A 54610-nucleotide genomic window follows, 5' to 3' on the forward strand; every position below is an offset into this window, starting at 1 on the left:
CTGCGGGCCTGCTCAACCCGCAGCGACGGCAGCCGAGCCCGGATCGCCTGCGGCAGTTCCTGCCAGCGCGCAGCTGGCCAGTCGGGTTCCGTTGAGGTGGGCTGGGGGGTCGGAGCCAGCAGCAGCAGGGGACCATCCCCTGCCGGTGCGGTGGCCACGGCCTTCTCGAGGGCGGTTTTGGGCAGGCCGAGGCGGAACCCGGCGGCATCGAGAGGCACGCCGATCGGCCGCAGCCAGGCCTCCAGGGTCTGGTTCGGCCAGCCGGGCTGGCGGTTCACCGTGGTGGTGGCCGAGAAGCCCCCCGTCGCGATCCGGGTGGGGATGTGGCCGAGGGAGAGCATCAGATCGATCGGCCAGCCACTGCCCAGATTCAGGCAGACCTGGAAATCGGGCTCACGAACACCGCCGAGCAGGTTGGCCCAGTCGGCCAGGCTGACCCCCTGATTGAAGCCGTAGGAGAGCACTTTCTCCACTGCCGGCAGCAGCTTCCAGGCCGCGGACACCTCGGCGGGACAGGCCACCTGCACCTGGGCGTTGAGATGGCTGGCGACGGCGGCCACGGCCGGAAGGGCCTGGAGCTGGGTTGCCATGCCGCCCGGAATCAGTACAAGAACACGCATCGGAGCGGCGGCTGGAAGGCGGCGGGCGGCCTGATTGTATGAATCTGGTCTGGTTTGTCCGCAGCGCGGGAGTCCCTTGTGCATTTGCTGATCGCCGCCGCCGGCAGCGGCCGCCGGATGGGGGGGGAGCGCAACAAGCTGCTCCTGCCTGTGGCGGGGCGCCCCGTGCTGGCCTGGACCCTGGAGGCGGCCCTGGCCACTGCGGAAATCAGCTGGATCGGCCTGGTGGGCCAGAGCCGGGACCAGGCGGATGTGGAGGCCCTGGTGACTGCAGCGGAGCCGGATCGGCCCGTGTGCTGGATCGAGGGGGGCGAGACTCGGCAGGATTCAGTCCGCCTGGGCCTGGCGGCCTTGCCGCCGGAAGCCGAGGCTGTGTTGATCCATGACGGCGCCCGTTGCCTCGTGGAGCCGGATCTGATCAGCCGCTGCGCTGCCGCCGCCGCTCGGGGTGAGGCGGTGATCGCGGCGGTGCCGGTGTCGGACACGATCAAACGGGTGGCCGCCGATGGCCTGATCGTGGACACTCCCGATCGTCAGGCCCTCTGGGCGGCACAGACGCCCCAGGGTTTTCCCGTGGACCAGCTGCGCCGCGGCCATGCCAGAGCTGCAGCCGGAGGCTGGAGTGTGACCGACGACGCCTCCCTGTTCGAGCGACTCGGCTGGCCGGTGCGGGTGATCGAGGCCGCGGCCTCGAACATCAAGCTCACCACTCCCTTCGATCTCACCATCGCCGAGGCGGTGCTGGGCGAGCGCAGCGGCGCGAGCGTCTGAGTCCCCAGCTGATTCAGAGCAGCAGACTCAGCTCTGCGCTCCCGCCATCCAGGCGGCAGGGCACCCCCAGGGGAAGGGCCGCGTTGCCGGGCTCATGGCCCACCGGCAGCCCGGCGACCACGGGGATGCCCAGATCGGCGGTGCGCTCCCGCAGCACCTGCTCCAGGCTGAAGCGCTCCCCGGCGCTGACCCCCTCCCCGTCGGGCTCCTCACAATCCTGGAAGCTGCCGAAGCCGATTCCGGCCAGCTGCTGCAGGGCGCCGCAGAGGCGCCAGTGGGTGAGCATGCGCTCGATCCGGTACGGGGCCTCGCCCACGTCTTCCAGGAGCAGCACCGCTCCCTCCAGGTCTGGGAGGTGCTCCGTGCCCAGCAGATGGGTGGCGACGGTGAGGTTGGCCACCAGCAGGGGCCCCTCGGCTTGCCCGCCCTGCCACGGTGTCCCCTGCAACGGGTCCGGCACTTCTCCGAACAGCAGTTGGCGCAGCCGCTCCTGGCTCCAGGGCGGCTCGGCCGCCAGGGTGGTGACCATCGGGCCGTGGACCGCGCCGCGCAGGCCCTTGGCCTGCTGGGCCAGCAGCAGGGAGGTCACATCCGAGAAGCCCAGCAACCACCCCTCCGGGAGGGGCAGGGGCCCCTCCAGCAGCCTCGCCGCACCCCAGCCACCACGAACACAGGCCAGCAGAGCGGGCGGGTCACCGGTGGCTGCCTGCGCCGAGGGCAGCAGGTCGGCCAGGCGTTCCTGATCGCGGCCGGCCAGGTACCCCCAACGCCGCTCAGGGGCGAAGGGAAGGTCCACCTCAAGCCCCCACCCCTCAAGCATGGCCATGCCCGCCTCCAGACGCTGACACTCCGCCAGGGCTGAGCTGGCGGCCACCAGCCTCACCCGGTCTCCCGGTCGCAGTGGTGGTGGCAACCAGTCGCTCATGTCCCGCGTCCCAGCACCAGGGCCAGGAGGAGAAGGGCGCCAAGCTGCACCTGGCGGCTGAAATGCTCCCCGAAGCGGGAGCGGGGAGGTTGCCCTCGCAGCCGAAGGGCTTCCCGCAGCATCCCGGCGGCGGCCAGCGTCCACAGCGGCCAGAAGATCCAGTGCACCCCGGCCGCGCTGGCGGCGCCCGCCAGCAGCAGAGCGGCCGCCGCATAGCAAAGCCCCACCACGCCAGCCGCCGCCTCTCCCAGGCTGAGGGCGCTGCTGCGGATGCCCAGGGCAGCGTCATCGGTCCGGTCGGCCATGGCATAGACGGTGTCGAAGCCGAAGGTCCACAGCAGCGTGGCCAGCCAGGTCAGCGGCAGGGGCCAGCCCCCTCCCAGGCTGGCCGTGGCGGCCGCCCAGGGGATCAGCACCGCGAACCCCCAGCAGAGGGCGAGCACCATCTGGGGAAAGGCGAACCAGCGTTTGGCGGAGGGGTAGATCAGCACCGGTGGCAAGGCGGCTGTCGCCAGGGCCAGGCAGAGACCACGGCTGGCCGCCGGCAGCAGCAGCACCACAGCCAGGGCCACCAGAAGGCAAGCCAGCAGCAGCACCATCGCCTCGGCCACCCCAACCCGGCCACTGGCCAGGGGGCGCCGCCGTGTGCGCTCCACCAGCGGATCGATGCGGCGGTCCCAGAGGTCGTTGGCCACGCAGCCGGCGCCGCTCACCGCCAGGCCACCGGCCACGATCAGGGCCACCAGGGAGAGCTCTGGCGGCGCCAGGGGGGAGAGCCAGAGGGCCCAGCCGGCCGGGATCAGCAGGATCAGACGTCCGCTGGGCTTGTGCCAGCGCAGCAGCTCGAACCAACCCCGCAGGGAGGCGCGGATGTTCATTGGCGCAGGTTACGGCCCTTCCGTTCAGGGCAAGGCCATGGCTGAGGCAGGGGCATCCGGTTGGGGTCTTCGGTGGCAAAGTGGCGCGGTCCGTGACGGCTGGTCGCCCGATGGCCCCTCCCGACCTCGCCACCACGGAGGTGGCTCCTGTCCGCCAGGTCCCCGGCGTCGGGATCAGGCATGTGGCGGCCATCGACATCGGCACCAACTCCATTCACCTGCTGATCGCGGCGGTGAATCCGGAGTTGCGCAGCTTTCAGCTGGTGCTGGCGGAAAAGTCGACCACCCGCCTGGGGGAGCGGGACCCGGAGACAGGCGACCTGACCCCGGAGGCGATCGAGCGGGCGTTCATCGCCCTGCGCCACTGCCGCCAACTGGCGGAGAGCCATGGGGTGGAGCAGATCCTCACCGCTGCCACCAGCGCGGTGCGGGAGGCGCCCAATGGTCGTTTGTTCGTGCAGGCGGTCCAGGAACAACTGGGCCTGGAGGTGGATCTGGTCAGCGGCCAGGAAGAGGCGCGTCTGATCTACCTCGGGGTGCTCTCAGGCATGGCCTTCGGCGAGACCCCCCACCTGATCCTCGACATCGGCGGCGGCTCCACTGAGCTGATCCTTGCCGACGGCGGGGATGCCCGTGAACTCACCAGCACCCGCATCGGCGCCGTGCGGTTGCAACGGGACTTCATCCGGGAAGACCCCTTGCCGCCGGCCAGGCTCACGTTCCTGAGGGCCTTCATCCAGGGGTCCCTGGAGCCGGCCGTGGAGCGGGTCAAGCGCCATCTGAGGCCTGGCCAGGTGCCGGTGATGGTGGGGACCAGCGGCACGGCCACGGCCCTGGCGTCACTGGTGGCCTCTGGGCAGGAGCGCACCCCCCTGCGCCTGCAGGGGTTCAGGATGAGCCGGGATCAGATCGATCAGCAGGTGAACCGGCTGGCGACGATGACACCGGAGCAACGGCGCTCCCTGGCGGCGATCAATGAACGCCGGGCAGAAATCATCGTGCCGGGTGCCCTGGTGCTGCAGCAGGCCATGGCGATGCTCCAGGCCGGGGAGATGGTGATCAGCGAGCGGGCCCTGCGCGAAGGGTTGATCGTCGACTGGATGCTCCGCCACGACCTGATCGTCGATCGCTTCGCCTACCAGAGCAGCATCCGCCGGCGCACGGTCCTGCAGCTGGCCCAGCGCTATGGCGTTGACCAGAAGCGGGCTGAGCGGGTGGCGCAGCATGCCCTCATCCTCTACGACCGTTGCCGCGGAGTGCTGCACCAGGACGAGGGCGAAGGACGGCAACTGCTCTGGGCCGCGGCGATGCTGCACGCCTGTGGTCAGCACATCAACATCGGCGCTTACCACAAGCACAGCTGGTATCTGATCCGCCACGGCGACCTGCTCGGCTACTCCGAGACGGAGCAGCTGATGGTGGCGGCGATCGCCCGCTACCACCGTCGCAGCCTTCCCAAGAAGCGCCATGAGTCCTGGTTGCTGCTGCCGGGCCGCGAGCAGAGACGCACCGTCAGCGGGATGGCCATGCTCCTGCGGCTGGCCGCGGCTCTCGATCGCCGCCCCACACCGGCAGTGGCCGGCCTGCGCATCGCCTGCAGCACCAGTGAACTGAGCATCGGCCTCGAGCCTGCCTCGCCCCTGGACCTCAGCCTCGAGCGCTGGAGCCTGCAGGGATGTGCCGAGCCCCTGGCGGAGGCCACGGGGGTGCGTCTGGTGGTGGAATCCGATGGGCGGTAGCGAGGACCACAGCGCAGGCTGCTCCCGCCCCGCCATGACGGAGCCAGGACATTCCTGATTCCAGCACCATGGATTCACCGACCGCCTTTGTGGCCGTGGCCCTTGCCGCCGTCTCCTGGGATGGGGTTCTCACCCGTGCCGGTTCGCGAGCCCTGCGCCACTCCCTCGACTATCGGGTCCCCTTCAACCAGATGGGGGATGCCGCCATGATTCAGTTGTTCGACAGCCTGCTGGCTGAGCTGCGTCGCGATGGAGCCCCCATCCTGATGGCCCGAGCAGCGCTTCAGCTGGATGCCCATGAGCGACGGACCGCCTTTGCGGTGGCCGCCGAAATCATGCGCTCCGATGGGGAATTGGTGGCTCAGGAACAGCAGATCCTCTCCGATCTTGCTGCTCAACTGGACCTCGATCCCAGCGATTCGGCCCGCATTCTTGAGGTGATGGACATCCTCCACGCCGAGCTGATCACCAGCCCTGTGTTGGCCTGAGCGCGATCCCCCGGTCAGGGAAGATGGACGCAGTGAACAGGCCTGAATCTGAGAATGGGCGATACTGGATTCGAACCAGTGACCCCTTCCGTGTGAAGGAAGTGCGCTACCGCTGTGCTAATCGCCCGCACCTGTTGATCCTAAAACACCGTGGTTCACCCCCCTGATCCGCCGGCCTTGGCCACGGCCTTGGCAGGGCGGAACAGGTGGTCATGGCTGGCGGAGTAGAGCCTGGATCGTGCCAGCTCCGGGGCCGCCAGGGCAGGGCTGACCACGTAGAGCGTGGTGCGGATCAACTGCCGCTCCCGGCTGACGGCCGCCATCTGCTCCAGGGGCACCACCTGCAGCCACTGATCCGGCCAGCTCACGCGGTAGCCGATCGCCACGGGCGTGTCGGCGGGGTAGTGCTCCAGCAGCTCCTGCTGGACCGATTCAACGTGGCGGGCGCTGAGGTAGAGACAGAGCGAGGCCCGCAGGGAAGCCAGCTGTGCCAGCGATTCCCGCTCCGGCACGCCGGTGCGGCCACTGGCCCGGCTGAGCACGATCGTCTGGACGAGTCCGGGGATGGTGAGCTCGGCCTTCAGGGCTGCGGCCGTGGCCTGGTAGGCGCTCAGGCCCGGCACCACCTCCACGGCCAGCTCAGCATCGGCCAGGCGGCAGATCTGCTCCGCCAGGGCTCCGTAGAGGCAGGGATCACCGTCGTGGAGGCGCACCACCCGCAGGCCGGCACGTGCTCGCTCCACCACCAGCGCCATCACCTCTTCAAGGGTGAGAGTGCTGGTGCGGATGCTTTCGCAGTGGGTGGGCGCCAGGGCGGCGATCTGAGGCGACACCAGGGAATCGGTCCACACCAGCACGTCGGCGGTCTGAACGGCGCGGGTGGCGCGCACGGTCATCAGGTCGACGGCTCCGGGGCCTGCCCCCACGATCAACACAGGCCCCGGGGGCTCTCTGCCTGAAGAAGCCGGCAGAGGCGTTGGCAGGTTGGATGATCCGCTCAAGAGGGGTTCCACGGCTGGGGGGGAGCTCCACCAGGATCAGGCAGGGGACGGTGCTGGCCGTAGATCAGCCAGAGACCCACACTCCCGAGGACGATCAGCAGCAGGCTCATCAGCTGGGCCATGCGCAGCCCCCCCTCGCAGAAGGGTGGGCTGGAGAACAGGCAGAGGGGGTCGGTGCGCAGCCCTTCGATCCATAGCCTGCCGAGGCTGTAGCTCACCAGGTACACGCAGCTCAGAGCTCCGGCGGGCAGCTTGATCCTGCCCTTGGCTCCCGCTCGGAACAGGATCAGCAGCAGTGCCACCACCCCCAGATTCCAGAGGGATTCATAGAGAAACGTGGGGTGGAAATACTGTTGATCGAGGAAAGGGGCCGGCCTGTTGAGGGTGGGGATGTAGAGCTTCCAGGGCAGATCGGTGGGCAGACCGAAGGCCTCGGAATTGAAGAAGTTTCCCCAGCGCCCGATCGCCTGCCCCAGGGCCACGGAGGGGACAAGCACGTCGAGCAGGTTCCAGAAGGCCAGCTTGCGCCAGCGGCAGTAGGCGATGACCGCCACAGTGCCACCGATCAGGGCCCCATGGATGGCGATGCCCCCGCGCCAGATGGCCAGGGCCTCCAGCCAGTTGAGCTGGTACTGCCGCCATTCCAGGAGCACGTAGTAAAGACGGGCGCCCAGCACGGCCGCCAGCACCAGCAGGGGAAGCAGGTCGGCGATCAGTACGGGGTCGATGCCCCGGGCCTGTCCGAGCCTGGTGGCCAGCAGCAGACCGATCAGCACCGCCAGGGCAATCAGCAGGCCGTACCAGCGCAGGGAAAAGGGGCCGAGCTGAAAGATCAGGGGCCCCGGTGAGGTGAACACGGCCATGGCCGTGGCCGGGGAGAGAAACACCAACGAATCCACTCAGGCGAACGGCAAAGCGGCCAAGGCTCAGATGCCTTCGGCAGCCTGGACTTTCTCGAACTGCTTCTTCTTCAGCACCAGCATGATCTGGGCCAGGGCCACAACAGCGAAGAAGGCCAGCATGCCGTAGAGGCGAACGGGATTCTGAAGGACGATTTCTGCGTCCAGCTGACCGAATCCACCCACGTTGGGGTCATCGGAGAGGGCGGATCCGGCCGTGACGCTGTCGCCCACCGCCACGGTCAGCATGGGTCCAGCAGGAACCGTTTCGCTGACGCTCTGGCCGTCGGCCGTGCTGATCTCCACCACCGAGGCTCCGTTCTCGCCGGGAGTGATGGCGGCGATGGTGCCGTCCACGGAAGCGTTGAAGATGCCGTTGTTGCTCTTCTCACCGGTGGGATACACCTGGCCGCGGCCACGGTTGCCGCCCACGTGGATCGAGTACTTGCCGAAGTGAATCGAGCTGTCGCTGCCGGGATCAGGAGAAAGGATCGGGAAGACGATCTCCTGGTGCTGGTCACCAGGGATGGGGCCTACCAGCAGGATGTTGGGATCGTCGTCGCTGTACTGGGTGAAGTAAACCCCGGCAGTCTCCTCCTTCAGCTCCTCGCTCATTCGCTCCTGCGGGGCCATCTTGAAGCCGTCGGGGAGCATCACCACTGCACCGACATTGAGCCCTGAGCGACTGCCATCGGCACCCACCTGCTGCAGGGAGGTGTCGTAGGGGATTTTGACCACCGCCTTGAAGACGGTGTCGGGCATCACGGCCTGAGGGACCTCCACCTGGGTGGCCTTCTTGGCCAGGTGGCAGTTGGCGCAGACGATCTTGCCTGTGGCTTCACGGGGACTGGCGTAGTTCTGCTGGGCCCAGAACGGATAGGCCCAGCTGGCCTGGGGAGCGAGCAGCAGGGCAGCGGTGACGAGCAGGGAGCTCAGCAGCAGGGAGAGGGAGCGGCGCATGGGGGGTGGGCGAACGGGCGACGAAGGAGAGGGAGAACGCGGTGGATCAGGCCCACCAGGGCTTGTCGCCGGTGCGGAAGTCGGTGTCGCTCCACTGGCTCAGGAACACGGTGTCGTTCTCGACCGTGACGTTTGCCAGGGCCAGGGAGAGGGGGGCAGGACCGCGAACCACCTTGCCGGTGGCGTCGTACTGGCTGCCGTGGCAGGGGCAGACGAACTTGTTGGCACCGCTGTTCCAGGGCACGACGCAGCCCAGGTGGGTGCAGATGGCGTTGATGCCGTAGCTGCCGATCGCCTCTGGACCCTCCACCAGCAGGTAGGTGGGATCACCCTTGAGACCCTGCACCAGACTGCGATCGCCTTCCTTGTGGGTGGAGAGCCAGCCGCTGGCGGTGACGGTATCGCCCAGTTCATCCTTGGCGGCAGTGCCGCCGCCGCTGCCGGCCGCCCTGGGGGGAATGAAGTAGTTGACCACCGGGTACAGAGCCCCCAGTGCCACCCCGGTGACCGTGCCGAAGGTGAGCAGATTCATGAACTGCCGACGACCCATTCCGGGCACATCGCTCACAGGGATCTGGGTCATACGAGGCGTTCCTTGGTGCCGAAGCAACGTGCCGCCCATTATGACCGTTGCCCCTCCGGCCACCGAGGGCCATTCCAGGGGTATGCCCGGTTGCCGCAACATGCTGTTGTCACACCCATCGGTGCGCTGCCCCCGCCGTCATCCCTGTTGACCGATTCCGCCGCTCCCTTCGCGTCCACGCCACTTCAGTACGAGGAAGTGATCGCGTTGTTGCGCTCCCGCTGGCAGGCCTCCTATGACCTGCAGCTGGTTCAGCGTCGGGGCCGCCTGTACCTGCAGGTGATGTGGGCCTACCTCGAGCAGCAGTCCTTCCCCCTCGAGGCCGACGCCTATGAAGCCCGTCTGCGGGAGCTGGTGGAAGTGCTCAACAACCTCCGAGTGGGGGAGCAGGTGCGGGCGTGGCTGAGCACCACTCGGGACCGTCCGAGGCTGGGTAAGGCGATGAGCCTGGCTCTGGAACCCGCCGCTGATGGCCGCAGCAGCGAGTTCCTGCTCTGATGGCCGCGGCATCGGAGGGTCCAGAGCCGCCAATGCCAGGGGCCAGGCGGATCAGGATCAGGCGGGTTGGGCTCGCACCTGCTCCACCAGCGCCACCAGTGCCACCCCGATCAGAAACAGCGCCGTGATCGCACCGGTGAGCAGGAGCATCGTGACAGGGTCGGTGGACGGGGTGAGCACGGCGCCAGCGAGGGCGGAGCCCAGCACCACCCAGCGCCAGGCCCCCAGCATCGTGCGGGACCTCACCAACCCGAAAGCCCCGAGCAGCAGTTGGAGCACAGGCAGCTCAAAGGCCAGACCGGTGGCCACCATCAACAGCAGCACGAAGTCGAGGTAGCGCTCGATCGACCAGATCGGCTCCACCACATCGGCGCCATAGCTCACCAGGAAGCGCAGGGCCGCGGGCACCAGCGCCCACCAGGCGAAGGCCAGACCTGCCATGAACAGCACCGCTGAGGCCGCCACCGCGGGCGCCACCAGCCGTCGCTCCCGCCGGGTCAGGCCGGGCAGCACGAAACAGAGCAGCTCATAGAGGATGTAGGGAAGCACCAGGGTGAGGCCGGCATAACCGGCCACCTTGATGGAGACGAACAGGAATTCACCCGGAGCCAGCTGCAGGAAGCGCATGCCCGCGGCCGGCACCTGCAACAGCTGAACCAGGGGCCGCACCAGCACCAGGCAGAGGACCGCCGAGACCACCAGAGCCAGCAGGCTGCGCAGCACACGCCGCCTCAGCTCCTCCAGGTGTTCCAGCAGGCTCATCTCCACCTCGCCGGGGAACTCATCCGGGCGGCTGACATGGATGGGAGCCGGCGGAGGCAGGGCGGTTTCTGTGGCAGCGCCGCCGGATTTGGATGGGGTTGGTTCGCTCATGGCCCTGGCTCCGCTGGGACCTTAGGCAAGGATTCCGCCGCGGCGAGCCAGTGGGCAGCCCGCTCCGGCGAAGCCCAGACCACCTCCCCTCCCCTGTAGGTCACAGTGCCTGCAGCGGCACCGGCGATTCGTTGCAGCTGATCGCAGGGCACCTTCAGAACCGGCACCCGCCCATTGTGACGGGCACGGCTGAAGTGGGCAGCCAGATCAGCAGCCAGCTGAAGGTCCTCCTCTGCCGCCACCGCCACCGAGGCCTTGAGCATCACATGACTGCCCGGGCACTCCTGGGCATGGAACCAGAGGTCACCGCGGCGGGCCTGGCGCAGGCTGATCCACTCGTTCTGGCGGTGATTGCGGCCCACCTGCACCCGCAGGCCGCCGGGAGTGAGCAGCTCCAGGGGTGATGGTGTTCCTGCTGAGGAGGTTGGGGGCGGACCGCGCCGGGAGGAGAGGCGACCATCGCGACCTCCCCTGGTCAGCAGCTCCTCGCTTTCCTGTTCGAGGGCCTCCAGCTGGCTCAGGGCCTCCTTGAGTGCTCCGGCCTGGTGGCTGCGGCCGGGGACGATCTCAGTGCCATGCAGGGCAAGGAAGGCCAGGCTGGCCTCGATCCGCTCCAGCTGCCGCTGATGCAGCTCCAGCCGGGGAGTGATCGAGGCCACCGAGCGCCGTAGCCGCCGGGCCTGCCGGTAGAGGGCCTGGGCCTCAGCCACCTGGTCACGGCTGGGGGCAGCCAGGCAGAGCAGGGCGTCGGCGCGCCGGCGCAGATCATCACCGCTCTCCACCTGATCGAGCAGGGTCTGCTGCTGCTGGAGCTGGCGTTCTTCACGCTCCCTGGCGGCGAGCAGCTTCAGCTGCAGGCTCTGGCGGCGCCGCTGCAGCTCCCCTTGTCCCAGCCGCTGGTGGTAGTAAGCCGCCAGGGGGGCGTTCACGGGGCCTCTGCTGGCAGTTCCCCAGCAGCGGAAGTGGCTTGAGCTGCCAGCGCTGCTGCTGGAGTCGTCCACTCCCCAGCCGAAGCGCTCATGCTCCAGGTCCTGCAGCCAGCGCTGCCAGCGACCCCAGAGCTGATCCCATTGCTCCTGAGTGAGGGAGCACACCGGCTGGGCCAGCAGCGCCCCCGACGCCTCGGGCTCCTCACCGGCCAGTTGCAGTGCCAGGGCCGGACTGATTCCCTGGTAGGTCTGCTGCAGAGCCTGGCGCAGGGATACCGGCACCAGCTGCAGTCGCCGCTGCCAGCGCCCGTTGGGCTCCTCAAGGCTTGGAGGATCCGACTGCAGGGCCGGAGGGCGCACATAGGTGGAGCCACTGGTGATCGGCCGCAACCTTGACTGCTGCTCCCGCACCTGGCGGGCCAGGCTCACCACCCGTCCCTGGGCGTCAAGCAGGAACACGTTGCTGTGGCGGCCCATCAGCTCCACCACCAGGCGGCGGCCACTGGGCTCCCCTGGCCGGGGCGCGAAATGAAGATCCACCACCCGCTCGAAGCCCTCCTGCTCGATCGCCACCAGGGCCAGCCCCGCCAGGCCGTGCTGCAACACGCGGGCCAGGGTGCTGCCGTCCCCCTGCTTGGGCGGTGGATCGATGGCCAGCAGACGTGGAGCCTGCGCCAGCCAGCTGATCTCCAGCCAGCGCAGCCCCCGAAGGGTCCGCAGTCCCAGTTGCAGGGTGTGGGGATCGCTCTGCTGGGCCTTCTCGAAGCGGGCCGGCACCAGCTCGGGACGCAACTCCGCCAGCACCGCCCGCAGGGTGGTGAGGTCCATGGCCTGGATGGCGAGGGCTGGCTGGGTCTGGGGCGCCATGGGCTGCCGCTCCACGCCGGAGCGTGCGGTTGGGGCCTCTACTCTGCTGGCCAGCCGAAGCTCCCCATGGGTTCGCCTTCAACGCCAGGACGGCTCACTGTGATCAGCGGTCCCAGCGGCGTGGGCAAGGGCACGCTGGTGGACGCCCTGTTGCAGCGGCATCCCTCCCTCTGGCTGTCGGTGTCGGCGACCACCCGTACGCCCAGGCCTGGTGAGATCGATGGGGTGACCTACCGGTTTCTGGATCGCGAGCGCTTCGAGACCCAGGTTCAGGCGGGTGGCTTCCTGGAGTGGGCCAAGTTCGCCGGCAACCTCTACGGCACGCCGCGGGGTCCCGTGGAAGAGCATCTGGCCCAGGGACACCCGGTGTTGCTGGAGATCGAGCTGGAGGGGGCCCGTCAGGTGCGGCGCAGTTTTCCGGCAGGGTTTCAGGTCTTCATCAAGCCCCCCAGCTTCGAGGAGCTGGAGCGGCGCATCCGGGGACGCGGCACCGAGCTGGAGGAGGCCATCCAGCGGCGGCTCGCTCGCGCCCACCAGGAGCTGGAGGCTGAAACGGAATTCGATGCTGTGCTGGTGAACGGAGACCTGGAGCAGGCGATCTCCAGCCTGGAGGCGTTGCTCAACCTCGGCTGAATCAGACCCATCCAGCCAGGTGGCCTTTCGCCAACAAAAAACGGCCCTCTCGGGCCGCCTAAGGCTCTGCAAGTGCCGAGAGGCCTGCCTTGACAGTTTTCGTTGCTCGTTGTGCTCCGGATTCAGAGGGGATGGAAGAGCAGGTCGGGGAAGAAGCGGTTGAATTCGATCATGATCCCGGCGGTGATCGTGAACCAGATGGCGGCGAACACCGGGGCGGTGGTCAGGAATTTCTTCATGGAGGCATCCCCGGTAGGGGGGCTGGAGAAGGTGGGGTGGTGCGGCTGGAAAGGGAGCGGAGCCGGTGGCCGGAACGGCCTCCCGACCTTTGAACCGCTCCCTCACAGGCTCAGCGCGGAGAGACGGTGACTTTGTTGTCCGACTCCAGCAGCTTGCCGCTGGTGAACTCGCCGAAGGCGGCCAGGGGCCAGGTGGCTGCGGCCAGGGTGCTCTTGAGGGCGAGGGGCAGATCGATCTGGATCTCACGCATGGTGGCGTCCTTGCTGCCACGGATGGCCTGCAGATAGGAACGACCTGCCCAGCCGATGCAGCCGGCGATGTAGAGGAAAGCGATGCCGGGGATCATGAAATCGCCCGCATGGCTCCAGCGTCCGTCCACGATCAGGTGGGGGAGACCATCGGGGCCGCAAACGGCCTGGCTGTACATCTCGAAGCGGGCCTGGGCCTGCGGCGTGGCCGCGGAGCTGGCCCGTTGCTGGAAGCGTGGGCTCTCAGCGCAGGGGGTGAGCCCGGCCACGTCGGCGTTGGCCACGGAGGCGAACCCGAACAGCAGCAAGGCGGAAATCAGAACGGCGAAAAGACGGCGCATCGTGTCCGGTTCCGGGGAAAAGGCCTGCCGGAAGGCAGGATGTCACTCGCGGACAGTAGGGGACTTCCCTGGAGCCGATGCCCACCGTTCTGGCCCTCGAAACAAGTTGTGACGAGTCAGCGGCTGCGGTTGTGCGCGATTGCACGGTGCTGGCCAGCGCCGTGGCCTCCCAGGTGGAGGAGCATGCCCTCTGGGGGGGTGTGGTGCCGGAAATCGCCTCCCGGCGCCATGTGGAAGCTCTGCCTCAGCTGGTGGAGCGGGTGATGGCGGAGTCGTCCCTGAGTTACGCCGAACTCGATGGGATCGCCGCCACGGTGGCGCCGGGGCTGGTGGGGGCTCTGCTGGTGGGTTCAATCACCGGCCGTACCCTCGCCCGGCTGCACGATCTGCCGTTCCTGGGGGTGCATCACCTGGAGGGACACCTCTGCTCGGTGCAGCTCGGGGAGCCCCTGCCGGCCGGTCCCTACCTGGTGCTGCTGGTGAGCGGTGGTCATACCGAGCTGGTGCGGGTGGAGGAGGTCGGGGTCTACCAGCGGCTCGGCCGCAGCCACGACGACGCCGCCGGTGAAGCCTTCGACAAGGTGGCGAGGCTGCTGGGGCTCGGCTATCCCGGCGGCCCCGCGATTCAGGTCGAGGCGGCTTCCGGTGATCCCGGACGCTTCTCCTTGCCCAAGGGCAGGGTCTCCCGGCCTCAGGGCGGCTTTCATCCCTACGACTTCAGCTTCAGTGGCCTCAAGACCGCGGTGCTGCGCCTGGTCCAGCGCCTGGAGCAGGACCCTCGGGACCTGCCCGTGGCCGACATCGCCGCCAGTTTCGAGAGGGTGGTGTCAGAGGTGCTGGTTGAGCGCAGCTGCCGCTGCGCCCAGGATCAGGGGCTGGAAACCGTGGTGCTGGTGGGTGGTGTGGCGGCGAACCGCAGGCTGCGGCAGTGCATGGAGGAGCGCTGCGGCGCCCTGGGCCTCCAGTGGCGCGTTGCTCCCCTGGCCTACTGCACCGACAACGCCGCCATGATCGGCGTGGCTGCCGCCGCCCGGCTGGCCGGCGGGGCCCGCAGTGGCACCGATCTGGGGGTGATGGCGCGTCTTCCTCTCGAGGAGGCCTCTCGCCTTTACGAAACGCGGTGAGGCTGTTAACGCCTTTACAGTGTTTCAACTCTGTCTTGGGACGAGAACAGATGGCCCCTGCTGAGATCAGCGAGAACCGGCTCGAGCCCGTCGACGTCGACCCCCAGGAACTCAACGCCTGGCGCCGAGGTTTCACCCCCCAGGCCGAGATCTGGAACGGACGTCTGGCCATGCTCGGCCTGTCCCTGGGATTGGCCAGTCTGCTGCTGATCCGACTGGTCGCCGGCTCCTGAGCAGCCGACCATCCATCAGCTGATGCGTCCGCGCAGGGTCTGGGCCAGTTCGTTCGGCTTCAGGCTGTGGGTGAGAGCTTCCTCGGGCTCCACCTGTCCCGCTTCTACCAGTGCAGCCAGCGATTGGTTGATCGTCTGCATCCCGTCGAATGCACTTCGCGCCATGATCTGCTCCACCTCGTCGAGGTCTCCGCGCTGGATGTAGTCGCGGCAGGCTTCGGTGTTCACGAGTAGATCGTGGTAGGCCAGGCGTCCACCATCCCGGGTCCGGATCAGCCCCTGGGAGATCACCGCCAGCAGGGATTCCGCCAGCTCCCGGCGCATCTGCTCCTTGCTCTCAGGAGGAAACAGGCCCATCACCCGATCCACCGAGCGCACGGCTGAGTTGGTGTGTAGCGTGCCGAACACCAGGTGACCGGTCTGGGCCGCTTCGAGGGCGGTGGACAGCGTGTCACGGTCACGGATTTCACCGATCAGGATCACATCGGGATCTTCCCGGAGCGCCGCCCGCAGGGCGGTGTGGAATTGTTTGGTGTGACGGCCCACCTCGCGCTGGCGGATCAGGCAGGTGTCGCTGGTGTGCACGAATTCGACCGGGTCTTCGATCGTGATGACGTGTTTAGCCGCGGTCCGGTTGATCCAGTCGATCATCGCCGCCAAGGTGGTGCTCTTGCCGCAGCCCGTGGGACCGGTCATCAGCACCAGGCCCTTGGGGTAGGTGGCCAGCTCCTTCAGCACTGCCGGCATGAAGAGCTGATCCAGGGTCGGCGCCATCAGGGGGATCAGCCGCAGCACCATGGCCGGTCCCCGCAGGCTCTCCAGCAGGTTGATGCGGATCCGCGCGAAGGGGAAGGCATGCGCTGCGTCGAAGTCAAGGTCGTGGCGGAAGCGATCGAGCTGGGTGGGCGGCAGGATTTCACTCAGCCAGCGCCAGAACTGCTCCTGGTCGGTGATCGGCCATCCCGTCTGCAGCATCACCCCCAGGTGGCGGTACCGGGGTGATTCCCCCACGCTGATGTGCACATCGGAGTAGCCGCTGGCTTCAGCGATGGCCACGATCTCCTCGAGGCTGGCCGGCAGATCGCCGAAGTCAGGCCTTTGGGGAGCCGCAACGGCGGGGGCAGGTGCCGGAGGAGCCGGTGGTGGTGGAGGTACTGGGTTTGATCGGGTGGCGGCCATGGCCAGGGGAGTGCCTGGGCTCTCGATCGGGTTCACGGCTGAGGTGCGGCCAGTGAGCTCAGCATTGCTCGAAACAGCTGCCCTGTCATGTGGAGGCCCCCAGGTCGCTTCCCTAGGATCCCTTCCACCGCCACGGCTCCTTGACCGCCACCGCACCGCTCGTGAGCATCGTGCTGGGCACCCGGCCCGAAGCGATCAAACTGGCGCCGGTGATTCTGGCGTTTCAGCGCGATCCGGGCTTCCGCACCCGGGTGGTGCTCACTGGTCAGCACCGGGAGATGGTGGCCCAGGTGATGGATCTCTTCGGGCTCACCCCCGATCGCGATCTGGCCCTGATGGCCCCGAAGCAGACCCTCACCCATGTCACCTGCGCGGCTCTGCAGGGATTGCGGGAGGAGTTCCTGGAGCACCGCCCGGCGCTGGTGCTGGTGCAGGGCGACACCACCACCGCCTTCGCCTCGGCTCTGGCCGCCTTTTACGAGCAGATCCCCGTGGGCCATGTGGAGGCCGGGTTGCGCACGGACAATCTGCTTGACCCCTTCCCGGAGGAGGCCAACCGCCGCCTGATTTCCCAGGTGGCCCAGCTGCACTTCGCCCCCACCGGCGTCTCCGAGGCGAACCTGAAGGCTTCCGGTGTGGTGGGGGAGATTCTGGTCACGGGAAACACCGTGATCGATGCGCTGCTGCTGATGGCCGCCACGGCCCCATTGCCCCAGTTTCCAGGCCTCGACTGGGAGCGTCAGCGGGTGATCCTGGCCACCGTCCACCGCCGTGAGAACTGGGGAGAGCGCCTCACCAGCATCGGAGACGGGTTCCGCCAGCTGCTGGATCGCCATCCCGATACGGCCCTTCTGCTGCCCTTGCACCGCAACCCCACCGTGCGCGAGCCGCTGCAGGAACTGCTGGGCGACCATCCCCGTGCCGTGCTCTGTGAGCCGCTCGATTACGACCGGCTGGTGGGTGCGATCCGGGGCTGCACCCTGCTGCTCTCCGATTCCGGTGGCCTGCAGGAAGAAGCCCCGGCCCTGGGAAAGCCGGTGCTGGTGCTGCGGCGCACCACGGAGCGGCCCGAGGCGGTCAGCGCCGGAACGGCCCGGCTGATCGGCACCGACAGCGAGGCGATCGTGACTGAAGCCAGCCTGCTGCTGGATGATCCGGTGGCCTATGCGGCGATGGCCCAGGCCCATAACCCCTTCGGTGACGGCCAGGCCAGCGGCCGGATCCTGGAGGCCAGTCGGGCCTTCCTGGGTTGAGTCGTTCCCGGCTCCGGCGTCAGCCAGCCTTCAGGAGCGCGGTTCCTTGGCCCAGGGGGGGAGGTCGATGAACACCCGGGTGCCTTGCTCGAGGCCCGTGAGGATCTGGGTGTTGCGCCCGCTGCTGGAGCCCAGGGTGACGGGCTGGAAGCGGGGCTGGTTGTCCTTCCCCACCAGCAGAACCCCAGGCCGTCCGTCTTCGGTGACCACCGCCACCGTGGGCACCAGGGTCTGGGGAGGCAGGCTGCCGGTCTGAAAGTCGATGTCGGCGGTCATGCCGATGCGCAGCAGATTGTCGGGATCGGTGAGGGCGAGTTTCACCTCGAAGGAGGTGACGTTGTTGTTCTTGACCGCCCGGGGCGCCACCTGGATCACCCGTGCGGCGAAGCGACGGTCGGGGAAGGCATCCACACGCACACTGGCGCTCTGGCCGATGTTGATCCGGCCGATGTCGTTCTCGGGCACCTTGGCCACCACTTCAAGCCCCTGGGCCAGTTCCACCACGGAGGAGCTGGAGGCGCCGGCATTGGCCGAGGCTGAGGTGGTGGGAGTCACGAAGGCGCCGGGATCGGCGAAACGTTGGGTGATCAGACCGTCGAAGGGGGCCCGGATTGTCAGCTCATCCCTCTCCACCGTGCGCTGGTTGAAGCGCTTGCGGGCCACATCCAGGGTGGCCCGGGCCGTGAGCGCACGGGTGCGGAAGGAGACGATGTCGTCCTCGCTGATCGCCCCCTCCTCAAACAGTTTGACGCGGCGTTCGTAATCCGAGCGGGCGCGACGCTCTTCCGCCTCGGCCAGGCGCACCTGGGCCTCCAGCTCCAGCTCCCGCTGGCGGAGGTCACCGCTGTCCATCTGGGCGATGGGCTGGCCCTGGCGGACCCGATCACCTTCATCCACGAACAGTGATTCGAGAACTCCGCCCCGCTTCGGGCTGACGTTCACGCTGCGTCCCGCTTCCAGCTCGCCGCTGGCGCTGACCACCCCGGGGAGCGTGCCCCGCTGGGCCACCACGGTGAAGTCGGCCAGGTTGCTGCGCTTGGCGGCCTGCCGCTGCCGCTGCCAGAAGAGACCTCCACCAACGATCACCAGCAGGGCCACGGCCCCTGCGGCCAGTCGGCGCCGCCAGCGGCGGCGCGACGTGAGGCCGCCATCTCCCGGAGCACCCATGGTCACGCTGGGGTTCAGCGGAGCCTGGGCCGGCTTCGGGGTGGGGGGTTGTTCGAGCATGCGCGTGGCGATGGCCGTGCTCCGTTCGCTGCGACCAGTCTTCCTGGTGGGGCCATCAACTGTGGCTTCAGGCCCTGGAGGGGGTCCCGTCTAGATTCCGGCCATGCTCAAAGCCGGAATCGTGGGTCTGCCCAATGTGGGCAAATCGACCCTCTTCAACGCCCTGGTGGCAAACGCCCAGGCCCAGGCTGCCAACTTCCCCTTCTGCACGATCGAGCCCAATGTGGGCGTGGTGGCCGTGCCCGACGGGCGTCTGCAGAAACTCTCGGATCTCTCCAGCTCCAAGGAGATCATCCCCACCCGGGTGGAGTTCGTCGACATTGCCGGCCTGGTCAAGGGGGCCAGCCAGGGGGAGGGCCTGGGCAACAAGTTCCTGGCCAACATCCGCGAGGTGGACGCGATCGTGCACGTGGTGCGTTGCTTCGAGGACGACGACGTGATCCACGTGTCCGGTGAGGTGGATCCGGTGCGAGATGCCGAGGTGATCAACCTGGAGCTGGGATTGGCGGATCTGAGCCAGATCGAGAAGCGTCGCGAGCGGTTGAAGAAGCAGGTCCGCACCAGCAAGGAGGCCCAAGCCGAGGATGCGGTTCTGGCGCGGATCCAGGCGGAGCTCGAGCAGGGCGGTGCCGCCCGAAGCGTGGCGCTGGGGGCGGAGGAGGAGCTGATGGTCAAGCCCCTTGGGCTGCTCACTGCCAAGCCGATCATCTATGCCACCAACGTTTCGGAAGACGACCTGGCCGAGGGCAATGCCTTCAGCCGCGCCGTGGAAGCGCTGGCGCAGAAAGAAGGCGCTGAGGTCGTGCGCATCTCGGCCCAGGTGGAGGCGGAACTGGTGGAACTCGGTGATGCCGAACGCGCCGATTATCTCGAGGGACTGGGGGTGAGCGAGGGCGGGCTGCAGAGCCTGATCCAGGCCACCTATCGGCTGCTCGGTCTTCGCACCTACTTCACCACCGGTGAGAAGGAAACCCGTGCCTGGACGATCACCGCCGGCATGACGGCTCCCCAGTCTGCAGGGGTGATCCACACCGACTTCGAGCGGGGTTTCATCCGTGCTCAGACGGTGGCTTACGCCCAACTGCTGGAGGCGGGCTCTATGCCCGAGGCCCGTAACCGCGGCTGGCTGCGCAGCGAGGGCAAGGACTACGTGGTGCAGGAAGGTGATGTGATGGAGTTCCTGTTCAACGTCTGATCAGGGCTGATGGCTTCACTCCGGAATCGCAGATGCCGTTGGCCTGTTCGTGGTCAGTCGTTTGATCGGTAGTCGCACGAGTGAGATCACGGGTTGATGGTGAGGTTGATGGTCCATGGCGGGCCTCCGTCCCGGCGGTGTTCCAGGCCAGGGGCGAGAATGGCCTCAGCTGCAGCGGCCGGTGATGCCCTCAACCCAGACGTCCCCCGCCAACGATCCGGAAGCGCGCATCGATCCTGCCGCTCCCGCGGATCACCCCCACAACTTCGACGTCCAGAAGGAACTGCACCAGCGGATCCGCAACGATCCTGACTACGACGACTGGGAGTACGGCACCGAGCCGCTCCCCCATGAGTCGGAAGCCTGGATCCGTGACCAGAAGGCCAAAGAGAAGAGAACCTGACCCGGCGCGACGGCAGTCAGGGCTCTCGTTGGACCCGCCGCTGACTGTGGTGGGGATGGGAGCGGTTGAGCTCCCCCACCAGCAGCAATCCCAGCAGGCTCAACACCGACATCAGCAGCCAAAGGCCGGCCCCGTGTCGCTGGTGCTCCAGCATCCAGCCCCCCACCAGAGGTGCCAGGAAGGCACTGATGGCGAAGCACTGGGAGAACAGGGCCATGGCCATCCCCTGATGGGACACCGGCGTGATCTCGATCACCGCTTCGCTGGCTGTCGGCAGGAAGGCCGCCGCGGCCGCCGCCAGGGGCACCTGGGCCAGAACAAGCAGGGGGAGGTTCTGCCATCCCAGGCTGGAGACGGCCAGCAGCAGGCTGCCAAGCGCAAAGCCCAACAGACTCCAGCCCAGCCCGAAGGCCACCGGCCGCTCCGACAGCCAGCGCCCCAGGGGCCATTGGAAGGCCAGCAGCAGCGTCAGTTGCAGGCCCAGCAGCAGGGCTCCCAGGCTCTCGGGCAGTGGCGCCCGCTCCAGTCCACCCCGCACCAGATCCAGCGGCAGAGCGCTCTGAAGCAGCGACACCATGGCTGTCGCCAGCAGCGTCACCCCCAGCAGCGGCAGCAGGGGTCTCACCCACTGGCGCCAGTTGAGCCGGCGCTCCTGGCCACTGGCGGCCACTGCCGTGGGCAGCGGTGAACGCAGCAGCAGGGTGATCACCACCGCCATGCAGGCGATGTCGACCAGATAGATGCCTCGCAGGTGCCTGCTCCCCGCCAGCGCGGCCCCGAGCAGCACCCCAAGGGCGACCCCGAGGGCATCACCGGTTCGGACCAGGGCATAGGCACGGCTGGAGGCCAGGGGCGGCGCGCTCAGTGGCACCGCCAGCTCGATCGCCGGCCAGTAGATCCCCATCGCCGTGCCCAGCAGCACCTGCCCCTGCAGGTAGGCGGCGAAGCTGTCCGCACTCAGCAGCCGGCTGTCGGCCAGCACCGAGAGGAGGGCCGCCAGCAGCACCGGCCGGGTGGTGCAGAGCCCACGATCCAGCCACCAACCACTGAACAGCCGCCCCGCCGTCCCGGCAACGGCGGCGGCGGCCAGGCCCTGGCCCACGGCCAGAGGCGAGAACTGCGCTTGGTGGAACACCACAGGGGTGAGGTAAAGGATTCCGCCGCCACCGAAACTGCCCACCAGCCGGATCACTGTCAGCTCGCGCAGTGGCGCGGGAAACTGGGACCACCAGATTGGTTGGCTTGCTCCTGCCTGCGGCTCTGTCACAACACGTCCGTCGTTGGCTGGCACTCGTGGCCAGTCTGCTGGTGGGCACGACGCCGACCTTGGCGGGTGGCGCCACCCTGGCTGCCGATCGGCTGGATGTGCGGCTCGATGGCCTGTCGCTGCCGGTCGACCTGAATCAGCTCGATGCCTGGAGCCGGGACCCCAAGGGGAGTCACAGCGAACTGGGGGTCTGGTTCGAGCTGCTCAATGAGCGCAGCCGCAACGATCTGCGCTCTTTGCTGCGGGCTCCTCTTCTGCCCGATCGCGCCCTGGCCAAGCAGCTGCTCCAGAGCTGGACAGGCCGCCAGCTCCTCGAGGAGGTGGGGGAGCTGTTCGCCGGGGGCCAGCCTGGCAGCGGCGTTGTGCTGCTGACCACCCTGCGCGAGCTCCTGCAACGTCCCGAGCCGATCCGGTTCGTGGAACTGCTGCTGGCGGTCCCCACCCCGAGCCTCACCCTCGATCTCGATGGGTTGTTGCAGTTGGCGGATCTCTGGCGCCGGCAGCTGGAAGATCAGTCCCTGGCCCTGCGTCGCCTGCGGGACCTGCCACTGCGGCCTCGGGAGATCTCCGACACCCGGGCACGGCTGGCGGCGATCCAGCCCACCCCCAGGCCCACAACCCTCTCGCTGACGGTGGCTCACCGGGCAGCGCCGCTGGAGCTGGAGCTCTGGCCCACCGTCACGGAACGTGAGGGGGCCTGGGTGCTGCTGATGCCGGGCCTCGGTGGCAGCAGCGCCCAGCTGAGCTGGTTGGCCCAGGGACTGGCGGCCCGTGGCTGGCCCGTGCTGGTGATCGAGCACCCCGGCAGCAACGAACGGGCGGTGCGTCAGATGCTCGATGGGCAGCGGCCCCCTCCGGGGGCGGAAACCCTTCCCGATCGTCTCGCCGATGTGGAGGCGGTGCTGGCCGCTGAGCGACAGGGCCAGATTCCCCGCCTGGGTGACTCGGTGGTGTTGATGGGGCACTCGATGGGAGGACTTTCTTCGCTTCTCTCCAGTGGTCTGCGCCCCGTTCCCGGTCTGGCCCAGCGTTGTGAGCGGGATCTGGAGGTGATCCCCCTGATCAACATCTCCAGGCTGCTGCAGTGTCAGCTGCAGGAGGTGCCCCTGCCAGAGCCCGTACGCGAGGGCTCCAGGACCGTGGCCGCCGTGGTGAGCCTGAACGGGTTCGGAAGTCTGCTCTGGCCCGGTCATGGCCTTGAGCAGCTCAAGGCGCCTCTGCTGATCGTTGGAGGCGGGCTGGATCTGGTCACGCCGCCGGTGAGTGAGCAGCTGGGTCTGTTCCTTCAGCACCCGGATCTTCGCAGTCGTCTGGTGATGGTGGAAGGCGGCAGCCACTTTTCCGCTGTGCGGATCAAGGAGCAGGATCAGGCCCTCTGGCGGCTCGGCGATGGTCTGGTGGGGATGGAGCCGGTGAGGGTTCAGAACCTGTTGCTGAGCCTCACCTCCGACTTCCTCACTTCGCTGGACGGGAGCATCCCGATGGCTCCGCAACGGCGCAGCCGCGAGGGCATCACGGCCTATGTGCTCGATGGCCGCAGCGCCCGACGCTGGCGCAGCCACATCAGTCGCTGAAGGACCGGAGTCAGAAGCGGATGCGTGGATCCAGCACGGCCACCAGGATGTCGACAGTCACACTCACCAGCACCACCAGGGCTGCCACCACCACCACGATGCCCTGCACCAGCGGATAGTCACGCTGGCCGATGGCCTCCTGCAGCCGGAAGGCGATCCCGGGCCATGAATAGGTGACTTCAATCAGCAGGGCGCCACCGATCAGGGAGGCCACGGTGATCCCCGTGATCGTGAGGACAGGCAGCAGGGCATTGGGCAGGGCATGGCGCAGCACCACCCGGGTTTCACTGAGGCCACGGCTGCGGGCCGCCTCCACGTAGTCGGAGGCCAGCGCCCGTCGCAGATTGAGGCGCAGGGCGTTGGTGAAGATCCCGCTGAGCAGCAGAGCCAGGGTGCAGGCGGGCAACACCAGGTGCCGGACCGCTCCGCCGAGCTGCTGCCAGTTCCCGCCCCCCGGGCCGCTGAGCAGGCTGTCGAGCAGGTAGAAGCCGGTGCCCTGCGGCGGCAGCAGCGTGGCCGGGAAGCGGCCGCCCACCGGCAGCCAGCCCAGCCACACCGCGAAGATCAGCTGCACCACCATCGCTGCCCAGAAGGGTGGCAGGGCGTAGGTGCCGATGCCGTAGAGCCGGCCGGCCAGATCAAGCTTGCCCTCGGGCCGGGCAATGCCGGAGAAGCCCACGGCCAGCCCCAGCACAGCGGCCAGGAGGAGAGCCGTCAGCCCCAGCTCCAGGCTGGCCGGCAGGCTCTGGCTGATGATCCGGCTCACCGGCTCCTGGCTGTTCAGCGATTCGCCCAGATCGCCCCGCAGCAGATTCAGCAGGAAGTGGCCGTACTGCTGCAGCAGGGGTTGATCCAGGCCCAGCTGACTGCGCAGGGCGGCACGGGCCGCCTCCGGCGCCCGGGTGCCGAGCACCGCATCCACCGGATCACCGGGGGCCACGCGCAGCAACAGAAACACCAGGCTGGCGATCAGCAACAGCATCACCGGCACCAGGGCCAGGCGGGCCGCCAGGTAGCGGGCCAGGGCGCGGCGGCGGCTCATGGCAGGAGCTGGAGGTCTTGGAGCAGCAGGCGGCCGTTGCCGTCGAAGCGGGGCGGAGCCAGCCTGCGCTGGGCCCAGGCCCTGGGCGTCACCAGCCACAGGGGCAGGTAGGGGGCGGCGGCGGCGGTGCGCCGTTCGATGGCCTGCAGCAGCTCCAGCCGTTCGCTCCCCACCAGTCCTTCGCTGCGCAGCAGATCCTCTTGCAGGCCAGGGGCGGTCCAGAAGCTGCCGCTCAGGGCGCTCTCACCCTGCAGGCAGTGATCGCCCACGGACTCGCTGCAGCTGAGCAGGGGGAACAGATAGGCCTCCGGATCCCGTACCGCACCCCGCCAGTCCAGCATCACGGCCGGGAAGGCCCCCTCTCCGAGTTGCCGGTACACCGTGGTCGACTCCATTCCGTTGGGCTGGAGCACGATGCAGTCCCCCAGATCGCGCGCAAGCTGAGCCTGCCAGGTGAGCACCATCAGGCGGTCGGACGGGATGTTGGAGCGGAAGGTGAGCGGCAGCTCCATCTGCCGGCCCTCGCAGTAGCCCGCCTGGCGGAACAGGCGGCGGGCCTTGTCCGGGGCATAGGCGGGCCAGATCTGCCGCTTGGCGCCGCTCACCGCCGGGGGCACGAGATTGCGCAGAGGGCTGCGCAGCCCCTGGCTCACGCGTTCGCTGATGCGCTCCCGATCGAGGCTGTGGGCCAGGGCCTGGCGCAGGTTGGGGTCGTTGAAGGGCGGCTGCTGGGTGTGGAGGGTGAGGTAGCCGATCTCCAGGGCCGGTCCCTGGCCCTCCCGCAGCTCCCCCTGCCCCGCCTGCTGCTGCAGGGCCTGCTGGTGGTCTTCGTGCAGGCCCGTGGAGAGGAGCACATCCACCTCACCGCTGCGCATGGCGCCGTAGAGGGCGGTGGAGTTGCCCAGGCTGATCAGAACGATGCCGTCGTTACGGGGTGGCGTGCCCCAGTAGCGATCGAAGGGTTCCAGCCGCTGCTGCTGGTCGCTGAAGAAGCTCAGCCGGTAGGGGCCTGTCCCCACGAAACGGTCACTCAGGGCCCGCTCGCCGTAGTCGCGATAGGCCCGGGGGGAGACCGGCGTGATGTTGATCGTGCTCAGCAGCTGGGGGAGCACCGTGGTGGGGCGCTTGAGGCGCAGTTCCAGCAGGTGCGGGCCAGCGGCCCGCACCGCAGCGAGGCGCTCGTTGAGCAGGTAGCTGAGGGTGCCGATCTCCAGGAACCGCTCCAGGCTGAACACCATCGCGGCTGCGTCAAAGGGGGTGCCGTCGTGGAACAGCACATCCCGCCGCAGGGGGATCGTGACCGTCAGCCCGTCCGGGCTGACGCGGGGGAGTTCGGCGGCCAGGGCGGGCACCACAGCGCCATCGGCGGCGAGGCGGTAGAGCGGGTCTCCCACGGCGCTGAGCAGCTGGGTGGCACCGAAGGTGGAGGCTCTGACCGGGTCCACAGACCCCACCCGGGCACTGGTGGCCACCACCAGGCGCCCGCCGGGTCGGTGCGGCTGGCAGCCCAGCAGCAGGACCAGCAGAGCCCCCAGCAGGCAGAGCGGGCTCAGCCCCTTCAAGGCAGGCAAGGCGTGCAGGGTGCTCCCGGATGCTCAGAGGCGCCCATTCAAGACCGTGAGGGGCAACCCTGGGAATGGGGCCGATGGGGAAGCTCCACCTGAGCGATCGGCACTTCGAACACCGGTGAGCCGTGCCGTGCCAGGGGCCAGCGGCGCACCCAGCAACGATCGCGGGGGATGTCCACGCCGATCACCTGGTACAGGGTCCCCTGGGAAGGGGAGGTGTCGCCGGGGCGGGGCGCGGATTGACCGGAGTGCCTCTCGATGGTCCAGGTGGAGGGGTTATCGCCATTCGGGAGTCCGGCGCTGAGGGCCAGATCGGTGACGAGATGAACGCAGTCACCCTGGTGAAGGGTCATGGCGGTCGCGGGATCGTGGGGCGAGCGGCAGCCCTGATCAGGACTGGCAGGAAAGGCGGTCAGGGCTGGGAACCGGGAAGGGCAGGAGAGGTGGAGGGATTGGGGCGTTGTTGTGAACACAGGGTTCCGCAGGGGAGATGCGCCTGGCGTTCAAGCTGGACAGGTAGCTGCTGGAGGTCAGCGGATGACCATCCCATCAATATTTGCGGAATTTGCGGAATGTTTCCATATTGCCTCCGCCCAGCCCCTGCCCGTCAACCGCTGCGCCATGAGCACTCATTCTCACCACCAGCAGGTCTGCTGATGGGCTCAGAGGGTGCGCAGGCAGGCCGCCACGGTCTCCACCTCGCTCAGGGCCCGGATTGCCGCGAGGGCTGCCTGGAAACGGGCCTCCTCCACCTCATGGGTGATCACCACGATCTCGGCCTGGCCGCCGCTGGCCTCCAGCTGCACGATCGATTGGATCGAGACGTCCTCAAGCCCGAAGCAGCTGCCGATGCGGCCGATCACCCCGGCCTGATCGCTGGTCTGCAACCGCACGTAGTTGCGGTGGCTGGTGCGGGAACTCTCCACCAGGCGGCACCGTCGCCAGCGACTGGCCGCCAGCAGTGGATCCAGTCCGCATCCCGGGCCGCCCACCTGTCGAATGCCGGCGATGTTGAGGATGTCGGCCACCACGGCCGAGGCGGTGGGTCCTGCCCCTGCCCCCGGGCCGTAGAACATCACCCGCCCAACCGGATCACCCTCCACGAGAATGGCGTTGTTGACCCCGTTGACCACCGCCAGGGGATGATCGGCGGGGACGAGGGTGGGGTGGACCCGCACGTCGAGGCATTCGCTCCCGTCGGGATCGGAGCCCAGATACTGGGCCACCGCCAGCAATTTGACCCGGTAGCCCAGCTGGCCTGCGTAGCTCACATCCCGGGCTTGCAGGCCACTGATGCCGGCCGTGGGGATTGAGGCGCGATCCACGGAACCTCCGTAGGCCAGGCCGGCGAGGATGGCGATCTTGTCGGCCGCGTCGTCACCCTCGACGTCGGCGGCGGGGTCGGCCTCGGCGTAGCCCAGCCGCTGGGCCTCCGCCAGCACGTCTCCGTAGGCGGCCCCCTCATCCGCCATGCGGCTGAGGATGTAATTGGTGGTGCCGTTGATGATGCCGCTCACCCGTTGGAGGCGGTTGCCCCCCAGGGATTGCTTGAGGGGCTCGATGATCGGAATGCCGCCACCCACAGCGGCTTCGATCAGCACATAAACCCCCTGGCGGGCAGCGGCGTCGGCGATTTCCTCGCCATGGCGGGCGATCACGGCCTTGTTGGCGGTCACCACCGACTTGCCGGCAGAGATCGCCGCGAGGATCAGGCTCCGGGCTGGCTCCAGCCCGCCCATCACTTCCACGACGATGTCCACCGATGGATCCTGCACCACCTCGGCCGGATCGGTGGTCAGCAGCTCCGGTGCCAGGACCACGGACCTGGGCCGGTCCGGATCGCGCACGGCGATGCGCCGCAGCTCCAGCTCCCCCACCAGGGGATGGCGCCCGGCGGGGGAGGTGAGGATCCCGGCGACACCGGTTCCCACCGTGCCGAGGCCGAGCAAGCCGATGCCGATGGTCATGCCGATTGCGCCGCGAAACCGATGATCCTAGAAATCATCCCGCCGTCAGGCTCTTGGCCTGGGCCTGCATCATCTTCAGAATGTTCAGGAAGCCATTGGCCCTTGAGGGGGTCAGGCTGGCCTGAAGGCCCGTCTCAGCCAGAAAACCCGGGTCGAGGCCCGCGGCCTGCTCCGGCGCCAGCCCTTCAAGCCCGGCGATCAGCAAGGCCAGCAGCCCCTTGGTGATCTGGGCATCGGAATCACCCCGCCAGTGGAGCTTGCCATCCACCAGTTGACCCACCACGTACACCTGGGAAACACAGCCCTTCACCTTGAACACCTCCTGCCGGAATTCCTCGGGCAGGGGCTCAAGCTTCTTGGCCAGCCAGAGCACGTACTCGTAGCGGCGCTTGGGGTCGCTGGTGCTGCGCAGGCGTTCCACGATCGCGTCGAGGGTTTCGCTGCCGGTGCTCATCAATGGGGCCGGGAAGAGGTGGCCCCAGTGTGGCGCTTCAGTTCAGCCGCGGCGCCGCTGCTGCAAAACCAGGCCACCAACCACACCACCAAGTCCGGTGATGCCTCCGATCAGCAGGAGTGACCGAAGCTGATGGGGAGCTGGCGAGAGCGGCTGGAACCCTGAATCGCCTCGGCTCACCTGATCAAGTTGTGCCTGTCCCTGGCGGGTTGGAACTTCCAGGAAGTCGCGGTGTCCGGGGCCTGCATCCACCTGCAGTTCCCAGTCCCCATCGGCGCCCTTGGGCATGTTGAAACTGAGGCGGCCTTGGTCATCGATCTGACCCACATCCACGGGCTGGCCTCCATCGGGTGGCACCAGCCGCACAACGGCACCTTTCACCGGTTCGCCATTGGAGAAGTGGCTTTCGAGCATCAACCCTTCCCGCAGGGAGGTGAGTCGATCCAGGCTCGATTCGATCGCGTGCGCCTCGACCCGGCCGGGAGTGGCGAGCAGGGCCACCAGGGAGCCAAGGGCCGTGAGGGCGATCAGGCCGCAGGAACGGGTGAGAGGTGGAGTGGTCATCGGCAGGGCGTGGTCGCGTCCGAGGGAAGTGGCTCCAACGCTAAGGCGCCTTCAGGAGGCTGACCAGCGGCTGCCGGCGGCCTGACCCTTGCCGGCCTGGACCATGCGCACCATCGAGCTGACCATCATCGAGAGCGCTTCACTCGGTTGGGAGCGGTGGCCAAGCTCCGCGGCCATCACGCGTTCGGGAACAGTGCCGGATCGGCTCGCGGTGGCGCCAACGCGCCGGGCGGGCGAGGGGCGGGAGTGATCGAAGCTGAGGTCCAAGGAATCAGGGGCTCGCACCTGGGGATCCTGGCAAAAGATCCGCGCCGAGACCATCAGAGCCCTGGCCTCTCAACAGGTTGCAACCATTCGATTCCTTTTTCACTCAGCCAGCCATCGAAGGGCACATCCCACGGCTCCACCGGCAGCCGCTCCACAACACAGCTGAACGGGGCCACGATCAGGGCTGGCACCGAGCGCCACGGCGGATCGGCACGCAGCCTGTCGAACCAGCCGCCGCCATAGCCGAGGCGAAAGCCGCGACGGTCGAGGGCCAGGGCCGGGACCAGCAGAAGGCCGAGGGCTTCGGCCGGCAAGGGGGTGCTCGCCGCGGCCGGTGCAGGCACCCCTGCGGCGTCGGGCTGGAGGGGATCCGCCGGCCGCCATGCCTCGTAGCAGAGGCTGCGCTTCCCTGACATCGCACGGATGGCGGGCAGAGCCAGCTGTGTGGGCAGCTCCGCCGCCAGCTCTCGCAGATCCGCTTCACCCGTCAGGGGCCAGTACAGCCCGAGCCTCCGGTCTGCCGGGATCAGGGGGGGCACCCCGGCCAGAGCCTGCTCCAGCAGCTGTCTGCGCTGCGCTGAGGGCTGATCGCCCCGGCGCTGGCGGTAATGCCGGCGCCAGAGGGGTTTGGGGTCGCACAGCCGGGGTTCGCCCGCCATCAGCGCTGAAACCAGCCGGTGAGGGCCACGGCCAGGGCATCGGCAGCGTCGTCGGGGCGAGGAGGGTGCTCCAGATCCAGTTCCCGCATCACGGCGTCGAGCACGTCATTCTTGTCGGCATGGCCGGAGCCCGTGAGGGCCAGCTTGATCTGCATCGGCGGGAATTCCACCACCGGCACCTGCAACCGGGCCAGGGTCATCATCACCACCCCTCTGGCCTGCACCACGGAGATGGTGGTGCTGGAGCGATAGAAAAAGAACTTCTCAACGGAGGCCAGCTGAGGCCTCCAGCGGCGCACCAGCCAGCGCAGATCGCGGGCGATCTCCACAAGACGCTCCCCCTCAGGGGTGCCGGCCTCGGTACGGATCATCCCGCAATCCAGCAGCCGCTGCGGCGGGCCGGTCTCGATCAGGCCATAGCCGACGCGGGCCAGCCCTGGATCGATGCCGAGGATGCGCAAGGCCTCAGGCGGCCAGGGCCAGCTGGAAGGCCTCGCGGGTGGTGTCAGCCATCTCGAAGATCTTGCAGAACACCTTGATCACGCGATCACCGGAATCGATCTGCTCGAGCGGATCCTTGCGCAGCCGGTGGCGCAGGCAGCAGGCCACCACCCGAGCCACGTCGTCGTCGTTCACCTCGGTGCGTCCTTCGAAGGCGGCCAGGGCCCTGGCCGCCCGGTTGGTGACAATGTCACCGCGCAGGCCATCCACATCCAGCTCGCCGCAAACCGCTGAGATGCGAATGCGCAGCTCAGGATCGATCAGCACCTGAGGCAGCCGCTGCTGGGCCTCCACCACCCGCTGCTGGAGCGCGTCCTGGGCGCTCTGGTGTTGGCCGTTGAAGCCATCGGGATCGCTGTCGTAGCCGGTTCGCTGGTCCACCACCTGCACCCGCAGCTCCGGATCGCGCACCGTGCGCACCTCCACGCTCATGCCGAAGCGATCGAGCAGCTGGGGACGCAGTTCGCCTTCCTCGGGGTTGCCCGAGCCGATCAGCACGAAGCGGGCCGGGTGGCGGACGGACACCCCCTCCCGCTCCACGGTGTTCCAGCCGGAAGCGGCCGAATCCAGCAACACGTCGACCAGGTGGTCGTCGAGCAGGTTCACCTCATCCACATAGAGAAGGCCGCGGTTGGCCTTGGCCAGCAGGCCAGGCTCGAAGGCCCGCACCCCTTCGCTGAGGGCTTTCTCGATGTCGATCGTGCCGCAGAGGCGGTCTTCGGTGGCGCCCAGGGGCAGGTCCACCATCGGCACCTGGCGGGGCTCGACCGGCAGCACCTCGCCCGCCTCGGCCCGCAGGCGCACGTCGGCGCTCTGCAGGTCGGGGTCGCCGGGGGAACTGTTGTAGGGATCGCCGGCAACGACCTCGATCTCCGGCAGCAGATCGGCCAGGGCGCGGATCGTGGTTGATTTGCCCGTGCCCCGATCGCCCATGATCATCACGCCGCCGATGCGCGGATCGATCACGTTCAACAGCAGGGCGAGCTTCATCTCCTCCTGGCCGACGATGGCGGTGAAGGGAAACGCCCTGCGTTTGCGGGTCTGACTCACGGACGGGGGGCCGGCACGGATTCGGATTGTTTCACAGCTGCCTCTGGGACCTCAGGCGCAGGCAGAAGGCTCAGCACCTGAGGGGGTGTGGCATCGGCGGGATAGATCAGGCGAACTCTCACCTGCCGCTGCTGGCCGGGGGCCAGGCTGATGCGACCCAGGCTCGGGCCCTTCTCCCCCTGGCGCTGAACCAGATGGAACCAGCGCCGGCCGGCGGGCCGGCCCGCCGTACCGTCAAGCCCGGCCACTTCCACCGTGCCGCGGAAGACCACGGCACGGGGCGGGGTGAGGTTGAAGCGCAGGCCGCCTTCGGGCTTGTCTGTCTTGCGTGGGGATTCGAGGGCCAGATCGAGGACCACAGGCCCCTTGGTGTCGTTCACCAGGGGCAGGAGCAGGTCGTACTCCACGCCGTAGTTGCCGTGGGCGGCCCAGGCGGTGCCTGGGTAGAGGGCCTGCAGCTCGGCGGTCTGCACCTGGCCGCTGCCCAGTCGCCCACGCTCCAGTGAGGCGATCGGCCAGGAGAGCGGTGCACTGCGCACGGAGAGCAACTTGGCGCCGGGGTCGGTGAGCCTGGCGCTCCAGCGACTGCCCGTCTGCACCCCGCTCACTCGGGAATAGATGATCGCTCCAGCCTGGCCTCGGGGGGTGGGGACGTGCTCCTTGGCGCTGAGCCCGCCGCGCAGCAGGCGGCTCCAGACCTCCGCCTCGGGGGGCTGTTCGCTCCCGAAGGCCGCCAGGGTGGCCAGCTGCACGGGACCGTCACTCTCGAGCCGCAGCTGGAGGTTGCGGCCGTTCAGCAAGGGATCGAGTCCCTTGACGGGAATGGGGAGGGCCAGCAGGGTGCTGAGCTGACCAGGGGTCAGGGTCCACTCCTGGGGAATCCCGATGCCGCGGTGCTTCTGCAGCAGTTCGGCCGCCACCCTGGAGCCGGGTCCGGCGAACACGGAGCTGCCATCGTGCGCCATCAGGGGGGGCAGGGGCAGGAAGGGGGCAGACGGCTGGCTCGGATCCGACGACTGGGAGAGGGCCGTGGATCCGTTCAGCACCCTCAGCCGCACTGGCGTGTTGCTCACCGGAGCGGCCACCACCCCCAGCCAGAGCACTGAGTCGAGCGTTTCGGGCCTGCCGGCATAAACATGGTGGCTGAAGAGGTCGAAGCGTCCATTCAGCGGGACGTTCAGATGGGCATCGGGGCTGGAGAAGGGTTGGCCGGCCAGCGTCCCGCGACCGTTGAAGGTGGAGAGCAGGATGCCGGGCTCGATGATCAGTTCGGGGTTGTTGTCGTTGACCAGGGGCACCTGGTCAAGCCCGCCGCTGAGTGGACGCACCTGCTGGCTCCTCAGCTCTGTGCCGGGAGCGGCGGCCGCCGCCGGGGTTGCGGCCATCCCAGCAGCGAGCAGCAGGCTGGTGGCCATGGTCAGGACGCGCATCAGACCTCAGCGGGGATTGGGGGAAGGTTGGTTGCGGCCGACGAGGGTTTCGCTCACAGCGGCGGCCATGGCCCTGATCAGGTTGGTGGAGCGGGGGTCATTGAACGGACCCTTGACCATGAACCCTGCCACGGCCCGCTTGCCGTCGGGGAGTTCGATCAGAGCCGCGTCGGAATAGGCGATGCCGATGTCACCGGTCTTGTTGAGCACGGTCAGACCACGGGCCATCAGCTCGCTGTCCGTGTTGCTCGACGATGCCCCAAGCCCCTTGAGCAGCCCTGCCGGCAGCAGGGTGTTGGTGCGGGAGGTCCCCATGATCGTGCGGAAATGGTCCCGGGCACGGGGACTGAGCTTTTCACCCGTGTCCACCAGGGCGATCGAGCGGGCAAGATCCCGGGGGCTGGTGGTGTTGGTCCCCTCGAGATCAGGGAGCCAGTTGTTCACCACCGTGGCCGGCAGGCCCAGGGCCTGGAAGTGGGCGTTGGTGGCGGCTTTGCCCCCCAGCCGCTTGATCAGCAGATTTGTGGCGCTGTTGTCGCTCACCCGGATCATCTCGGTGGCGGCCTCATAAAAGGGGAAGCGCGTGCCCACGGGGCGGCTGGCCATCCATCCGGCCCCTCCGCCGATCACCTCCTTGGTGAGCGGCAGGGGTTCGTTCCAGCGCAGCTTGCCGGCATCGAGGTCGTCGAGGGCCGCCAGCAGGATCGGGGTCTTGATCGAGCTCGCAGCAGGCAGGGGGGTGTCGGGATTGAGCTGGGCGTAACGGCCGTCATCCAGCACCAGCAGGAATCCACCCACCTTCAGATCCTTCTGCTGGGCCGCCAGGGTCTTCCAGCGCTGGCTGAGTTTGGTGAGCTCAACGCGGGGCTCGAAGCGGCCGTTGGCCAGTCCGCCCCTGGGGGTGGGAACCGGTGAGCTGGCACTGCTGGCCTTGGGAGCATCCATCGCCCCCTGGGCGAGCCTGGGGGCCAGTTGTTTGAGGACCGTGCCGGTGAGCACCCCGAGGCCAAGTCCCATCACCAGCAGGCGCAGGACAAGGGCGATGGGCTGAAGCCAGCCGGGGGAGCCGGAACGGGGGGAGCGACCCGAAGGCACGATGCAGCCGAGGGCGACGGAGATGGCAGGACCTTAGGGGGTTCTCCGTTGGCTGGCCCAGCGCAACTGACGGACCATTCCCCGGACCAGGGCCACCTCGTCGCCGCTGATCTGGCCGCGCTGCAGCAGGGCGCGCAGCTTGGCCATCCGGGCGTGGGCCGTGTGGGGCAGCAGAAAACCCACCTCCAGCAACAACGCCTCGGCGTCGGCCAGGGCCGCCTCGAGCACGTCCCGCTCAGCGGGTTCGGGCCAGGCCACGGCGGGGGATCCACCCGGATGCCCCAGTTCAAGACCCTGCTGGAAGCCGTGTAACGCGTGCAGGCTGATGGCCACGGCGTGCGAGAGGTTGAGGGAGGGGTAGCCGTCATCGGTGCCGAGTCGCACGATGCGCCCCGCCTGGAGCAGCTCGTCGGTGCTCAGGCCCCGGTCTTCCCTCCCGAAGACCAGCGCCGGGCCTCCTGAGCTCGCCTCCGAGCCGGAGCCGGGCGCGGGCTCCAGCAGCCAGGGCAGGGCCTCCGCTGGGCCCATGATCGGCACCGCCTCCGAGTCCACCCGCCCACTGGCGGCCACCACCCTGGTGCGATCGGCAATGGCCGCCGCCAGATCCGGATAGAGCCCGGCCTGCTCCAGCAGGGCTCCGCCATGGACGGCCATGCGCCGGGATTCCTCGCTGAGGTGATCACAGCGAGGAGCCACCAGCCGCAGATCCCGCACGCCGAAGTTGGCGCAGAGCCTGGCCACGCTGCCCACGTTCAGCGGCCCGGCAGGTTCGACCAGAACCAGAGCCAGAGGGCGAGAAGGGGGGATCCGTGCCGGGCCAGGGACGCCGCCGCTCACTCAAGGCTGTGAAGATGGGCCAGCAGGTCGGCCATGGCCTGCGGTTCGGGCTGGAACCGGGGCATCGGGGGCGTGCGGCCGCTGACCACCTGGTGGATCAACTGCCGGTCGCTGCGCCGCTGGCTGACCCCGTGCAGGCTGGGTCCCACCAGCCCCTGGGCGGCGATGCCATGGCAGCCGGCGCAGTTCATCCGAAAAAGACGACCACCATTCTCGCTCGAGCCTGTGAGCTCAAGGGTTCGGCGGGTGTAGGGATCGCTGCGTGCTGCCGGCAGGACCAGCAACAGCAGCAGGATGCAGGCGGCCGCGGCAAGCAGCACCAGGGCGGTGACCAGGCCCTGGCGCTGAAGCGGCGCCGGGCTGGTCTCCAGGATGGTGGAAGGATCGCCGGTCACGGATCACTCGGAAGACTCCCCCAGCCTGCCTTGGCCATGGGAGAATTGCGTCAGGCAAAACTTCTGGCTCCCGATGATCGAACCTCTGCTCTGCGGCATCGTCCTGGGCTTGATCCCGATCACCCTGGTGGGTCTTTTCGTGGCGGCCTGGAACCAGTACCGCCGTGGCAGCGCCCTGGGCGGCTGAGTCAGGCCCCGGGTTCCAGGAGCATCAGGCCGCAGCTGCCGTAGCGCCTCCTGTCGGTCATTCTCCAGCCGTGTGGTATCTGCGGGTAGGCCTCGCTGGAGCACTCCCACACCAGGCGTCCTCCTTCCGCCAGCCAACCGCCAGCTGCCACCGCCGTGGCGATCGGTTCATAGAGGCCGGAGCCATAGGGCGGATCGGTGTAGATCAGATCGAAACCTCCATCCGCCTCGTCCCCCAGTTGCTGCCGGGGGCTGCGGCGCAGCCACCCTGGAAGTTCGGCCTTGATCACCCGCACGTCGCTGGCCGGATTCAACCCCGCCTGGACGGCTTCGAGATTGCGTCGGGCGATGCTGAGGGTTGCCTTGTCGTGATCGATGGCGACCACCCGCTGGGCACCCCGTTGCAGGGCTTCGCAGCCCATCACTCCGCTGCCGCAGAAGAGGTCGAGCCAGCTGCAGCCGCTCAGTTCACCGGCCAGCAGGTTCAGCACCGCCAGGCGCACCCTGGAGGTGGTGGGGCGTGCGCCCTGCCCCGCTGGGCTGAGCAATCGGCGCCCGCCACTGAGCCGCAGACTCACGCCCCGCCCTGCTCGAGCCAGCGGAGCCAGCGCCCGAGCATGCGCTGCCCCTGGGGGCCGGATTTCTCGGGGTGAAACTGGCAGGCCGCCAGGTTGTCCTGCCAGACGGCCGCGGTGACGGCTCGATCGGCGAAGAGGACGTCGGCGGTGCTGCAGGCCGAGTCGTCGGGAGCAGCGGCATAGGAGTGCACGAAATAGACCCAGGCCGGCGGATGCCCCTCAGGCAGCAAGGGACTGGGGTTGGTGGGAATCAAGGGGGCCCAGCCCATGTGGGGGATCGGATGGCCAGGAGAGGATGGCAGGGCCCGCACGGTGCCCCTGAACAGACCGAGACCCGGGGCTTCCCCTTCTTCGCTGCCCTCGAACAGCAGTTGCAACCCCAGGCAGATGCCCAGCAGGGGGCGTCCCTTGTGGCTCCAGGCTCGCAGCGGATCCACCAGACCCGCCTGGCTCAGGCGCTCCATCGCCGGATCGAAGGATCCCACCCCCGGCAGAATCAGGGCGGAGCAGGCGTCCATGGCTCCGGCGTTCTCCACGGGAATCAGATCGGCCCCGAGGCGCTCCACGGCCCGGGCCACGGAGTGCAGGTTGCCCATGCCGTAGTCGATCAGTCCGATCGGGCCCCTCATGGCTGCGGTTCCAGGCAGAGGCGTTGCTCCGGGTGAAGAAGATCGTCGGAGCGGGGCAGATCGAGGGCGTTGATGGTGGCGATCAGCCGGTAGAGGCGGCCCACCCGCCGCTGATCGAAGTCGAAGCGCAGACAGGGCCGCAGTCGGTCATTGTCGTCGCAGCTTTCCCCGTGCACGAAGTCGCCGCTGCGCAGCAGATCCTGGAAGTCGGAGCGGATGGCCTGCAGATCGCGCTCTTCCAGGGGGACGTGCAGCAGCAGCTCCAGACCGTCGTCGCTGACCCTGGTGGTGTGGAACACCCGGTAGAAGAAGCGGATCTGATCGATCGCCTCTCTGGCGCTGCGGGCGCGGCTGATCAGCTCCCCATCGTCGGGACCGATCAGCCCTTCGCGGGCCAGCCCAGCGAGCAGGTCCCGATGCCAGCGATGCCAGACCTGCTGGCCGGGGGGGGCGAGCAGAACCACCGGAATCGGAGCCGTGCGTCCCGTCTGGATCAGTGTGAGTGCCTCGAAGAATTCATCGAGGGTGCCGAAGCCGCCAGGAAGCACCACCAAAGCATCGCTCTCGCGCAGAAAGAACAGTTTGCGCGTGAAGAAGTAGCGGAAATGGACCAGGCGATCGCCGGCCCCCGCGACATAGGGATTGGGCTCCTGCTCGAAGGGCAGTTGAATGTTGAGGCCGAAGCTGTGATCGGATCCAGCTCCCAGGTTGGCCGCTTCCATCACTCCCCCGCCGGCGCCGGTGATCACGTCGAATCCCGCCGCCATCGCTTCACGGCCGACGGCCTCGGCCAGGGCGTAGGTGGGACTCTCCGGCAGGCTGCGGGCGGACCCGAACACGGCCACCTTGCGGGTGGTGCGGTGCGCATGAAAGGTGGCCAGGGCCGCGTGGAGGTCGCTGAGGGCACCGGAGATCAGTCGCCAGTCCTCGGTGGCGTCGGCGATCCGGGCCATCTCCAGAATCGAGTCGAGCGATCGCTCGATCAGGAGGCGATGGGGGTGATCAACCAGTGAATGCTCCGGTGGCTCCTGCGCCGGATGCATCAGCTCTGGAGAGGAGGCTGCGGGAGCGGAGGTGCTGCTCAGAGGTATTTGGCAATCGTGCCGGAAAGGGTGTTCTTGGGAACGGCGCCCACCACGGTGTCCACCTTCTGACCTCCCTTGAAGATCATCAGGGTGGGGATGCTGCGGATGCCGTACTGGCTGGCGACGTTGGGGTTCTCGTCGGTGTTGAGCTTGTAGACCTTCAGCTTGCCCTCGAATTCCTTGGCGATCTCATCGACGATCGGGGCCACCATGCGGCAGGGACCGCACCAGGGGGCCCAGAAATCGACCAGCACGGGCACGTCACTTTTGAGCACATCCAGCTCAAAGGAAGCATCGGTGACGGCAGTGGCGCTGGACATCCGAGGGAGGGGACAAGGTATCCGGAATCTAGCAATGAGGCTCCGGTTTCCCCCATCACCAGCGAGCGACCGTAGGAAGACAAAATGCCCGGACGCGCCGGGCGGGTTGGTGTGAGGAGTGTGTGAGCCGTGGCCCCCACACCTTGAGGTTAACGCCCGTCTCTGTCGGGAATCCGTCGTTCCGGGGCGGGAGGAAGCGGCCTTGGGCAGGGGGTTACTTGCCCATGCCCAGCTGCTGGGCTTTCTGGTAGACCTTGCCCTCGGTGAGGAGGGATGGGGCCACCACCACATCCACCTGCTGCATCTCCTTGATGGTGCGCGCGCCAAGGGTTCCCATCGAGGTGCGCAGGGCGCCCAGCAGATTCTGGGTGCCGTCATCCAGCCCTGCCGGGCCGCGCAGGATCTTTTCGAGGCTGCCCGTGGTGCCCACGCTGATCCTGGTGCCCCGGGGCAGCACCGGACTGGGGGTGGCCATCCCCCAGTGGAAGCCACGGCCGGGAGCTTCGCTGGCCCTGGCGATCGGGGAGCCGATCATCACCGCATCGGCTCCGCAGGCGATGCACTTGCAGATGTCGCCGCCGGTGACGATGCCGCCGTCGGCGACGATCGGCACATACCGACCGGTCTCCCGCTGATGGTCGTCACGGGCGGCGGCGCAATCGGCCACGGCCGTGGCCTGGGGGATGCCCACGCCGAGCACCCCCCGGGAGGTGCAGGCGGCTCCGGGACCGATGCCCACCATCACCGCAGCTGCTCCGGCTCGCATCAGTTCGAGGGCCACGTCGTAGGTGACGCAGTTGCCGATCACCACCGGGATGCCCAGATCACGGCAGAGGGCGGCCAGGTCGAGCGTCTCGCGCCCGGCCGGGCCGATGTGGTCGGTGGAGACCACCGTGGCCTGAACGAAGAAGAGGTCGGCTCCCGCTTCCGCCACCGCCTTGCCAAAGCGCAGGGCCGCGGCGGGGGTGGCACTGACGGCGGCGATGCCACCGCCGGCTTTGATCGCGGCGATCCGCTGGCGGATCAGGTCTTCGCGCACCGGCTGGGCGTAGAGCTCCTGCATCAGGGGCACGAACGCCTCCTTTCCCACCGCTGCGATCCGATCAAGGATCGGGTTCGGATCCTCGTAGCGGCATTGAACCCCTTCCAGGTTCAGCACCCCCAGGGCCCCGAGCCGCGAGAGTTCCAACGCCATCGCCACATCGACCACCCCGTCCATGGCGCTGGCGATGATCGGAATCTCACGCTCGATGCCGCCGATGGTCCAGCGGCTGTCGGTTACCTCCGGATCCACGGTGCGGCCACCTGGAACCAGGGCGATTTCATCGATCCCATAGGCGCGGCGAACGGTTCGGGAACGGCCTAACTGAATGGACACCACTGGGGTTTCTGCAGTCGGGCCAAGCTATCAACCGGTCTGGTCGCCTCCAGGGCCGTTGCAGGTCAGGGATCAGCTCTGGCCGCGGAAGGAGTTCCAGCGCTCCTGCCACGACGCCAGCAGGGCCTGGCGGTCGCTGCTGCGCACCAGGCGGGTGAGGGCGAAGCGGCTGAGCCAGATCACCCCGGCCAGCTCCAGCAGCCCAGGCACGAGTGGAAGGCTTTCGAGCGCTCCCAGCAGGGCGGCGTAGATCCTGAGCACCACCAGCAGGGCCAGAAAGCCCGCCAGAAGCTTCAGGGGGGAGCTGTACTGCTTCAGCTGCTTCTGGAAGTCACCACTGTCGAACCAGGTGCGGATCTTGCCTGTGAGCAGCTCCCACTCGCCGCCTCCAGTTTCGTCGCCGCTCTCGTCACTGGCGGGGATGTGCAGGGTGGTGGCCACGGCTGGATCAGCCGACGGCTGCGCCGCCACGGCAGGAGCTGGGTCGGGCTCCGGCTCAGGCTCAGGCTGAGGCTCGGCTTCTGGTGCCGTTTCGGCCTCGATCTCGATGGGGATCAGCTTCTCCGGCTCCACGCCGACCTCAGCGGAGACAGGATCCTGCCCGGTCTCGGTGCTTGTCTCTTCATCACCAAGGGGGGGCGGGGATGGCAGGTCCCGGTCTGGATCGGACTCGTGGAATGCAGAAGAGGACTCAACCATCGGTTGTCGCGAAAACCGCCGGTGGAGCTTACGCCGATTCCCCCGGCTTGTCCCTGCCGCCGCTGACAGGCTCAGCCCTCCAGGGGTATCAGCCCTGGGCGATCGCTCAGGGGAACCAGGGGAAGCCGCAGGGGAAAGGAGCCATTGCGCAGCCGCTGGATCAGTTCGGCGCTGATCTCCTCGGCGAGGCGAGGGCTGTGGGCCGGCGCACAGCGCAGGCGGCGGGCATCCACCTGAATCTCGCCGGCGAGCAGTTGGCTGTAGGGAACGAATCCGAAGCTCGGTCGGATCCGGCGGGGGATCGAGAAATCCAGCACGGGCGCCTCGAGCTGGTCGTCGCCGCAGGCAGCCTGGCGGGCCACAGCCAGGCTGATCAGGGGAACGGGCGCCGCAATGGCCACCAGCAGGGCGCTGCCATGGCCCTCGAAGTGGCAGGGGCGGATCCACTCGGCCTTCAGCTCCGCCAGATCGACACTCACCGCCGCCACAGCCCCCGGCCCGCGGGCATGGCCGCTCGGCAGCCGCCGGAGCTGGGGCTGGTGGCCGCTGCCGGCGCCGATCACCCAACCGATCGCCCCCCCCACCAGCACGGGTGAACCGGGTCCCAGCAGGCTCAGGCCTGGCATGGTCAGGCCGATGCTGCGACAACCACCACCGCTGTAGAGGGCACTGCCGTAGGGGCCCAGCAGGGGGCCGTAGGGGCTGTGGGTGACCCCTTCGGCACTGCTCACCGCCACGATGCCGTTCTCGCTGATGGCGCGGTGCAGCAGCAGACGCGCCACACCGAGGCGCTCCAGCTGCAGGCGGGTCTGGAGTTCACGGCGAGGATGCAGGGTCGTGCCTTCACCCGTGGCCACCAGCTCCACCTCCAGGCCGGCGAGCAGCTTGCCCAGCACCTGGGCGCCCCCCCGCTGCTCGGGATCGGAGAGCCCACCCCCGATCGGCAGACACAGGCCCCCGCTGCCGCTGGCACCAACGGCCGCGACCCCATCCAGCCGCGCCTCGCGCAGGCGCATGGGCGGATCACAGGGGCCGAGGCTGAGCTGAAGAGTGGCCTGGTCGGTGAACTCGGCGTTGGCGGCCACCACCACATCCGTGCCTGTGTAGGCCGCCTCCAGCCCCTCGGCAGCCACCAGGGCGCGGAAGTCCGCTCCGCTGCGCACCACCAGGTCACCGTTGCTCTGGCGCTCCATCAGCTGCGTTTCGCTGCGGGGGCTGGGGGAGACGGAGCCCATCGGCGCAAGCAGCCCGAAGACGGTGGCCCCAGCCTCGCTTAACGTGGCCTTCGGCAGTGTGGTGTGAGATGGCGGATCCAACGGGTCCCGGCGAATCCGACGGACGGATCATCCAGACCGACCTGCGCAATGAGATGTCGCGCTCCTACCTGGAGTACGCGATGAGCGTGATCGTGGGACGGGCCCTGCCCGATGCCCGCGATGGCCTCAAGCCGGTGCATCGCCGCATCCTCTATGCGATGTATGAACTGGGCCTCACCAGCGATCGCCCCTACCGGAAATGTGCCCGGGTGGTGGGTGAGGTGCTCGGTAAATACCATCCCCACGGTGATACGGCTGTCTATGACGCCCTGGTGCGCATGGCCCAGGACTTCTCGATGCGGATGCCGCTGATCGACGGCCACGGCAACTTCGGCTCGGTGGACAACGACCCACCGGCTGCCATGCGCTACACCGAATCACGGTTGCAGGCCCTCACCACCGACAGCCTGCTCGAAGACATCGAAGCTGAAACCGTCGATTACATCGACAACTTCGACGGCTCCCAACAGGAACCCACGGTGATGCCGGCGCGGGTTCCTCACCTGCTGCTGAACGGTTCCTCGGGCATCGCGGTGGGCATGGCCACCAACATCCCGCCCCACAACCTCACCGAACTGATCAACGGGTTGCTGGCCCTGATCGCCGATCCCGAGATCGATGACCGGGCCCTGATGGCCCTGATTCCCGGTCCTGATTTTCCCACCGGGGGTCAGATCCTCGGCCGTCGCGGCATCCGTGAGACTTACACCACCGGCCGCGGATCGGTGACGATGCGCGGGGTGGCCGCCATCGAAACGCTGGAAATCCCAGGCCGGCCCGATCGCGATGCGGTGATCATCACCGAACTTCCCTACCAGACCAACAAGGCAGCGCTGATCGAGCGTATCGCCGAGATGGTGAACGACAAGAAGCTCGACGGCATCTCCGACATCCGTGACGAGAGTGACCGCGATGGCATGCGGATCGTGATTGAACTGCGTCGGGATGCCTATCCCCAGGTGGTGCTGAACAACCTGTTCAAGCTCACGCCCCTCCAGAGCAACTTCAGTGCCCACATGTTGGCGCTGGTGAATGGCGAGCCTCTCCTGCTCACCCTGCGTCGCATGCTGCAGGTCTTTCTCGATTTCCGCATCGAGACGATCGAGCGGCGTACCCGGTACTTCCTTAGGAAGGCCGAAGAGCGGGATCACATCCTTCTTGGCTTGCTGCTGGCGCTGGAACAACTCGATCCGATCATCGCCCTGATCCGTGCGGCGGCTGATGCAGCCACCGCCCGCCATCAGCTGCAGGAGCGTCATGGCCTCAGTGAGATTCAGGCTGATGCGATTCTGCAGATGCAACTCCGTCGGCTCACGGCCCTCGAGGCCGACAAGATCCGCCTGGAGCATGAGGATCTCGTAGCCAAGATTGCCGACTACAAAGACATTCTTGGCCGACGCGAGCGCGTTCTTGGATTGATCCAATCAGAGCTGAATCAGCTACGTGATCGCTATCCGTCCGAGCGACGGACAGAAATTCTTGATCTCGAAGGAGGGCTCGAGGACATTGACCTGATCGCCAACGAGCGTTCGGTGGTGCTGCTGACCGAGAACGGCTACCTCAAGCGCATGCCGGTGAGCGAGTTCGAGGCCACCAGCCGCGGAACCCGTGGCAAGGCCGGAACCCGAAGCCAGGGCGAGGAGGCGGTGCGGCTGTTCATCAGCTGCAACGACCACGACACCTTGCTGCTGTTCAGCGATCGTGGCGTGGTCTATGCCGTTCCCGCCTACCGGGTGCCGGTGGGAAGTCGGGGAGCCAAAGGCACCCCCGTGGTGCAGTTGCTGCCGATTCCCCGCGAGGAGCAGATCACTTCGCTTGTGGCGGTGAGTGCCTTCGACGACGACGTTCAGTTGCTGATGCTCACCAGCGGGGGCTACATCAAGCGCACCCGCCTCTCGGCGTTCGCCAACATCCGCTCCAATGGATTGATCGCCATCAGCCTCGAAGACGGCGACGCCCTGCGCTGGGCGCGGCTGGCCCTTCCTGGCGACAGTGTGCTGATCGGTTCGCTCAAGGGGATGACGATCCACTTCCGCCTCACCGATGGTGAACTGAGGCCCCTGGGCCGGACCGCCCGCGGTGTGCGCGCCATGGCCCTGCGACCGGGCGATGAGCTGGTGAGCATGGACGTGCTGCCGGCCGAGCTGGCTGATCAGGTGGCCAGCAGTTCGGCCAGCGCGGGCGACGACGAGGACACGCCGGAGACAGCCGAGAGTGCCGAGGGCCCATGGGTGCTGGTGGCGTCCGCCAGCGGGCTGGGCAAGCGCGTGCCGGTGACCCAGTTCCGCCTGCAGCGCCGGGCCGGCCTGGGCCTGCGGGCCATCAAGTTCCGCCGCGACGGAGACGTGCTGGTGGGGCTCACGGTGATGGGACCTGGAGAGGAATTGCTGCTGGTGAGCGAGCGGGGCGTGATTGTGCGCATGCAGGCCGACGCGATTCCCCAGCAGTCGCGGGCTGCCACCGGGGTGCGCCTCCAGAAGCTCGACAGCGGGGATCGCCTCAGCGAAGTGGTGCTGGTGCCACCGGCTCCTGAGGAGGACGCCAGTGTCGATGACTCCGGCCAGCCCGTTGATCAGCCCCCATCGCCGGAGTCCGCCTGACGTTTCCCATCGCCGCTGATGTGCTGGTGCTCGGCGCCGGTCCGGCGGGGCTGGCGATCGCCAGTGAGCTCGTTCCCTTGGGCCTCAAGGTGGTGGGGTTGGCGGCCGATGATCCCGCCAGCCCGTGGCAGAACACCTACGGCATCTGGGCCGACGAGCTGGATCAGCTCAACCTCTCCCATCTGCTGGAGTACCGCTGGTCGAACTGTGTGAGCTATTTCGGCGCTGAGCCGGTGAGCCTCGGCCGCGACTACGGCCTGTTCGATCGCGAGAAGCTCCAGGGCCACTGGCTGGGCCGCAGCGCAGGCATGAGCTGGCGCCGTGGTCTGGCGGCGGAGCTCAGCCACGATGAGCGGGGCTCTCAGGTGACAACCCGCGACGGGGACGTTCTCACGGCCCGGCTGGTGATCGACACCACCGGCCATGATCCGGTCTTTGTGCGGAGACCGGTCCTTGGACCTGTGGCCGCCCAGGCTGCCTACGGGATCGTGGGCACCTTCTCGGCGGATCCGGTGCCTCCCGGCCAGTTCGTGTTGATGGATTACCGCAGCGATCATCTGAGCGAGCAGGAGCGCTTGGCCCCTCCCACCTTCCTGTATGCCATGGACCTGGGCGGAGGCCGCTTCTTTGTCGAGGAAACCTCCCTGGCGCTGGCCCCTCCGGTACCGATCGAGGTGCTCGAAGATCGCCTCCGGCGGCGGCTGGCCCACCGAGGTGTGGCCGTGGTCCATGTCCAGCATGAAGAGCGCTGCCTGTTTCCGATGAACCTGCCGTTGCCCGATCTCCGCCAGCGGGTGATGGGTTTCGGAGGGGCCGCCAGCCTGGTCCACCCCGCTTCGGGCTACCTGGTGGGCTCCTTGCTCCGCCGTGCCCCCGGCCTGGCGGCCGCCATCGCCACCGCCCTGGCCGGGGGTGATCGTTCAGGCGCCCAGGTGGCTGAAGCGGCCTGGGCCGCCCTCTGGACTCCGGAGCTCGTGCGCAAACACGGGATCTACCAGTTCGGTCTGGAGAAGCTGATGCGCTTCTCCGAGCAGGAGCTGAGGCAGTTTTTCAGCACGTTCTTCGCCCTGCCTGAAGCGCAGTGGTTTGGCTTCCTCACCAACACCCTCAGCCTGAGCGAGCTGGTGGCAGCGATGGTGCGCCTGTTCGCCCTGGCTCCAGCCGACGTGCGCTGGGGGTTGATGCAGCCGAAAGGACGCGAAGTTTCCCTGCTCTGGCGAGCCGTCCGCGGTTAGCCGACTCCCGGGCCCTCAGCGGAACACCAGAACCGGCAGAGGCGCATGGATCAGCACCCGCTGGGTCTGGCTGCCCAGCAAGAGGCCACTCAGACCCCTGCGGCCGTGGGAGGCCATGAAGATCAGATCGCAGCCATGGGTCTGGGCAGCCTCGATGATCGCCTCGTGGGGCAGATCGTTGACCACCCCTTCGCCACTGCAGGGGACACCGGCGCTGTTCGCCACGGCTTCGGCCTCCGCAAGGATCCGTTCGCTGTTCTCCCGGGCCACCAGGCTGAGGTGCTCGAGGGTGCCCCCGTCAAGCATGGTCCCGGTGCCCACCATCGACACGGGCAGGATGCTCCGGGCATTGAGAAAGGTGATCCGCGCGCCCACTTCCTTGGCAAAGGCCACAGCTCCCTGGACGGCCCTGAGGGAGACCTCGGACCCATCGATGGGGACAAGCAGGTGGGAATACATGGGGTGGAGTCCGAGGGGGGATGGCCAGCCCAGGGGGAGTCGTCGTGGAGGAGCGTAACTGGGCTGAGGTGTCTGTTCCTGGAAGCGATCAAGGAAGAACCTTGTGGGGCTGATCGCGCCGTCGCGTGTCGGGGGGATGGTCAGCAGGGCTTTACCAGGCTGACACTGGCCCAGTCCGCCGCGTTCAGCTGGGGAAAGAGGCCATCGTCGGCTTCGAGAGCCTCCAGCCAGCTTTCGGGCAGCTCCGCTCCGGTGTCGATGGCGTGCATCAACCGCCAGAAGCGATCCAGATGGCGGTGGATCCGCTGCCGGGCCAGCTCTGTGGTGGTCCCCGCCCGGAGAATGAAGCTCCAGTCCGAGCTCTGGGCCAGCAGCAGTTCCCGTCCCGCCTGGTGGAGCAGCCGACGTTGACGCTCGCCGGCAACGCCGCCATTGACCCGCTTCACCATGGCTTCGGAGGCACGGTGCCACTCCGGCACCACCCAGGCATTGCTCTGGTGAAGCCAGTAGTGGTGATACCCCCCCTGGCCCCAGCTCGAAGGGGACGGACGGCAGATCTGCAGGGACTTCCCCTCCGCCAGGGAGCTGCGCAGGCTGGAAAAGCCCACGCCCGCTGCGGGCCCCTGGCGGAACAGTTCGGCGAGGAAGTGGGGCCCCTCGTACCACCAGTGGCCGAACAACTCGGCATCGAAGGGGGCCACCAGCAGAGGGGGACGGTCCATGGCCCTGGCCAGGTCCGCCAGTTCCTCGCTCCGGCCGGCCAGGTAGGTCGCGGCGTGCTCCACGGTCCGCCCGGCGGCGGCCTCCGGGTCGTACGGCTGTTTCTGATCGAGGGGGCAGTTCCGGCCGCTGACCCGATGCAGTTTCAGGCCCAGGGGTCGGGCTGAGGGGATGCCATGGGCCCGCAGCTCCTCTTCGGGCAGGTCCCAGCCCAGATCACGGTGAAATTCCCGGTAGTCGCCATCGCCTGGATAGCCTTCCGAAGCCGACCAGACCGGCAGCGTGGCAGCCCCATCGCGGGCGAAGAAGGCGATGCCCGCCGGTGAGCAGATCGGCGCGTAAACCCCGTAGCGGGGCCTTGGCAGGGCGTGCAGCAGGCCATGGGCGTCGAGCACGGCATAGCGCAGGCCGCACTGCCGCAGGAGCAGGTCAAGACCTTCGTAGTAGGCGCACTCCGGCAGCCAGATCCCGAGCGGCCGCACCCCCAGCAACCGCTGATGCTCACGCACAGCATTGATCAGCTGGGCCCGCACGGCTTCAGGGCTGTGGCGCAGCAGTGGCAGGTAGCCGTGGGTGGCGGCGCAGGTGAGCAGGTCGAGCACCCCATCCCGCTGCAACTGCTGGAAGCGATGCAGCACCTGGCCGCCGCTCTCGATCCAGCCCTCGCGAGTGCGCTCCAGGGTGTCGGTCAGGGCCGCAGCGGCGCCCCCCTCAGCGGGGGGCGCCTGCCGGAGCAACTGAAGGCGCTGGGCCAGCCAGCCAGGGAACCGCGCACTGAGCACGGGGTCGCTGATCAGGCTGAGCAGGGTGGGGGAGAGCCCGAGGCTGAGGCAGGGGCTTTGGCCGGGATCATCCCGGCTCTCCTCCAGGACCTGAAGCAGGGGCAGGTAGCTCTCGAGCAGAGCCTGGAAGTACCAGTCTTCCTCCAGAGAGCCCGGATCGCTGCTCCGGACGTAGGGGAGATGGGCATGAAGGACCAGGGCCAGGGTGCCTTTGGCCATTGACCATCCATGGGTGGAGGCACTGTACGGGTCTCCCTCCGGCAACCCTTTGTGCCTTCACTCCTAGGCTGGTGAGAGAGGTGGGATGGTAGTCAGGTGGATCAGGGCAGGATCCGGCGCGGGATGTTCGTGGACGGCCACGGAATGTTCTATGCCCAGCAGAAGCTGGGCTGGTTCTTCGATCCCCGCAGGCTGCTGGAGCTGTCGGCTTCCGAGCCGGGCGTCGAACTTGATGGGGCCTTCTGGTACACGGGCCTGAAGGATCCGGCCGATCAGCGGCCCTTCCGCGATGCACTCACCAGCCTGGGCTACACGGTTCGTAGCAAACCGCTGCGGGAATTCGGTGCGGATCCGGAGCATCGTCAGTTCGCCAGGGCGAATCTGGATGTGGAGATCTGCCTGGATCTGATGATGGTGGCCCACCGGCTTGATGAGGTCTGGCTCCTGAGCGGCAGCCGCGATCTGGAACGGTTGGTGGAGACCCTTCGGGCCCGGGGGATCAGGATCGTGCTGCTCAACACCGATGGGATGGTGCCTCGGGAGCTGCGCAATGCCGTTGACATCTTCCTGGACCTGGCCGGGTTACGGGAGAAGCTGGAGAAGGCCGAGGCGGTCCAGGCGCCTGTGTTCCAGCGGGGATCCGAGAGCTCGGTGCGGGTTGAGCCGATCAGCAGGGAGCTGGTGCGCCGTCCGCTGGAGCGTCCCGACGGCGGTTCCCGTGAGGTGGTGATCGCTCCCTCCCCCTAGGATCAGGTCAACTCATAGTCACATCGACTTGCAACGGTCATGGCCAAGGACCCCGGCCGCGTACTGATCTTCGACACCACCCTGCGGGATGGCGAGCAATCCCCCGGGGCCAGCCTCAACCTCGAGGAGAAGCTGGCGATCGCCCACCAGCTCGCCCGCCTGCGGGTCGACATCATTGAGGCGGGCTTCCCCTTCGCCAGCCCCGGGGATTTCAATGCTGTGCAGCGCATCGCAGCCGCCGTCGGCACCCCCGAAGGACCGGTGATCTGTGGCCTGGCCCGGGCCGCCCAGGGGGACATCAAAGCCTGCGCGGAAGCGGTGGCTCCTGCCGCCAACCGCCGCATCCACACCTTCATCGCCACCAGCGACATTCACCTCGAGCACAAACTGCGCAAAAGTCGCGCTGAGGTGGTGGCGATCACCGCAGAGATGGTGGCCTACGCCCGCTCCCTCGTCGAAGATGTGGAGTTTTCCTGTGAGGACGCTGGTCGCTCCGATCCCGACTACCTCTACGAGGTGATCGAAGCTGCCATCGCCGCCGGTGCCACCACCATCAACATCCCCGACACTGTCGGGTACACAACGCCGGCTGAATTCGGTGGCCTGATCGCCGGTATCAATGCTCACGTGCCCAACATTGACAAGGCTGTGATCTCCGTGCATGGCCACAACGATCTCGGTCTGGCGGTGGCCAACTTCCTTGAGGCGGTCAAGAACGGAGCCCGCCAGCTGGAGTGCACGATCAACGGCATCGGTGAACGGGCCGGCAACGCCTCCCTCGAGGAGCTGGTGATGGCGCTGCACGTACGCCGCAGCTACTTCAATCCCTTTCTCGGCCGCCAGGCAGGCAGCTCTGAGCCGCTCACGGGGGTGCGCACCGAGGAGATCTACAAGACCTCACGCCTGGTCAGCAACCTCACCGGCATGGCAGTGCAACCCAACAAGGCGATCGTGGGGGCCAATGCCTTCGCCCATGAATCGGGCATCCATCAGGACGGGGTGCTCAAGAACCGGCTCACCTACGAGATCGTCGATGCACGCACCATCGGCCTGGCCGACAACCGCATCTCCCTGGGCAAGCTGAGCGGCCGCAGTGCGTTCCGGGCGCGGCTGGAGGAGCTCGGCTACACCCTTGAGCGTGACGACCTCGATGAGGCCTTTGCCCGCTTCAAGGAGCTGGCCGATCGCAAGCGGGAGATCACCGACCGTGATCTCGAGGCGATCGTCAGCGATCAGGCCCAGCAGACCGAAGCCCGCTACGCCCTGAAGCTGGTGCAGGTGAGCACCGGCACCAATCTTCAGCCCACGGCCACCGTCACCCTCACCACCAGCGATGGGGCCGAGCTCACCGAGGCCGCCATCGGCACCGGTCCTGTCGACGCCGTCTGTCAGGCCCTCAACAGCCTGGCGCGGGTGCCCAATGAGCTCGTGGAATTCAGCGTCAAGTCCGTCACCGAGGGCATCGACGCCATGGGCGAGGTCACGATCCGCCTGCGCCACCAGGGGGTGCTCTATTCCGGGCATGCCGCCGACACCGACATCGTGGTGGCTGCGGCGCAGGCCTTCGTGAATGCCCTCAACCGGCTGGTGAACGCGACGGAGCGCCAGCCCCTGCATCCCCAGAAAGCATCGCTGCCGGTGGCGGAGCTGCCGCGGCTGTGAAGCAGCAACGGGCTCTCTGGGCAAGCGTTCTGCAACTGGGGGCCCTGCTGATGCTGGCCCTGCTGATGCTGGTGCCCCTGCTCTGGCTGGTGAGCACCTCCCTGAAGGGCCCCGCCGAGAACATCTTCTCCACCCCACCGGCGCTGATCCCAGCCCAGCCCAGCCTGGAGGCCTACGGCCGCCTCTTCGCTGATCATCCCCTGGGCCTGTACCTGTTCAACAGCACGGTGGTCAGCCTGCTGGCGGTGCTGGGCAACCTGCTGTTCTGTTCACTGGCGGCTTACCCGCTGGCGCGGATGCGCTTCGCCGGCCGCGGCCTGGTGCTGGCCCTGGTGGTGGCCACCATCCTGATTCCCTTTCAGGTGGTGATGATTCCGCTTTATCTGATGATGGTTCAGTTGGGCCTGCGCAACACCCTCTGGGCCCTGATCGTGCCCCAGGCGGCCACGGCCTTCGGCATCTTTCTGTTGCGCCAGAGTTTTCTCGGGGTTCCGGTGGAACTGGAGGAGGCGGCCCGCATCGATGGCTGCACCCCGGTGGGCGAGTGGTGGAACGTCATGATTCCCGCCGCCCGGGCCGACCTGATCACCCTGGCGATGTTCGTGTTCATCGGCACCTGGAGTGATTTCCTCTGGCCGCTGGTGATCCTCGATGACCCCAGGCTCTACACCCTTCCTCTGGGTCTGCAGCAACTGGCCGGCAGTTTCTCCCTTGACTGGCGCCTGGTGGCGGCGGGTTCCGTCGTCTCGATCCTGCCGGTGCTGGTGCTGTTCGTGCTGTTGCAGCGGTACATCCTCCCCAGTGCCAGCGGCGATGCGGTGAAGGGCTGAGGAACAACGAGCCACCTCGCGGTTCGGGTCCCCGGGACCGGGCTGCTTTCTGCTCTGCGAACAAGCGCGTCGCCGGCCTGGAGTTGTGGATGGTCCTGGGTAATCTGCGCCCTTGGAGTTCATCATCAGCCGGGCGCCGGAATGGAGACCAGCCTGGTTCTGCAGAATCTGCTCTCACCGCCGGTGCTGTTCTTCGCCCTCGGGGTGATCGCGGTGCTGGTGGGATCCGACCTGGAGATCCCGGCGCCGCTGCCGAAGCTTTTCTCTCTCTACCTCCTGCTGGCCATCGGCTTCAAGGGGGGGGTGGAGTTGCTCCACAGCGGCCTCGGTCCCCAGGTGATCAGCACGATCGCGGCGGCGATGCTGATGTCGGCCCTCGTGCCCCTGTACAGCTTCCTGGTGCTGCAGCGTCAGCTCGATACCTTCAACGCGGCGGCGATCGCCGCCACCTACGGCTCGATCAGTGCGGTCACTTTCATCACGGCCGAGAGCTTCCTGGGTCTTACGGGCATCCCCCACGACGGATTCATGGTGGCGGCCCTGGCCCTGATGGAATCCCCGGCGATCATCATCGGTCTGCTGCTGGTGAAGCTGGCCTCGAGTGAGCCGGCGGAGCAACCCCGGGAGGGAATCCGCTGGGGTTCGCTGCTGCATGAGGCCTTTCTGAACAGCTCGGTGCTGCTGCTGGTGGGCAGCCTGGTGATCGGTGGGCTCGTGGCGGCTTTCAGCCCTTCGGGGCTGGGCAGAATGGAGCCCTTCACCGGTGAGCTCTTCTACGGAGCCCTCAGCTTCTTCCTGCTCGACATGGGCATCGTGGCGGCCCAGCGGGTTGGTGATCTCCGGCGGGCCGGGGCCTTCCTGATCGGCTTCGCCGTGCTGATGCCCCTGTTCAATGCAGGTGTGGGCCTGGTGGTGTCCAGGTTGCTCGGTCTGCCCCAGGGGGATGCGCTCCTGTTCATGGTGCTCAGCGCCAGTGCCTCCTACATCGCGGTGCCCGCGGCGATGCGCATGACTGTGCCTCAGGCCAGTCCGAGCCTTTACATCTCCACCGCCCTGGGGGTGACCTTTCCGTTCAACATCGTGGTGGGCATTCCGCTTTACATGGCGATGGTGAGGCTGGTCATCCCTGCTGTCTGATTTCCGGCCCTTCCCATGCAACGCCTCGATCTGATCTGCAGCGAACGGGAACTCGAGCGGGTGGTGCACCTGATCGATTCCGCAGGCGCCCCCGGCTACTCGGTGATCCGCCATGTGACGGGGAGAGGGCCCCATGGGTCGGTCTCCGAGTCGATGGAGTTCAGCGGTTTCGGCGCCAATGTCCACGTGATGGTGTTCTGCGAGAGCGCCGTTCTCGAGACCCTCCGTCAGGGCCTGAGGCCGATCCTGGAGTACTACGGAGGGGTCGGCTTCGTCTCCCAGGCTGAGCCGTTCTGAGCCTCAGCCACCGTTTCCTTCATGGCCAGCGATCCCGCCATCGCCGCGTTCGGCTCCAGCTTCACGGCCATCACCCTGGCGGAGCTGGGGGACAAGACCTTTTTCGTGGCCTTCCTTCTGGCCGCCCGCCACCGGGGCCGCTGGGTGTTCCTCGGGGCCTTCACGGCCCTGGCGGCCGTCACGGTGATTTCCCTGGCCCTGGGCCTGGGCCTGCGCAGTCTGCTGCCGCCCGAGCTGGTGCCCTGGCTGGCGGCGCTGCTCTTCGGCGGGTTCGGCCTGAAGCTGCTGATCGATGCTCAGTCGATGGGAGCCCAGGCCGCCGAGCAGGAGGCCCAGGAGGCCGAGGACCTGGTCAACGCCGCCGAAGCCGGCCAGAGCCAGAGCAAGGCCGGCGGCTGGCTGGTGGTGCGTGAAGCCTTCCTGCTGGTGTTCATGGCCGAACTGGGCGACCGCACCCAGTTCGCCACCATTTTTCTGGCCACGGCGCCTGGTTTCACCTTCGCGGCTCTGCTGGCCGGCACCCTGGCGGGCCATGCCCTGGTCACGGGCCTGGCGGTGGGGGCGGGCAAGTGGATCGGCCAGCTCCTCTCCGAGCGGGTGCTCTACCGGCTCAGCGGGGGCCTGTTCCTGGTGTTCGCTGCAGTGGCCCTGCGCGAAGCCCTGGGTTGAGGGTCTGGGGGAAGCTCAGGGCTGGTGGCGTCCGCTGTAGTGGGCGCAGCGTTCACAGGGTCCGTCGGGCAGCACCGCGCAGCGCAGCAGCGGCGATCGGGCATTGAAGCGGCAACTGGGGTCGCCGATCACCCAGCCTCCATTCCACCAGCGTGCCTCCCTGGGCTGCCGCTCCGCTTTCACCTGCAGGGCCACACCGGCCAGCTCGTAGCGACCATTGCGCAACTGATACCGGTGATGGCGCTGCAGCACAAGGAAGCTGTTGCCGCCATGGAGAAACCAACGGCCTGGCAGGGGAATCTCGCCCAGTTCATCGAGCTCGAGCTGGGCCAGCAGGTGGCCGCTGCCGGCCTGGCGGAGTTCGACGCGCAGGGGCTTCAGGGGTTCACCTCACCGGCATCGCCGCTCACACGCCTGGAGAAGCCCCAGAGGAAGAGACCGCCCACAAGCAGCAGCAGGGTCCACTCCGGCGGCACCAGCTGGGGCAGCCCGAGGCGAAGGAGCAGCCGCAGGCCCACCAGCCCCACCGCCAGATAACCCGCCCGCTCCAGGTTGGGGTAGAGCCCCAGCCAGCGGATGAACAGTTCCGCGGTGAGGCGGAGGGCGATCACCCCGATCACCCCGCCAGTCATCACCAGCCAGAGCCGATCGCTCACGGCCACCGCAGCCGCCACGCTGTCGAGAGAGAACGCCAGGTCGGTGACGGCCAGGGTGATCACCACGGCCCCCAGTCCACCAGTGCCGGGCTGAGCCGCGAGGCCCTCGGAGGGATGCTGGCCGGCGGCGGAAGCTTTGACGGCCGCCACAGGCACCGGCTCGTCGTCGGCGGCCCCCTCGCCTGGCCGCAGCAGGTTGCTGCCGCTCAGCCAGAGCAGGTAGGCGGCGGCAGCCAGCTGCAGGGGCCAGAAGTTGAGCACCCAGCGCGCCAGCAGGATCAACCCCAGGCGGAAGAGCAAGGCCAGGCCAAGACCGAGGTTCAGGGCCTGGCGCTGGCGGGCCGGATCGTGCAGCCGCCGTGAAATGGCGGCCAGGGCTATGGCGTTGTCGGCGGAGAGCACCGCCTCGAGCGCCACCAGCAGCGGCAGCAGCAGCAACAGTTCCCCCCACTGATCCGCTTCTTCCAGCAGGGGGGTGAGGGAGGAGATCGACTCCGCTTCCATTGGCGTGCAGCGGGTTCGGTGGCGCCACTCTAGAAAGTCCCCACCACCGGCTCCTCCGCGATGCAGCTTCGGGCACGACTGGCCCATGCCGAATCCGGCCAGCGGGTGGTGGCCGTGAGCGCCTGGGAGGGAGGGCGATGCCTGGGCAGCGCCCTGGGGGAAGCACCCACGGCCGAAGCCGCCGAGGACCGGGCTCTGCAGCGGCTGCTGCAACGGCTGGAGACGTCCTCCCAGGTTGCGCCGCCTCCTGCAACGCAGTCAGACGTCAGGCCAGCGCCGGTCCCACCGGCACCTCCCGCGCCTGCCGCGTCTGCTGAACCCAGCGCCTCCGAAGGCGGAGTCGCCGGCCCTGAGGTCGAACCCCCGGCTGATCCCGACGACTGGAGCGAGGAGCTGGCGGAGCTGGAGCGTTTGTTGCGTCAGCTCGGCTGGGAGCGGGATCAGGAGTCGATCTACCTGCAGCGCGCCTTCGGCCATCCCAGCCGCAGCCGTCTGATCCGCTATGCCGATCTGCTGGCCTACCTCGGGGTCCTGCGTCGGTTGGAGCCTGGCATGGATCCGGCCAGCGCCCCCCTGCCCATGCGCCGCCCCGACCTCCTGCGCCGCTCCGACGCACTGCTCGCGCGTCTGGGCTGGGGACCTGCCGAGGGTCGGGCAATGCTGGAGCGCGAGTTCCGTCTGGCCAGCCGCCAGCAGCTCAGCGACGATGACCTGCTGCGCTTCAACGAGCTGCTGGCGCAGCGGCTGGAGGAGCCCACGGCCTCCAGCCAGGAGCAGGGCACTCCCTCGCCAGCAGGGCAGGCCCCAGGCTGAGCTGATTCTGGTTGGCGTAGGCCTCCCGCTCCAGGCTGATCTCGGAGGGGCTGGCCCTGGCATACACGGGATCCTCCAGGTGGCGCTGGCTGATCGGATCCAGCACCATCGAGAGACCCAGCAGCCTGGGCCGGGCTCCCAGTCCTCCGTGCCGGCAGCTCTGGGCCACGTGGATCGCCTCATGGTTGAGCACCCGGGCGAACTCCACGCTGCCCTTCTCGATCACATCGGGGCGGAGGCGCAGGGTGCGGGCCGACGGTTCCCATTCCCCGGCGGCCCGGGCCTTGCGGGGCGCGCCGATCACCACCTGCA

The 54610-nt window shown here is 67.8% G+C and carries 60 protein-coding genes, 1 tRNA gene and 1 pseudogene (1 of these 62 cut by a window edge); 21 read left to right on the forward strand and 41 right to left on the reverse strand.

Annotation, left to right across the window (positions count from 1 at the left end):
* Nucleotides 1-620 (reverse strand): glycosyltransferase family 9 protein (locus tag KQ297_RS00195; RefSeq protein ID WP_259737648.1); only part of this gene is annotated, 620 nt, incomplete at its 3' end.
* A gap of 78 nt (nt 621-698) precedes the next feature.
* Here KQ297_RS00195 and ispD point away from each other — a divergent pair.
* A complete protein-coding gene (gene ispD / locus KQ297_RS00200; protein ID WP_259737703.1) occupies nt 699-1391 on the forward strand; it encodes a 2-C-methyl-D-erythritol 4-phosphate cytidylyltransferase in 693 nt (230 codons plus the stop codon).
* A gap of 13 nt (nt 1392-1404) precedes the next feature.
* Here ispD and KQ297_RS00205 read toward each other — a convergent pair whose 3' ends face one another.
* A complete protein-coding gene (locus tag KQ297_RS00205) occupies nt 1405-2316 on the reverse strand; it encodes an LD-carboxypeptidase (protein ID WP_259737649.1) in 912 nt (303 codons plus the stop codon).
* Complete coding sequence (locus KQ297_RS00210) at nt 2313-3194, reverse strand: 4-hydroxybenzoate polyprenyltransferase (RefSeq protein ID WP_259737650.1); 882 nt, start codon at nt 3192-3194, stop codon at nt 2313-2315. Before KQ297_RS00210 ends, KQ297_RS00205 begins: the two co-directional genes overlap by 4 nt.
* Nucleotides 3195-3304: 110 nt before the next feature.
* Between KQ297_RS00210 and KQ297_RS00215 the strand changes: the two genes are divergently transcribed.
* Both KQ297_RS00215 and KQ297_RS00220 read left to right on the forward strand, forming a co-directional pair.
* Complete coding sequence (locus KQ297_RS00215; RefSeq protein ID WP_259737651.1) at nt 3305-4933, forward strand: Ppx/GppA phosphatase family protein; 1629 nt, start codon at nt 3305-3307, stop codon at nt 4931-4933.
* Between the two features lie 68 nt (nt 4934-5001).
* A complete protein-coding gene (locus KQ297_RS00220) occupies nt 5002-5421 on the forward strand; it encodes a tellurite resistance TerB family protein (protein ID WP_185465888.1) in 420 nt (139 codons plus the stop codon).
* A gap of 55 nt (nt 5422-5476) precedes the next feature.
* On the opposite strand, the gene KQ297_RS00225 is transcribed toward KQ297_RS00220, so the two are convergent.
* The 5 genes from KQ297_RS00225 to petC form a co-directional block, all read right to left on the reverse strand.
* Nucleotides 5477-5548: transfer RNA gene (locus KQ297_RS00225), tRNA-Val, on the reverse strand.
* 28 nt (nt 5549-5576) lie between these two features.
* Nucleotides 5577-6356 (reverse strand): precorrin-4 C(11)-methyltransferase, encoded by a 780-nt coding sequence (gene cobM, locus KQ297_RS00230; protein WP_259737704.1) that lies wholly within the window; start codon nt 6354-6356, stop codon nt 5577-5579.
* Between the two features lie 62 nt (nt 6357-6418).
* Entirely contained in the window at nt 6419-7279 is an 861-nt protein-coding gene (gene lgt, locus KQ297_RS00235; RefSeq protein WP_259737705.1) for a prolipoprotein diacylglyceryl transferase, read from the reverse strand.
* A gap of 69 nt (nt 7280-7348) precedes the next feature.
* Nucleotides 7349-8281 carry a cytochrome f gene (gene petA / locus KQ297_RS00240; RefSeq protein ID WP_259737652.1) on the reverse strand — a complete coding sequence of 311 codons (933 nt, stop codon included), beginning with the start codon at nt 8279-8281 and terminating at the stop codon, nt 7349-7351.
* Between the two features lie 46 nt (nt 8282-8327).
* On the reverse strand, nt 8328-8864 hold the full coding sequence (gene petC / locus KQ297_RS00245; protein WP_259737653.1) for a cytochrome b6-f complex iron-sulfur subunit: 537 nt from the start codon (nt 8862-8864) through the stop codon (nt 8328-8330).
* 147 nt (nt 8865-9011) lie between these two features.
* Here petC and KQ297_RS00250 point away from each other — a divergent pair, with 147 nt between their 5' ends.
* Nucleotides 9012-9362 carry a DUF3067 family protein gene (locus tag KQ297_RS00250; RefSeq protein WP_185474813.1) on the forward strand — a complete coding sequence of 117 codons (351 nt, stop codon included), beginning with the start codon at nt 9012-9014 and terminating at the stop codon, nt 9360-9362.
* A gap of 57 nt (nt 9363-9419) precedes the next feature.
* On the opposite strand, the gene tatC is transcribed toward KQ297_RS00250, so the two are convergent.
* Nucleotides 9420-10235: a twin-arginine translocase subunit TatC gene (tatC, locus tag KQ297_RS00255; protein WP_259737654.1), complete on the reverse strand. Its 816-nt coding sequence runs from the start codon at nt 10233-10235 to the stop codon at nt 9420-9422.
* Entirely contained in the window at nt 10232-12031 is a 1800-nt protein-coding gene (locus KQ297_RS00260) for an NFACT family protein (protein ID WP_259737655.1), read from the reverse strand. The genes tatC and KQ297_RS00260 overlap by 4 nt, the downstream gene beginning before the upstream one ends.
* Before the next feature lie 66 nt (nt 12032-12097).
* Between KQ297_RS00260 and gmk the strand changes: the two genes are divergently transcribed.
* Nucleotides 12098-12664 carry a guanylate kinase gene (gmk, locus tag KQ297_RS00265; RefSeq protein ID WP_259737656.1) on the forward strand — a complete coding sequence of 189 codons (567 nt, stop codon included), beginning with the start codon at nt 12098-12100 and terminating at the stop codon, nt 12662-12664.
* 122 nt (nt 12665-12786) lie between these two features.
* Here gmk and psaJ read toward each other — a convergent pair whose 3' ends face one another.
* A complete protein-coding gene (psaJ, locus tag KQ297_RS00270) occupies nt 12787-12903 on the reverse strand; it encodes a photosystem I reaction center subunit IX (RefSeq protein ID WP_185465876.1) in 117 nt (38 codons plus the stop codon).
* Between the two features lie 110 nt (nt 12904-13013).
* Nucleotides 13014-13493 (reverse strand): Photosystem I reaction center subunit III, encoded by a 480-nt coding sequence (locus KQ297_RS00275; protein ID WP_259737657.1) that lies wholly within the window; start codon nt 13491-13493, stop codon nt 13014-13016.
* A 77-nt stretch (nt 13494-13570) separates the two neighbouring features.
* Between KQ297_RS00275 and tsaD the strand changes: the two genes are divergently transcribed.
* Nucleotides 13571-14617 (forward strand): tRNA (adenosine(37)-N6)-threonylcarbamoyltransferase complex transferase subunit TsaD, encoded by a 1047-nt coding sequence (gene tsaD / locus KQ297_RS00280; RefSeq protein ID WP_259737658.1) that lies wholly within the window; start codon nt 13571-13573, stop codon nt 14615-14617.
* A 50-nt stretch (nt 14618-14667) separates the two neighbouring features.
* Complete coding sequence (locus KQ297_RS00285) at nt 14668-14850, forward strand: high light inducible protein (protein ID WP_185465870.1); 183 nt, start codon at nt 14668-14670, stop codon at nt 14848-14850.
* Between the two features lie 15 nt (nt 14851-14865).
* Here KQ297_RS00285 and KQ297_RS00290 read toward each other — a convergent pair whose 3' ends face one another.
* Nucleotides 14866-16065: a type IV pilus twitching motility protein PilT gene (locus tag KQ297_RS00290; protein ID WP_259737659.1), complete on the reverse strand. Its 1200-nt coding sequence runs from the start codon at nt 16063-16065 to the stop codon at nt 14866-14868.
* A gap of 104 nt (nt 16066-16169) precedes the next feature.
* On the opposite strand from KQ297_RS00290, the gene wecB reads away from it, so the two are divergent.
* Entirely contained in the window at nt 16170-17282 is a 1113-nt protein-coding gene (wecB, locus tag KQ297_RS00295; protein WP_259737660.1) for a non-hydrolyzing UDP-N-acetylglucosamine 2-epimerase, read from the forward strand.
* Between the two features lie 30 nt (nt 17283-17312).
* On the opposite strand, the gene KQ297_RS00300 is transcribed toward wecB, so the two are convergent.
* Nucleotides 17313-18509: an efflux RND transporter periplasmic adaptor subunit gene (locus KQ297_RS00300; protein ID WP_259737661.1), complete on the reverse strand. Its 1197-nt coding sequence runs from the start codon at nt 18507-18509 to the stop codon at nt 17313-17315.
* Between the two features lie 103 nt (nt 18510-18612).
* Between KQ297_RS00300 and ychF the strand changes: the two genes are divergently transcribed.
* Nucleotides 18613-19704, forward strand: coding sequence for a redox-regulated ATPase YchF (ychF, locus tag KQ297_RS00305; RefSeq protein WP_259737662.1), 1092 nt, complete (start codon nt 18613-18615; stop codon nt 19702-19704).
* Between the two features lie 184 nt (nt 19705-19888).
* Nucleotides 19889-20107: a hypothetical protein gene (locus tag KQ297_RS00310; RefSeq protein WP_185466931.1), complete on the forward strand. Its 219-nt coding sequence runs from the start codon at nt 19889-19891 to the stop codon at nt 20105-20107.
* A gap of 16 nt (nt 20108-20123) precedes the next feature.
* On the opposite strand, the gene KQ297_RS00315 is transcribed toward KQ297_RS00310, so the two are convergent.
* Nucleotides 20124-21287, reverse strand: coding sequence for an MFS transporter (locus KQ297_RS00315; protein ID WP_259737663.1), 1164 nt, complete (start codon nt 21285-21287; stop codon nt 20124-20126).
* 128 nt (nt 21288-21415) lie between these two features.
* Between KQ297_RS00315 and KQ297_RS00320 the strand changes: the two genes are divergently transcribed.
* Nucleotides 21416-22948, forward strand: a complete 1533-nt coding sequence (locus tag KQ297_RS00320) for an alpha/beta hydrolase (protein WP_259737664.1) — start codon at nt 21416-21418, stop codon at nt 22946-22948.
* A gap of 10 nt (nt 22949-22958) precedes the next feature.
* Here KQ297_RS00320 and KQ297_RS00325 read toward each other — a convergent pair whose 3' ends face one another.
* The 14 genes from KQ297_RS00325 to KQ297_RS00390 form a co-directional block, all read right to left on the reverse strand.
* Entirely contained in the window at nt 22959-23990 is a 1032-nt protein-coding gene (locus tag KQ297_RS00325; protein WP_259737665.1) for an ABC transporter permease, read from the reverse strand.
* Nucleotides 23987-25561: an ABC transporter substrate-binding protein gene (locus KQ297_RS00330; protein ID WP_311133966.1), complete on the reverse strand. Its 1575-nt coding sequence runs from the start codon at nt 25559-25561 to the stop codon at nt 23987-23989. The genes KQ297_RS00325 and KQ297_RS00330 overlap by 4 nt, the downstream gene beginning before the upstream one ends.
* Nucleotides 25562-25599: 38 nt before the next feature.
* Complete coding sequence (locus tag KQ297_RS00335) at nt 25600-25911, reverse strand: hypothetical protein (RefSeq protein ID WP_259737712.1); 312 nt, start codon at nt 25909-25911, stop codon at nt 25600-25602.
* Between the two features lie 309 nt (nt 25912-26220).
* A complete protein-coding gene (locus KQ297_RS00340) occupies nt 26221-27525 on the reverse strand; it encodes a homoserine dehydrogenase (protein ID WP_259737666.1) in 1305 nt (434 codons plus the stop codon).
* A 34-nt stretch (nt 27526-27559) separates the two neighbouring features.
* Nucleotides 27560-27979 carry a SufE family protein gene (locus KQ297_RS00345; protein WP_185466936.1) on the reverse strand — a complete coding sequence of 140 codons (420 nt, stop codon included), beginning with the start codon at nt 27977-27979 and terminating at the stop codon, nt 27560-27562.
* A gap of 42 nt (nt 27980-28021) precedes the next feature.
* A complete protein-coding gene (locus KQ297_RS00350; protein ID WP_259737667.1) occupies nt 28022-28543 on the reverse strand; it encodes a hypothetical protein in 522 nt (173 codons plus the stop codon).
* A gap of 51 nt (nt 28544-28594) precedes the next feature.
* Nucleotides 28595-28810 carry a hypothetical protein gene (locus tag KQ297_RS00355; protein WP_259737668.1) on the reverse strand — a complete coding sequence of 72 codons (216 nt, stop codon included), beginning with the start codon at nt 28808-28810 and terminating at the stop codon, nt 28595-28597.
* Between the two features lie 53 nt (nt 28811-28863).
* Nucleotides 28864-29469: a 5-formyltetrahydrofolate cyclo-ligase gene (locus KQ297_RS00360; protein WP_259737669.1), complete on the reverse strand. Its 606-nt coding sequence runs from the start codon at nt 29467-29469 to the stop codon at nt 28864-28866.
* Nucleotides 29469-29930 (reverse strand): crossover junction endodeoxyribonuclease RuvC, encoded by a 462-nt coding sequence (gene ruvC, locus KQ297_RS00365; protein WP_259737670.1) that lies wholly within the window; start codon nt 29928-29930, stop codon nt 29469-29471. The genes KQ297_RS00360 and ruvC overlap by 1 nt, the downstream gene beginning before the upstream one ends.
* A 4-nt stretch (nt 29931-29934) precedes the next feature.
* On the reverse strand, nt 29935-31020 hold the full coding sequence (gene bchI, locus KQ297_RS00370; protein ID WP_259737671.1) for a magnesium chelatase ATPase subunit I: 1086 nt from the start codon (nt 31018-31020) through the stop codon (nt 29935-29937).
* Nucleotides 31017-32450, reverse strand: coding sequence for a DUF3370 domain-containing protein (locus KQ297_RS00375; protein WP_259737672.1), 1434 nt, complete (start codon nt 32448-32450; stop codon nt 31017-31019). The genes bchI and KQ297_RS00375 overlap by 4 nt, the downstream gene beginning before the upstream one ends.
* 6 nt (nt 32451-32456) lie before the next feature.
* Nucleotides 32457-33545: a serine hydrolase gene (locus tag KQ297_RS00380; protein ID WP_259737673.1), complete on the reverse strand. Its 1089-nt coding sequence runs from the start codon at nt 33543-33545 to the stop codon at nt 32457-32459.
* Nucleotides 33546-33578: 33 nt separating this feature from the next.
* The gene (locus tag KQ297_RS00385; RefSeq protein ID WP_399250899.1) at nt 33579-34286 is read right to left on the reverse strand and encodes an RNA methyltransferase; all 708 of its coding nucleotides are present in this window, start codon (nt 34284-34286) and stop codon (nt 33579-33581) included.
* Nucleotides 34287-34378: 92 nt separating this feature from the next.
* Nucleotides 34379-34777: a cytochrome c gene (locus KQ297_RS00390; protein ID WP_259737674.1), complete on the reverse strand. Its 399-nt coding sequence runs from the start codon at nt 34775-34777 to the stop codon at nt 34379-34381.
* Between the two features lie 73 nt (nt 34778-34850).
* Between KQ297_RS00390 and petG the strand changes: the two genes are divergently transcribed.
* Entirely contained in the window at nt 34851-34964 is a 114-nt protein-coding gene (petG, locus tag KQ297_RS00395; RefSeq protein ID WP_006170345.1) for a cytochrome b6-f complex subunit V, read from the forward strand.
* 1 nt (nt 34965) lies between these two features.
* Here the strand turns inward: petG and rsmD are convergent, their stop codons facing one another.
* From rsmD to KQ297_RS00430, 7 genes are all read right to left on the reverse strand, one after another.
* On the reverse strand, nt 34966-35541 hold the full coding sequence (gene rsmD / locus KQ297_RS00400; protein ID WP_259737675.1) for a 16S rRNA (guanine(966)-N(2))-methyltransferase RsmD: 576 nt from the start codon (nt 35539-35541) through the stop codon (nt 34966-34968).
* Nucleotides 35538-36170 (reverse strand): imidazole glycerol phosphate synthase subunit HisH, encoded by a 633-nt coding sequence (hisH, locus tag KQ297_RS00405; RefSeq protein WP_259737676.1) that lies wholly within the window; start codon nt 36168-36170, stop codon nt 35538-35540. The genes rsmD and hisH overlap by 4 nt, the downstream gene beginning before the upstream one ends.
* The gene (locus KQ297_RS00410) at nt 36167-37213 is read right to left on the reverse strand and encodes an LOG family protein (RefSeq protein WP_259737677.1); all 1047 of its coding nucleotides are present in this window, start codon (nt 37211-37213) and stop codon (nt 36167-36169) included. The genes hisH and KQ297_RS00410 overlap by 4 nt, the downstream gene beginning before the upstream one ends.
* A gap of 38 nt (nt 37214-37251) precedes the next feature.
* Nucleotides 37252-37575, reverse strand: coding sequence for a thioredoxin (trxA, locus tag KQ297_RS00415; RefSeq protein WP_006170349.1), 324 nt, complete (start codon nt 37573-37575; stop codon nt 37252-37254).
* 214 nt (nt 37576-37789) lie between these two features.
* Nucleotides 37790-38953, reverse strand: a complete 1164-nt coding sequence (locus KQ297_RS00420; RefSeq protein WP_259737678.1) for a GuaB3 family IMP dehydrogenase-related protein — start codon at nt 38951-38953, stop codon at nt 37790-37792.
* A 72-nt stretch (nt 38954-39025) separates the two neighbouring features.
* Nucleotides 39026-39526: a CAAD domain-containing protein gene (locus KQ297_RS00425; RefSeq protein WP_259737679.1), complete on the reverse strand. Its 501-nt coding sequence runs from the start codon at nt 39524-39526 to the stop codon at nt 39026-39028.
* 197 nt (nt 39527-39723) lie between these two features.
* On the reverse strand, nt 39724-40887 hold the full coding sequence (locus tag KQ297_RS00430) for a homocysteine biosynthesis protein (protein WP_259737680.1): 1164 nt from the start codon (nt 40885-40887) through the stop codon (nt 39724-39726).
* 68 nt (nt 40888-40955) lie between these two features.
* On the opposite strand from KQ297_RS00430, the gene gyrA reads away from it, so the two are divergent.
* Complete coding sequence (gyrA, locus tag KQ297_RS00435) at nt 40956-43568, forward strand: DNA gyrase subunit A (protein ID WP_259737681.1); 2613 nt, start codon at nt 40956-40958, stop codon at nt 43566-43568.
* 8 nt (nt 43569-43576) lie between these two features.
* Nucleotides 43577-44803, forward strand: coding sequence for a lycopene beta cyclase (gene crtL / locus KQ297_RS00440; RefSeq protein WP_259737708.1), 1227 nt, complete (start codon nt 43577-43579; stop codon nt 44801-44803).
* 15 nt (nt 44804-44818) lie between these two features.
* Here crtL and KQ297_RS00445 read toward each other — a convergent pair whose 3' ends face one another.
* Together KQ297_RS00445 and KQ297_RS00450 are read right to left on the reverse strand one after the other, a co-directional pair.
* On the reverse strand, nt 44819-45262 hold the full coding sequence (locus KQ297_RS00445) for a universal stress protein (RefSeq protein WP_185466951.1): 444 nt from the start codon (nt 45260-45262) through the stop codon (nt 44819-44821).
* A 140-nt stretch (nt 45263-45402) separates the two neighbouring features.
* Complete coding sequence (locus tag KQ297_RS00450; RefSeq protein WP_259737682.1) at nt 45403-46983, reverse strand: glycoside hydrolase family 57 protein; 1581 nt, start codon at nt 46981-46983, stop codon at nt 45403-45405.
* 123 nt (nt 46984-47106) lie between these two features.
* Here KQ297_RS00450 and KQ297_RS00455 point away from each other — a divergent pair.
* The 6 genes and pseudogenes from KQ297_RS00455 to KQ297_RS00480 all read left to right on the forward strand — a co-directional run.
* Nucleotides 47107-47598, forward strand: a pseudogene (locus tag KQ297_RS00455) (NYN domain-containing protein); the annotation flags it as partial.
* Between the two features lie 171 nt (nt 47599-47769).
* The gene (locus KQ297_RS00460; RefSeq protein WP_259737683.1) at nt 47770-49392 is read left to right on the forward strand and encodes a 2-isopropylmalate synthase; all 1623 of its coding nucleotides are present in this window, start codon (nt 47770-47772) and stop codon (nt 49390-49392) included.
* A 50-nt stretch (nt 49393-49442) separates the two neighbouring features.
* Nucleotides 49443-50222, forward strand: coding sequence for a carbohydrate ABC transporter permease (locus KQ297_RS00465; protein ID WP_259737709.1), 780 nt, complete (start codon nt 49443-49445; stop codon nt 50220-50222).
* A 141-nt stretch (nt 50223-50363) separates the two neighbouring features.
* A complete protein-coding gene (locus tag KQ297_RS00470) occupies nt 50364-51359 on the forward strand; it encodes a sodium-dependent bicarbonate transport family permease (protein WP_259737684.1) in 996 nt (331 codons plus the stop codon).
* A 15-nt stretch (nt 51360-51374) separates the two neighbouring features.
* On the forward strand, nt 51375-51656 hold the full coding sequence (locus KQ297_RS00475; RefSeq protein ID WP_185466956.1) for a P-II family nitrogen regulator: 282 nt from the start codon (nt 51375-51377) through the stop codon (nt 51654-51656).
* Nucleotides 51657-51677: 21 nt separating this feature from the next.
* On the forward strand, nt 51678-52325 hold the full coding sequence (locus KQ297_RS00480; protein WP_185466957.1) for a TMEM165/GDT1 family protein: 648 nt from the start codon (nt 51678-51680) through the stop codon (nt 52323-52325).
* Between the two features lie 15 nt (nt 52326-52340).
* On the opposite strand, the gene KQ297_RS00485 is transcribed toward KQ297_RS00480, so the two are convergent.
* Both KQ297_RS00485 and KQ297_RS00490 read right to left on the reverse strand, forming a co-directional pair.
* Complete coding sequence (locus tag KQ297_RS00485; RefSeq protein ID WP_185466986.1) at nt 52341-52697, reverse strand: DUF6464 family protein; 357 nt, start codon at nt 52695-52697, stop codon at nt 52341-52343.
* Between the two features lie 5 nt (nt 52698-52702).
* A complete protein-coding gene (locus KQ297_RS00490; protein ID WP_259737685.1) occupies nt 52703-53485 on the reverse strand; it encodes a TerC family protein in 783 nt (260 codons plus the stop codon).
* A 60-nt stretch (nt 53486-53545) separates the two neighbouring features.
* Between KQ297_RS00490 and KQ297_RS00495 the strand changes: the two genes are divergently transcribed.
* Nucleotides 53546-54298, forward strand: a complete 753-nt coding sequence (locus KQ297_RS00495; protein ID WP_259737686.1) for a hypothetical protein — start codon at nt 53546-53548, stop codon at nt 54296-54298.
* On the opposite strand, the gene KQ297_RS00500 is transcribed toward KQ297_RS00495, so the two are convergent.
* Nucleotides 54207-54610: the 3' portion of a hypothetical protein gene (locus tag KQ297_RS00500; protein ID WP_259737687.1), read on the reverse strand. The gene runs 400 nt beyond the window's last position; the window shows 404 of its 804 coding nt (coding positions 401-804); its start codon lies beyond the right edge, outside the window; the stop codon is at nt 54207-54209. The two genes, KQ297_RS00495 and KQ297_RS00500, sit on opposite strands and share 92 nt — an antisense overlap.

The sequence above is a fragment of the Synechococcus sp. CS-205 genome (genome assembly GCF_025128255.1).
In the GTDB taxonomy this organism is placed as follows: domain Bacteria; phylum Cyanobacteriota; class Cyanobacteriia; order PCC-6307; family Cyanobiaceae; genus Regnicoccus_A.

What these genes read in the sequence shown, in the direction of transcription:
- KQ297_RS00205 (WP_259737649.1), bottom strand. Translation starts at nt 2,316, where the DNA reads ATGAGCGACTGGTTGCCACCACCACTGCGACCGGGAGACCGGGTGAGG.
- KQ297_RS00210 (WP_259737650.1), bottom strand. Translation starts at nt 3,194, where the DNA reads ATGAACATCCGCGCCTCCCTGCGGGGTTGGTTCGAGCTGCTGCGCTGG.
- KQ297_RS00215 (WP_259737651.1), top strand. Translation starts at nt 3,305, where the DNA reads ATGGCCCCTCCCGACCTCGCCACCACGGAGGTGGCTCCTGTCCGCCAG.
- KQ297_RS00220 (WP_185465888.1), top strand. Translation starts at nt 5,002, where the DNA reads ATGGATTCACCGACCGCCTTTGTGGCCGTGGCCCTTGCCGCCGTCTCC.
- petA (WP_259737652.1), bottom strand. Translation starts at nt 8,281, where the DNA reads ATGCGCCGCTCCCTCTCCCTGCTGCTGAGCTCCCTGCTCGTCACCGCT.
- petC (WP_259737653.1), bottom strand. Translation starts at nt 8,864, where the DNA reads ATGACCCAGATCCCTGTGAGCGATGTGCCCGGAATGGGTCGTCGGCAG.
- tatC (WP_259737654.1), bottom strand. Translation starts at nt 10,235, where the DNA reads ATGAGCGAACCAACCCCATCCAAATCCGGCGGCGCTGCCACAGAAACC.
- KQ297_RS00260 (WP_259737655.1), bottom strand. Translation starts at nt 12,031, where the DNA reads ATGGCGCCCCAGACCCAGCCAGCCCTCGCCATCCAGGCCATGGACCTC.
- gmk (WP_259737656.1), top strand. Translation starts at nt 12,098, where the DNA reads ATGGGTTCGCCTTCAACGCCAGGACGGCTCACTGTGATCAGCGGTCCC.
- psaJ (WP_185465876.1), bottom strand. Translation starts at nt 12,903, where the DNA reads ATGAAGAAATTCCTGACCACCGCCCCGGTGTTCGCCGCCATCTGGTTC.
- KQ297_RS00275 (WP_259737657.1), bottom strand. Translation starts at nt 13,493, where the DNA reads ATGCGCCGTCTTTTCGCCGTTCTGATTTCCGCCTTGCTGCTGTTCGGG.
- tsaD (WP_259737658.1), top strand. Translation starts at nt 13,571, where the DNA reads ATGCCCACCGTTCTGGCCCTCGAAACAAGTTGTGACGAGTCAGCGGCT.
- KQ297_RS00285 (WP_185465870.1), top strand. Translation starts at nt 14,668, where the DNA reads ATGGCCCCTGCTGAGATCAGCGAGAACCGGCTCGAGCCCGTCGACGTC.
- KQ297_RS00300 (WP_259737661.1), bottom strand. Translation starts at nt 18,509, where the DNA reads ATGCTCGAACAACCCCCCACCCCGAAGCCGGCCCAGGCTCCGCTGAAC.
- ychF (WP_259737662.1), top strand. Translation starts at nt 18,613, where the DNA reads ATGCTCAAAGCCGGAATCGTGGGTCTGCCCAATGTGGGCAAATCGACC.
- KQ297_RS00310 (WP_185466931.1), top strand. Translation starts at nt 19,889, where the DNA reads ATGCCCTCAACCCAGACGTCCCCCGCCAACGATCCGGAAGCGCGCATC.
- KQ297_RS00325 (WP_259737665.1), bottom strand. Translation starts at nt 23,990, where the DNA reads ATGAGCCGCCGCCGCGCCCTGGCCCGCTACCTGGCGGCCCGCCTGGCC.
- KQ297_RS00335 (WP_259737712.1), bottom strand. Translation starts at nt 25,911, where the DNA reads ATGACCCTTCACCAGGGTGACTGCGTTCATCTCGTCACCGATCTGGCC.
- KQ297_RS00340 (WP_259737666.1), bottom strand. Translation starts at nt 27,525, where the DNA reads ATGACCATCGGCATCGGCTTGCTCGGCCTCGGCACGGTGGGAACCGGT.
- KQ297_RS00345 (WP_185466936.1), bottom strand. Translation starts at nt 27,979, where the DNA reads ATGAGCACCGGCAGCGAAACCCTCGACGCGATCGTGGAACGCCTGCGC.
- KQ297_RS00350 (WP_259737667.1), bottom strand. Translation starts at nt 28,543, where the DNA reads ATGACCACTCCACCTCTCACCCGTTCCTGCGGCCTGATCGCCCTCACG.
- KQ297_RS00360 (WP_259737669.1), bottom strand. Translation starts at nt 29,469, where the DNA reads ATGGCGGGCGAACCCCGGCTGTGCGACCCCAAACCCCTCTGGCGCCGG.
- KQ297_RS00375 (WP_259737672.1), bottom strand. Translation starts at nt 32,450, where the DNA reads ATGCGCGTCCTGACCATGGCCACCAGCCTGCTGCTCGCTGCTGGGATG.
- petG (WP_006170345.1), top strand. Translation starts at nt 34,851, where the DNA reads ATGATCGAACCTCTGCTCTGCGGCATCGTCCTGGGCTTGATCCCGATC.
- hisH (WP_259737676.1), bottom strand. Translation starts at nt 36,170, where the DNA reads ATGAGGGGCCCGATCGGACTGATCGACTACGGCATGGGCAACCTGCAC.
- KQ297_RS00410 (WP_259737677.1), bottom strand. Translation starts at nt 37,213, where the DNA reads ATGCATCCGGCGCAGGAGCCACCGGAGCATTCACTGGTTGATCACCCC.
- trxA (WP_006170349.1), bottom strand. Translation starts at nt 37,575, where the DNA reads ATGTCCAGCGCCACTGCCGTCACCGATGCTTCCTTTGAGCTGGATGTG.
- KQ297_RS00430 (WP_259737680.1), bottom strand. Translation starts at nt 40,887, where the DNA reads ATGGGCTCCGTCTCCCCCAGCCCCCGCAGCGAAACGCAGCTGATGGAG.
- gyrA (WP_259737681.1), top strand. Translation starts at nt 40,956, where the DNA reads ATGGCGGATCCAACGGGTCCCGGCGAATCCGACGGACGGATCATCCAG.
- KQ297_RS00445 (WP_185466951.1), bottom strand. Translation starts at nt 45,262, where the DNA reads ATGTATTCCCACCTGCTTGTCCCCATCGATGGGTCCGAGGTCTCCCTC.
- KQ297_RS00450 (WP_259737682.1), bottom strand. Translation starts at nt 46,983, where the DNA reads ATGGCCAAAGGCACCCTGGCCCTGGTCCTTCATGCCCATCTCCCCTAC.
- KQ297_RS00460 (WP_259737683.1), top strand. Translation starts at nt 47,770, where the DNA reads ATGGCCAAGGACCCCGGCCGCGTACTGATCTTCGACACCACCCTGCGG.
- KQ297_RS00465 (WP_259737709.1), top strand. Translation starts at nt 49,443, where the DNA reads ATGCTGGCCCTGCTGATGCTGGTGCCCCTGCTCTGGCTGGTGAGCACC.
- KQ297_RS00470 (WP_259737684.1), top strand. Translation starts at nt 50,364, where the DNA reads ATGGAGACCAGCCTGGTTCTGCAGAATCTGCTCTCACCGCCGGTGCTG.
- KQ297_RS00475 (WP_185466956.1), top strand. Translation starts at nt 51,375, where the DNA reads ATGCAACGCCTCGATCTGATCTGCAGCGAACGGGAACTCGAGCGGGTG.
- KQ297_RS00480 (WP_185466957.1), top strand. Translation starts at nt 51,678, where the DNA reads ATGGCCAGCGATCCCGCCATCGCCGCGTTCGGCTCCAGCTTCACGGCC.
- KQ297_RS00490 (WP_259737685.1), bottom strand. Translation starts at nt 53,485, where the DNA reads ATGGAAGCGGAGTCGATCTCCTCCCTCACCCCCCTGCTGGAAGAAGCG.
- KQ297_RS00495 (WP_259737686.1), top strand. Translation starts at nt 53,546, where the DNA reads ATGCAGCTTCGGGCACGACTGGCCCATGCCGAATCCGGCCAGCGGGTG.